41 protein-coding genes and 5 tRNA genes (1 of these 46 only partly in view) are annotated in these 57,671 nt (G+C 67.5%); 33 read left to right on the forward strand and 13 right to left on the reverse strand.

Annotated elements, in window-relative coordinates:
* The 19 genes from AC1AYX_RS04380 to AC1AYX_RS04470 form a co-directional block, all read left to right on the forward strand.
* Positions 1-547: the 3' portion of an MptD family putative ECF transporter S component gene (locus AC1AYX_RS04380; RefSeq protein ID WP_476502355.1), read on the forward strand. The gene continues 86 nt to the left of window position 1, outside the view; only the last 547 of its 633 coding nucleotides appear in the window; the start codon falls outside the window, past its left edge; the stop codon is at positions 545-547.
* On the forward strand, positions 547-1,251 hold the full coding sequence (locus AC1AYX_RS04385) for an energy-coupling factor transporter transmembrane component T (RefSeq protein ID WP_476502356.1): 705 nt from the start codon (positions 547-549) through the stop codon (positions 1,249-1,251). The genes AC1AYX_RS04380 and AC1AYX_RS04385 overlap by 1 nt, the downstream gene beginning before the upstream one ends.
* Positions 1,248-2,759, forward strand: coding sequence for an ABC transporter ATP-binding protein (locus AC1AYX_RS04390; protein ID WP_476502357.1), 1,512 nt, complete (start codon positions 1,248-1,250; stop codon positions 2,757-2,759). Before AC1AYX_RS04385 ends, AC1AYX_RS04390 begins: the two co-directional genes overlap by 4 nt.
* A 157-nt stretch (positions 2,760-2,916) precedes the next feature.
* A complete protein-coding gene (locus AC1AYX_RS04395; protein ID WP_476502358.1) occupies positions 2,917-4,428 on the forward strand; it encodes a DUF3375 family protein in 1,512 nt (503 codons plus the stop codon).
* A 2-nt stretch (positions 4,429-4,430) separates the two neighbouring features.
* Complete coding sequence (locus AC1AYX_RS04400; RefSeq protein WP_476502359.1) at positions 4,431-5,111, forward strand: DUF4194 domain-containing protein; 681 nt, start codon at positions 4,431-4,433, stop codon at positions 5,109-5,111.
* Positions 5,112-5,113: 2 nt separating this feature from the next.
* On the forward strand, positions 5,114-8,614 hold the full coding sequence (locus AC1AYX_RS04405; RefSeq protein WP_476502360.1) for an ATP-binding protein: 3,501 nt from the start codon (positions 5,114-5,116) through the stop codon (positions 8,612-8,614).
* Between the two features lie 190 nt (positions 8,615-8,804).
* Positions 8,805-11,738 carry an excinuclease ABC subunit UvrA gene (gene uvrA / locus AC1AYX_RS04410; RefSeq protein ID WP_476502417.1) on the forward strand — a complete coding sequence of 978 codons (2,934 nt, stop codon included), beginning with the start codon at positions 8,805-8,807 and terminating at the stop codon, positions 11,736-11,738.
* A gap of 68 nt (positions 11,739-11,806) precedes the next feature.
* Positions 11,807-14,119, forward strand: coding sequence for an excinuclease ABC subunit UvrC (gene uvrC / locus AC1AYX_RS04415; protein ID WP_476502418.1), 2,313 nt, complete (start codon positions 11,807-11,809; stop codon positions 14,117-14,119).
* Positions 14,120-14,200: 81 nt separating this feature from the next.
* Positions 14,201-15,172, forward strand: a complete 972-nt coding sequence (locus AC1AYX_RS04420; protein WP_476502419.1) for a shikimate dehydrogenase family protein — start codon at positions 14,201-14,203, stop codon at positions 15,170-15,172.
* Positions 15,173-15,189: 17 nt separating this feature from the next.
* Entirely contained in the window at positions 15,190-16,110 is a 921-nt protein-coding gene (rapZ, locus tag AC1AYX_RS04425; protein ID WP_476502420.1) for an RNase adapter RapZ, read from the forward strand.
* A 179-nt stretch (positions 16,111-16,289) separates the two neighbouring features.
* A complete protein-coding gene (whiA, locus tag AC1AYX_RS04430) occupies positions 16,290-17,237 on the forward strand; it encodes a DNA-binding protein WhiA (protein WP_476502361.1) in 948 nt (315 codons plus the stop codon).
* 134 nt (positions 17,238-17,371) lie between these two features.
* Positions 17,372-18,577 carry a phosphoglycerate kinase gene (locus AC1AYX_RS04435; RefSeq protein WP_476502362.1) on the forward strand — a complete coding sequence of 402 codons (1,206 nt, stop codon included), beginning with the start codon at positions 17,372-17,374 and terminating at the stop codon, positions 18,575-18,577.
* Between the two features lie 158 nt (positions 18,578-18,735).
* Positions 18,736-19,530: a triose-phosphate isomerase gene (gene tpiA, locus AC1AYX_RS04440; protein WP_476502363.1), complete on the forward strand. Its 795-nt coding sequence runs from the start codon at positions 18,736-18,738 to the stop codon at positions 19,528-19,530.
* Between the two features lie 81 nt (positions 19,531-19,611).
* The gene (gene secG, locus AC1AYX_RS04445; RefSeq protein WP_476502364.1) at positions 19,612-19,860 is read left to right on the forward strand and encodes a preprotein translocase subunit SecG; all 249 of its coding nucleotides are present in this window, start codon (positions 19,612-19,614) and stop codon (positions 19,858-19,860) included.
* A 117-nt stretch (positions 19,861-19,977) separates the two neighbouring features.
* Positions 19,978-20,928, forward strand: coding sequence for an L-lactate dehydrogenase (locus AC1AYX_RS04450; RefSeq protein WP_476502365.1), 951 nt, complete (start codon positions 19,978-19,980; stop codon positions 20,926-20,928).
* A complete protein-coding gene (locus AC1AYX_RS04455; protein WP_476502366.1) occupies positions 20,925-21,779 on the forward strand; it encodes an HAD family hydrolase in 855 nt (284 codons plus the stop codon). Before AC1AYX_RS04450 ends, AC1AYX_RS04455 begins: the two co-directional genes overlap by 4 nt.
* Before the next feature lie 165 nt (positions 21,780-21,944).
* Complete coding sequence (locus tag AC1AYX_RS04460; protein WP_476502367.1) at positions 21,945-23,501, forward strand: aminotransferase class I/II-fold pyridoxal phosphate-dependent enzyme; 1,557 nt, start codon at positions 21,945-21,947, stop codon at positions 23,499-23,501.
* Positions 23,502-23,864: 363 nt separating this feature from the next.
* Complete coding sequence (locus AC1AYX_RS04465; RefSeq protein ID WP_476502368.1) at positions 23,865-25,325, forward strand: glycoside-pentoside-hexuronide (GPH):cation symporter; 1,461 nt, start codon at positions 23,865-23,867, stop codon at positions 25,323-25,325.
* A 172-nt stretch (positions 25,326-25,497) separates the two neighbouring features.
* The gene (locus AC1AYX_RS04470) at positions 25,498-28,638 is read left to right on the forward strand and encodes an alpha-mannosidase (RefSeq protein ID WP_476502369.1); all 3,141 of its coding nucleotides are present in this window, start codon (positions 25,498-25,500) and stop codon (positions 28,636-28,638) included.
* Between the two features lie 142 nt (positions 28,639-28,780).
* Here the strand turns inward: AC1AYX_RS04470 and AC1AYX_RS04475 are convergent, their stop codons facing one another.
* The 9 genes from AC1AYX_RS04475 to tkt form a co-directional block, all read right to left on the reverse strand.
* On the reverse strand, positions 28,781-30,013 hold the full coding sequence (locus AC1AYX_RS04475; protein WP_476502370.1) for an MFS transporter: 1,233 nt from the start codon (positions 30,011-30,013) through the stop codon (positions 28,781-28,783).
* Between the two features lie 237 nt (positions 30,014-30,250).
* On the reverse strand, positions 30,251-31,147 hold the full coding sequence (locus AC1AYX_RS04480) for a carbohydrate kinase family protein (protein ID WP_476502371.1): 897 nt from the start codon (positions 31,145-31,147) through the stop codon (positions 30,251-30,253).
* 53 nt (positions 31,148-31,200) lie between these two features.
* Positions 31,201-32,421 carry an ROK family transcriptional regulator gene (locus tag AC1AYX_RS04485; protein WP_476502372.1) on the reverse strand — a complete coding sequence of 407 codons (1,221 nt, stop codon included), beginning with the start codon at positions 32,419-32,421 and terminating at the stop codon, positions 31,201-31,203.
* Positions 32,422-32,585: 164 nt separating this feature from the next.
* Positions 32,586-33,686, reverse strand: coding sequence for an ROK family transcriptional regulator (locus tag AC1AYX_RS04490; protein WP_476502373.1), 1,101 nt, complete (start codon positions 33,684-33,686; stop codon positions 32,586-32,588).
* On the reverse strand, positions 33,683-34,204 hold the full coding sequence (locus AC1AYX_RS04495) for an NUDIX hydrolase (protein ID WP_476502374.1): 522 nt from the start codon (positions 34,202-34,204) through the stop codon (positions 33,683-33,685). Before AC1AYX_RS04495 ends, AC1AYX_RS04490 begins: the two co-directional genes overlap by 4 nt.
* Complete coding sequence (locus tag AC1AYX_RS04500) at positions 34,201-35,808, reverse strand: aminopeptidase P family protein (protein ID WP_476502375.1); 1,608 nt, start codon at positions 35,806-35,808, stop codon at positions 34,201-34,203. Before AC1AYX_RS04500 ends, AC1AYX_RS04495 begins: the two co-directional genes overlap by 4 nt.
* A 68-nt stretch (positions 35,809-35,876) precedes the next feature.
* Positions 35,877-37,229, reverse strand: a complete 1,353-nt coding sequence (gene brnQ / locus AC1AYX_RS04505; RefSeq protein WP_476502376.1) for a branched-chain amino acid transport system II carrier protein — start codon at positions 37,227-37,229, stop codon at positions 35,877-35,879.
* A gap of 218 nt (positions 37,230-37,447) precedes the next feature.
* Positions 37,448-38,551, reverse strand: coding sequence for a transaldolase (tal, locus tag AC1AYX_RS04510; RefSeq protein ID WP_476502377.1), 1,104 nt, complete (start codon positions 38,549-38,551; stop codon positions 37,448-37,450).
* A gap of 110 nt (positions 38,552-38,661) precedes the next feature.
* Positions 38,662-40,770, reverse strand: a complete 2,109-nt coding sequence (gene tkt / locus AC1AYX_RS04515) for a transketolase (RefSeq protein WP_476502378.1) — start codon at positions 40,768-40,770, stop codon at positions 38,662-38,664.
* Between the two features lie 398 nt (positions 40,771-41,168).
* Between tkt and hrcA the strand changes: the two genes are divergently transcribed.
* Together hrcA and dnaJ are read left to right on the forward strand one after the other, a co-directional pair.
* Positions 41,169-42,386: a heat-inducible transcriptional repressor HrcA gene (gene hrcA, locus AC1AYX_RS04520; RefSeq protein ID WP_476502379.1), complete on the forward strand. Its 1,218-nt coding sequence runs from the start codon at positions 41,169-41,171 to the stop codon at positions 42,384-42,386.
* Positions 42,387-42,451: 65 nt separating this feature from the next.
* On the forward strand, positions 42,452-43,612 hold the full coding sequence (gene dnaJ, locus AC1AYX_RS04525; protein ID WP_476502380.1) for a molecular chaperone DnaJ: 1,161 nt from the start codon (positions 42,452-42,454) through the stop codon (positions 43,610-43,612).
* Between the two features lie 159 nt (positions 43,613-43,771).
* On the opposite strand, the gene AC1AYX_RS04530 is transcribed toward dnaJ, so the two are convergent.
* Complete coding sequence (locus AC1AYX_RS04530; protein WP_476502381.1) at positions 43,772-44,692, reverse strand: undecaprenyl-diphosphate phosphatase; 921 nt, start codon at positions 44,690-44,692, stop codon at positions 43,772-43,774.
* Positions 44,693-44,883: 191 nt separating this feature from the next.
* Here AC1AYX_RS04530 and AC1AYX_RS04535 point away from each other — a divergent pair, with 191 nt between their 5' ends.
* Complete coding sequence (locus AC1AYX_RS04535) at positions 44,884-45,675, forward strand: fructosamine kinase family protein (protein ID WP_476502382.1); 792 nt, start codon at positions 44,884-44,886, stop codon at positions 45,673-45,675.
* A gap of 54 nt (positions 45,676-45,729) precedes the next feature.
* Here the strand turns inward: AC1AYX_RS04535 and AC1AYX_RS04540 are convergent, their stop codons facing one another.
* A complete protein-coding gene (locus tag AC1AYX_RS04540; protein WP_476502383.1) occupies positions 45,730-46,584 on the reverse strand; it encodes a PAC2 family protein in 855 nt (284 codons plus the stop codon).
* Positions 46,585-46,799: 215 nt separating this feature from the next.
* On the opposite strand from AC1AYX_RS04540, the gene AC1AYX_RS04545 reads away from it, so the two are divergent.
* The 7 genes from AC1AYX_RS04545 (at position 46,800) to AC1AYX_RS04575 (ending at position 50,199) form a co-directional block, all read left to right on the forward strand.
* Positions 46,800-46,872 (forward strand) — tRNA-Gly (locus AC1AYX_RS04545).
* A gap of 28 nt (positions 46,873-46,900) precedes the next feature.
* A tRNA-Cys gene (locus AC1AYX_RS04550) sits at positions 46,901-46,971 on the forward strand.
* A gap of 44 nt (positions 46,972-47,015) precedes the next feature.
* Positions 47,016-47,090: transfer RNA gene (locus AC1AYX_RS04555), tRNA-Val, on the forward strand.
* A 43-nt stretch (positions 47,091-47,133) separates the two neighbouring features.
* Positions 47,134-47,206: transfer RNA gene (locus AC1AYX_RS04560), tRNA-Val, on the forward strand.
* 31 nt (positions 47,207-47,237) lie between these two features.
* Positions 47,238-47,313: transfer RNA gene (locus AC1AYX_RS04565), tRNA-Gly, on the forward strand.
* 641 nt (positions 47,314-47,954) lie between these two features.
* Positions 47,955-48,320 (forward strand): M23 family metallopeptidase, encoded by a 366-nt coding sequence (locus AC1AYX_RS04570; RefSeq protein WP_476502421.1) that lies wholly within the window; start codon positions 47,955-47,957, stop codon positions 48,318-48,320.
* A gap of 64 nt (positions 48,321-48,384) precedes the next feature.
* Entirely contained in the window at positions 48,385-50,199 is a 1,815-nt protein-coding gene (locus tag AC1AYX_RS04575; RefSeq protein ID WP_476502384.1) for an AMP-dependent synthetase/ligase, read from the forward strand.
* Positions 50,200-50,322: 123 nt separating this feature from the next.
* On the opposite strand, the gene AC1AYX_RS04580 is transcribed toward AC1AYX_RS04575, so the two are convergent.
* Positions 50,323-52,365 (reverse strand): AMP-dependent synthetase/ligase, encoded by a 2,043-nt coding sequence (locus AC1AYX_RS04580; RefSeq protein ID WP_476502385.1) that lies wholly within the window; start codon positions 52,363-52,365, stop codon positions 50,323-50,325.
* Between the two features lie 195 nt (positions 52,366-52,560).
* Between AC1AYX_RS04580 and AC1AYX_RS04585 the strand changes: the two genes are divergently transcribed.
* From AC1AYX_RS04585 to AC1AYX_RS04595, 3 genes are read left to right on the forward strand one after another with little or no spacing between them, the layout of a single operon-like run.
* Complete coding sequence (locus AC1AYX_RS04585) at positions 52,561-53,712, forward strand: NAD(P) transhydrogenase subunit alpha (protein ID WP_476502386.1); 1,152 nt, start codon at positions 52,561-52,563, stop codon at positions 53,710-53,712.
* A gap of 18 nt (positions 53,713-53,730) precedes the next feature.
* Complete coding sequence (locus tag AC1AYX_RS04590) at positions 53,731-54,030, forward strand: NAD(P) transhydrogenase subunit alpha part 2 (protein ID WP_034526141.1); 300 nt, start codon at positions 53,731-53,733, stop codon at positions 54,028-54,030.
* Positions 54,031-55,452, forward strand: a complete 1,422-nt coding sequence (locus AC1AYX_RS04595) for an NAD(P)(+) transhydrogenase (Re/Si-specific) subunit beta (RefSeq protein WP_476502387.1) — start codon at positions 54,031-54,033, stop codon at positions 55,450-55,452.
* Between the two features lie 196 nt (positions 55,453-55,648).
* Here AC1AYX_RS04595 and AC1AYX_RS04600 read toward each other — a convergent pair whose 3' ends face one another.
* Entirely contained in the window at positions 55,649-56,647 is a 999-nt protein-coding gene (locus tag AC1AYX_RS04600) for an alpha/beta hydrolase (RefSeq protein WP_476502388.1), read from the reverse strand.
* A gap of 244 nt (positions 56,648-56,891) precedes the next feature.
* Between AC1AYX_RS04600 and AC1AYX_RS04605 the strand changes: the two genes are divergently transcribed.
* The gene (locus tag AC1AYX_RS04605) at positions 56,892-57,521 is read left to right on the forward strand and encodes a 50S ribosomal protein L25/general stress protein Ctc (RefSeq protein WP_476502389.1); all 630 of its coding nucleotides are present in this window, start codon (positions 56,892-56,894) and stop codon (positions 57,519-57,521) included.
* Positions 57,522-57,671: the final 150 nt, after the last annotated feature.

The raw sequence follows: 57,671 nt of genomic DNA on the forward strand, positions 1-57,671 counted from the left end.
CGCCGCGTTGTACTTCGTGATGGTGTGCGTCGCCACCCTCGTCAGTACCCTGTTCACCGGAGGCTTCGGCTCGATCTTCCTGCCGGCGATCGCCGCGCTGATCTCCGGCCCCGTGTTCATGCTCGCCGCCGCACGCACGCCGAGGTTCGGCGGCATCACGGTGATGGGCCTCGTGATCGGCCTGTTCCTGTTCGTCTCCGGACACTTCATCCTCTCGTTCGCGGCGAGCGTCGTGTTCCCAGTCGCCGCCGACCTGATCGCGCGCGTCGGAGCATACCGGAGCAAGGCGCTGCTGCTCGTCTCCTACGTGGTGTTCTCCTACGGACTGACCGGCCCCATCCTGCCGTTGTGGTTCATGAAGGACGCCTACGTGGCGAGCCTTGAGGCGCGCGGCAAGGACGCGGCGTACATCGACGGCGTGTTCGCCAACATCAACATGGGCACATTCGCCGCGTCGATGGCGGCGATCCTCGTGTGCGCGGTTCTCGGCGGATGGTTCGGCCAGCGCCTGTGCGCCAAGCACTTCGCCAAGGCCGGCGTCGTCTGATGGCGACGGCCGCGCGCGATCTCGACCCGCGCACGAAACTGGCGCTGCTGCTGCTCGCCAATCTCATGCTGTTCTTCCACGCCGCGGCGGCCACGCAGGCGGTCATGGTCGTCCTGTTCCTCATCCCGCCCCTCGCCGCGGGCCGATGGCGCATGGCCGTGCGTTTCGCGATCCTGTACGTCGCGGCATTCGCGCTCGGGGCGGTCGACCCGGAGGCGCTGGGCATGCCGTGGCTGCATGTCGTCGCCGCGCTCGCCGTCGGATGCGCGATGATGCTGCCGTGCCTCATCACCGGCGCCTACGCGTTCACGACCACCTCGGCCAGCGCGTTCGTGTGCGCGATGCGGCGCATGCGCGTCCCCGAAGCCGTGGTCGTGCCGTGCGTCGTGATCATCCGCTTCTTCCCGACCATCGGCGAGGACTATCGCGCCATCCGCGACGCGATGGCGCTGCGCGGGCTCGTGTCCGGCCGTCTCGCCATGCTGCGGCATCCGGCGCGGACGCTCGAATACGTGCTGGTGCCGTTGCTGATGAACGCGACCATCGTCGCGCAGGACCTGTCCGTCGCCGCGTTGACGAAGGGCCTGGGACGCGACGGGGCGCACACCTCGCGCACGACGATCCGCATGGCCGCCGCCGACTGGCTGGTCATGGCCGTGTGCGCCGCGCCGCTCGCGCTCGACATCGCGGGGGTGATCGGATGACCGCCGATCCCGTGCGCGTGCGCGACGTCGTCTTCCGCTACGACGCCGCCGTCGAACCCTCGTTGGACGACGTGTCGCTGACCGTCCGGCCGGGGGAGTGCGTCGTCCTCGCCGGCGCGAGCGGATGCGGCAAGACCACGCTGACCCGTGTCGTCAACGGTCTCGCGCCATCGTTCTTCCACGGCGATTTCGCCGGCGAGGCCACCGTGTGCGGCGTCGATGCCGCACACGGGCCGATCGACCGGCTCACGCCGTTGGCGGGCAGCGTGTTCCAGAATCCGAAGACCCAGTATTTCAACGCGGACACCACCGACGAGCTCGCCTTCCCCTGCGAGAACATGGGGATGCCGGCCGGGGAAATCAACCGCCGCGTGGAGGACGTGGCCCGGCGCTTCGGCGTGACCGGGCTGCTCGGACGCAGCGTCTTCCGACTGTCCGGCGGGCAGCGGCAGCGCGTCGCCGTCGCCGCGGCGACGGTGCTCGGACCCCGTCTCGTCGTCATGGACGAACCGACCGGCAACCTCGATGCCGCGGCGATCGACGACATGCGCGAGGCGGTGCGGCGGCTGAAGGACAAGGGCGTCGCCGTCCTCGTGGCGGAGCATCGCCTCGCCTGGCTGAACGGCGTCGCCGACCGGTACCTCATATGCGAGCGCGGCCGCATCGCACGCGAATACGCGGCCGGCGAATTCCTCGCCCTGCCGCCGGAACGCGTCGCCGCCATGGGGTTGCGCGCGCTCGACCTGGAACCCTACCGGCGCGAGACCGCCCGGCTGGCGTCCCGGCCGACGGCGCGAACCGGCGTGACGGCCGACGATCCGACGGACGATGGCGCCGCGACCGGCGGCGTGCTGCTGCGCACGGACGGGCTCGTCGTCGGCTACGGACGGCCGCGTCGCCTGCCCTGGCAGCGGCGGCGCGTCGAGACCCGGGAGGGGTTCTCGCGCGCCGTGCCGGACCTGACGTTGCGGCGCGGCGAGATCGTCGGATTGATGGGACGCAACGGATGCGGCAAGACCACGCTGGTGCGCACGCTCACCGGACTGGCGCGCCCGCTTGCGGGCCGCGTCCTCCTGGACGGCGGCGCGGCGAGACCCTGCGATCTCATGCGCGCCGGATATCTCGTCATGCAGGACGTCAACCACCAGTTGTTCTCCGACAGCGTGCGCGAGGAGCTCACGCTCGGCATGGACCCGTCCGATCCGGGGCTCGCGGAGCGCCGGGACGGGCTGCTCGCCGACCTTGATCTCGCCGCGTTCGCGGACCGGCATCCGATGAGCCTGTCCGGCGGACAGAAGCAACGCGTGGCGATCGGCGCGGCGCTCATGTGCGGCAAGAGGCTCGTCGTGCTGGACGAGCCGACCAGCGGTCTCGACCGGTTCCATATGGAACAGGTGGGCGGGCTGCTGCGCGACGTCGCGCGGCGTGGAACGGCGGTGCTGGTCGTCACCCACGACGAGGAGCTCGCCGCCGGATGGTGCGACCGCGTGATCGACCTGTCCGCGTGATCGGATTGGCCGGATCGTGCGCGACACGCCGCGTCGGTGGGAACCGCACCCGATATGCCGGCCCGCGCGGGCGTGTGTTAGCTTCTAGATGAGACGCGGGACCGTCGCCTTTCCCGTCTCGCACGGCACGGCAGGCGACGGCATCAGGAGGTGCGCCATGGGCGATGCGCGACGGGAGATGGAACGGCTGCGGCCGGTCTACGAGACCGGCGTACTCAGACTGCTGCTGCGCCGCAACTCGCGCATGTACGTGGCGCTGCTCAGATCGGCGTTCGACCCGCTGACCGGCGAACTGCCGCGCGAGACATTGGAGGAGCGGTTCGCGCAGGGGCTCGCCGCGCTCGCCGACATCGGCGAATACGCGCCGGACCCCGACCTCACGTTCGGCCAGGCCGCGCACCGCGTGCTCGTCGACCTGACCCGCGAAGGCGAGGGCGAGTACGCCTGGCTCGCCAACTCGCACGACGCCGCGTCGCACCGGTTCCTCTACCGGCTGACCGCACGCGCCCACCGCGCCATCGAGGCGCTGGGGCGGCTGGAGGACGAATCCCGCACCCTGTCCGGCGCCCAGGCCAACAGCATCATCATGGAGATCGAGCACGCCCGCATGCGGCTGACCGCCGACCCCGGCGAACGCGTGCGCCTGCTCAACCGCGAGATCAAGGAGCGCAGGCACGAGATCAAACGCATCCAACAAGGGCTGCGGCATGAGACGCTCGACGACGCGCAGGTGGAGGACATCATCGCCGTCATCCACAATACGTTGCGCGGCGTGCCCATCGACCTGCGCGAGCTCGTGCTCGCCGAACGGGACAACGGCGACGCGCTCCGCCGGCGCATGCAGGCCGGCGATATGGACGTCGACGAGATCCTGGGGGCGTATAACGCCGAATACCGTGCGAACTTCGGCGAATCCGACATGGGGCGACGCTTCGAGGACGCCTTCCAGGTGATCATCACCGACGAGGGACGCCAGCAGATCGACGAGGCGATGCGCGACATCGCGAAAACGCCCTATCTCGCCGGGGAGGCCTCCGCGCTGCTCGGACAGGTGCGTGACGAGCTCGCCCACATCTACGACGGCATCGAGGCGGTGCGCGCGCAGATGCGCGTCTCCAACGAGGAGATCGGCAGACTCGTGCGCCAGCAGACCGACACGCGGTACCGGTCGATGCTCGCGCGGCTCAACCGCCTGTACGCCGCCGTCAACGCCGATGCGAAAGCCCATCCGGGCGCCGACGGCAGACCCTACGCCACCGACGTCGGCGGCGTCAGGCTCTCCCCGCTGCCTACGCGGCCGGCACGGTCGATGGTCCGCGCGGCGGCACCCGGACTGGACCATGACGCCGGGGACGCCGACATGCCCCGCATCGACCTGAAGACGCTGATCGACAACGGCGGCCCACGGCTGCGCCGCATGGTCGCGCTCATCCGGCGGGAACCGGTGATGGCCGACGGCGGGATCGACATCGCCGCCAGCTTCAACCGGTTGCCGGAAGCGGATCGGCGCGAAAGCGAACTCGTCGGATTCCTCGGGGCGATCGGCGGGCAGGAGGACGGCGACGCCGTCTGGCATTGCGTGACGATCGACGGGAGGCCGCGGGACTGGCGCACGCGTGCGTTGGTCGCCGGCGAGGACGAACTGGACGCCATCATGGAGGAAGGATGATCATGGACGAGGAAACCAACCCCGACGCCCTGTTCGAAGGGGACCGCGGCGATATGGGCGTGGACGCCCGCAGGGCCGCCATCGCGCTCAAACGCGAACGGTACGTCGAAGGCGAGCTGTACGACCTCGTCAACGACAACCGTGACGCCGTCGTCCGCTCGCTCAACAACGACATGCTCGAGCTCGTCGAGGACGAACGTTACCGCATCATGTACGCGACGCCCGTCGCCGGGCCCGACGTCGCGCTGCGCTCGCTCAAGACGCGCACCAGCCTCAAACGCGAGGAGGCCGCCCTGCTCGCGTTCCTGCGCATCCGCGTGCTCGAATACGAGAACATGCGGGTGGCGGAGGACCAGTGGATCGTCGGCTTCGACGAGATGCGCGCCGCGCTCGCCACCGGCGCCGGATACCTCGCCTCGCGCAACGACGAGGAAGGCGTGCTCAGACAGGTGGGCACGCTCGTCAACACGATGGTCACCTACGGCTACCTGTCCGACACCGACGACGACGCCATGTACCGGATCACGCCGCTCGTCCCCGTCGTGCTCGACCGGGAGCTGGCGGACGCATGGCTCGGCATCGCCGGCGGTGACGGCGACGGGGCCGTCGATGACGGCGCGGACGATGGCGCCGACGTGGATGGCGCCGACGAAGACGGCGCCGAAGCGGAAGAGGAGGAGTGAGCATGGCCGCCAGGGAACTGCAGATGATCGCCGACCGGTGGATGATGGAAAGCCGCCGTCTCGTCAATTGGGGCTCGTACCAGGGCTACCACGAATTCAGACCGTCCACCGACCCGAAACTCCCCGTCACGCTGCTCGCCGGAGCCAGCGAATCCGGCAAGTCCACGCTCGTGGACGCGCAGATCTCGCTGCTGTACCCGACCGGCACGCCGTTCAACAAGGCGTCGAACTCGGGGCGCTCCGAACGCAGCGACTACACGTACCTGCGCGGCATGGTCGGCGTCGGCAGCACCGCGGGCGGCGACGAGCCGGTCTACCTGCGCGGCCGCGACGACGACGGGGCGCCGCAGGCCGTATGGGGCGCCATCGTCGACACCTACGTGAACGCCACCAGCGGCCAGACGCTGTCATGTGCCAAATTCCTCTACCTGATGGCGGGCGACGGCCGCGGCGACGTACGCCGGCAGTACGCGGCATGGGGCAAGCCGATCGACCCACGGCTCATGGACGCCTACCGCGACCATCCGTTCACCCCCACGCAGCTGAGGGACACGTACCCCGGATGCGAGACCTTCACCAGCGCCGACGCGTTCCACGAACACATCTGGGACACGATGGGGCTGAGCGAGGAGGCCTGCCGGCTGCTGCACAAGATTCAATCGGCCGACGCGCCGTCGAGACTCGACGACATCTTCAAGCAGGGCGTACTCGGCGTGCCCGAAGCCCTGGCCCTGGCACGCGACACCGTCGACGACTACGAACGCTACGAGGCGAACTTCACCGAAATGGAACGCAAGGCGAAACGCGTGACGGCGCTCGCCGGCATCCGGGACGCATGCGAAGCCTACGACGACGCATGCCGGCACGTCCGGACATTCGACCCGGTCGATCCGTCCAAGGAGGCCGGATCGGCGGCGATACGGCGTTGGGCGATCGCGCGGATGGCCGACGAGGTCGCCGCACGGCTGCCCATCGACGAACGCGAGCACCGCGAGCACCAGGCCGCCGCCGAAACCGCATACCGCGACGGCGAGAAGATCCGCGCGGGCATCGACGCCATCCGCGACCGCATCAGAGGGCTGGACGGCGGCAACCTCGCGCGGATGGAGATGGAACTCGAACAGGCCCGACGCTCGCTCGACGACGTGAAGACGACCCACGGGCGCATCGAGGCGGGATTCGAGGCGATCGGCGAGGCGATGCCCGGAGACGAGCACGCCTGGACGGAGAGGCGCATCGCCGCCGTGGACTTCACCCGCCTGTACGACCGGCGGGCGCAGGAACTGGACGAGACGCGCGACTGTGCGGTCGCCGCCCGCTCCGCGGCGAACGACGAGCTGCGCCGCCTCGAACGCGACTATGAGCGCCAGAAGACGCAGCGCACCCGCATCACCCAGCAGATGGACGAGACCCGCGCCATGCTCTGCAGGGCCACCGGACTGTCCGCCGGCGAACTGCCGTACGTCGCCGAACTCATGGACGTGCGCGAGGACGAGGAACAGTGGCGTCTAGCCATGAACGTCACCTACGGCGCCATCGCGCAGACCATCCTCGTCGACAAGCGCCACGAACGTGGCTTCGCCGCCAAGATCAGCGCCATCGACCCGCATGCGATGGCGCGACGCACCTGGCAGTTCGTCGACACCTCGGAGCGCTTCGGGGCGGACGACGGGAAGGCCGCGGGCGACGGCCCGTGGATGTCCTCCAAGCTGCGGTACCGCGAGGATTCGCCGTTCGCCGATTGGCTGCGCGCGCAGACCGCATCCGAACGGTTCGACGCCGTATGCGTCGACGCCATCGACGACGCCGACCGCGAGCGCCGTCAGGTGCAGGCCGACGGGCAGATCAAAAGCGGCAAACGCGGACAGCACGGCGTCAAGGACCGTCGCGAGGTCATCGGCTACGTCACCGAGGCCTATCTGGACGCGCTGAAGCACGGCATCGCCGAAGCGCGCGGCCGCTCGGAACGGGCGGAACATGACTACACGGAGGCGAAACGGCGTGCGGAGGCCCTGCGCAGCGGACTCGAACTCGCCAAGCAGCTCGCCTACACGTCATGGGAGAGCGTCGACGTGGAATCCGCCTCGGCCACGGTGGACGGGCTCGAGACGTCGATCGCCGCGATCAGGAACAACCCCGAGCTCGCCGAGCTTGTCCGACGTGAGGAGGCGATGCGAGAGGAGCTCGACCGCAACGAGCAACGCCGGTTCGCCGAGAAACGTGACGCCGACGCCGCGGCGTCCGCCTGCGAAGCCGCCCGACGGTGGCTGGACGCCAACCGGAGCCATGCGTCGTGGGAGACCGACGGCGATGCGGACGCCGCCGGGCGCGTGGGCGCCGCGCCGTTGGACGAAAGCGCGGAAACGACGCTCGAACACTCTTATGAGGACGGGTTCTCGGGAATCACGGACGCCGCGCTGCGGGCCCACATGATTATCGGGGCGGGCGCAGATGCGCCGGCCGCGGGCACGTCGTTCCCCGAACGCGTCATCGCGAGGATGCGCGACGACATGACCGCCCGCATCGACGCGCTCGCCTCCCAGGTCTCGGCCGCGAAGACGGTCGTCGAAGCCCGGATGGAATCGTACAAGGGCATGTACGCCGCGGACGACGACGCGCTGTCGGCCACAGTGGAGGACCGCCGGTACTATCTCGACGAGCTGGAGGGACTGTCGCGACTCACCGCCGGGGAGGCGACCGGCTCCGAATACCGGCGTTGCCTGGAACAGCTGCTGATGGGCCTGCTGACCATCAAACGCGCCGTCGACACCGACGAGGCCGGCATCCGCGACCAGCTCGACCGCATCAACGCCATGCTCGACGGGCAGCGGTTCGGCCCCAAGCACGGCAGCCTGTCCCTGCACGCGGACGTGCGCAAGCCGGACCGGGGCTTCTCCTCGCAGCTGACGCGGACCATCGGCGCGCTCAACGACTGGAAGGCGTCGGGAAACGACGATCCGGCGGCGATGCGCAAGGTGTTCGCCTCGTGCGGCGGCGTCATCGGCCTGCTGCGCGCCCAGCTCGCGCAGGTGAGGGACGCGAACGGTGTGAAGAGCTACGGCGCGCGCGACCTCGACCCGCGGTGCCGTTCGTCCTTCTACGCGATCGTGCACCACGAGGACGGGCTCGACGAGCGCATCACCTCCACCGGCGGACGGTCCGGCGGAGCCCTGCAGGAGCTCACCTCGTTCGTCTACGGCGCCGCGCTCATCTACCTGCTCGGCGGAGGCATGGAGAACCGTCTCAAACCCAGCTACACGACGCTGTTCCTCGACGAGGCGCTCATCAAGGCGGACGGCCGCTACACGCAGCGCGCCCTCACCGTGCTGCCGCGCCTCGGCTTCCAGGTGATCGTCTCCGCGCCGGAAAGCAAGACCGGCGAGATCCTCGAGGTCTCCACCAAGGCCTACGTCACCTACAAGAACCCCGACACCGGCCTCACCTCCCTGCGCGAGGCCGACCTCGCCGGGGAAGGGGAGGATGAATCCGCGGACGTCGCCTGACGGCATGACGGTCCGGCCGGGAGACACGCCGTCGAACAGGTGTTCGATATGCGTCGGGGTTTCGGGTATTCTGGGTGCGGAAAATCCGCGGCCGGACGCGTGCCGCGGCGACTGACGGAAGGCGGGGATCGTGGCGACGAAACGGAAGACGACGGGCGGCAGGAACGGCGAGGTCGTCGTCGAGAAGGTGATGACCAGCGATTCGTTCCTCACGCGCGAGATCCGCAAGGCGCCGCTCGTCGAGCACGACGGTTCGCTCGTGGCGGACATCTCGCACATCCCCAACGACCTCAAGATCACCATCCAGGGCGCGCGCGAGCACAACCTCAAGAACGTGGACCTCGCGATCCCGCGCAATCGCATGGTCGTGTTCACCGGCCTGTCCGGTTCTGGCAAATCCTCGCTCGCGTTCGACACCCTGTTCGCCGAGGGCCAGCGCCGCTACGTCGAATCGCTGTCCGCGTACGCGCGCCAGTTCCTCGGCCAGATGGACAAGCCGGACGTCGACTTCATCGAAGGCCTGAGCCCCGCCGTGTCCATCGACCAGAAGACCACGAACCGCAATCCGCGCTCCACAGTCGGCACCATCACCGAGATCTACGACTACCTGCGCCTCCTGTTCGCGCGCACCGGCATGCCGCACTGCCCCGAATGCGGCGAACCCGTCGCCTCGCAGACCCCGCAGCAGATCGTCGACACGCTCATGGGCTATCCGGAACGCACCCGGTTCCAGATCCTCGCGCCCGTCGTCAAAGGGCGCAAGGGCGAATTCGTCGACATGCTCGAACTGCTGCGCTCCGACGGCTACGCCCGTGCGCTCATCGACGGCCAGATGCGGCAGCTGTCCGACGACATCACGCTCGCCAAGCAGAAGAAGCACACCATCGAGGTCGTCGTCGACCGCCTCGTCGTCAAGGACGGCATGCGACAGCGTCTCACCGACTCGGTCGAGACCGCGCTGAAGCTCGCCAACGGCTCCATCGTCATCGACTTCGTCGACGAGGAGGAGGGGAGCCCGGCCCGCCGTCGGCCGTTCTCCGAACACCGCAGCTGCCCGAACGGGCATGTGCTCGAACTCGACGAGATCGAGCCGCGCACCTTCTCCTTCAACGCGCCCTACGGCGCGTGCCCCGCCTGCACCGGTCTCGGATTCAAACTCGAGATCGACCCGGAGCTCGTCATCGCCGACCCGGACAAGTCGCTCGCCGAAGGCGTCATCGAACCGTGGAGCAACACGAAGATGACCTCCCAGTACTACGGCCATCTGCTCGAAGGCCTCGCCCGCGAGATGGGCTTCTCGATGCGCACCCCGTGGAAGGACCTTCCCGCCGACGTGCGCCACGACATCCTCTACGGCCACGAGTTCAAGGTCGACGTCTCCTACCGCAACCGTTGGGGGCGTCTCAGGGAATACTCCACCGGGTTCGAAGGCGTGGTGCGCTCGCTCATGCGCAAGCACGAGGAGACCGACTCGCAGTCCATGAGGGAATACTACGAGTCGTACATGCGCGAAGTGCCCTGCCAGGTGTGCCACGGCAGGCGTCTCAAGCCCGAGGTGCTGGCCGTCACCGTCGGAGGTCTCTCCATCTTCGACGTGTGCGACATGCCCGTCGTGCGCGGGCTCGCCTGGGTCAACGACCTGAAGCTCGAAGGCGCGGACGCGAAGATCGCCGGCGAGGTGTTGAAGGAGATCCGCGCCCGCCTCGGCTTCCTCAACGACGTCGGCCTCGACTACCTCACCCTGTCGCGCGCCGCCGCCACCCTGTCCGGCGGCGAGGCGCAGCGCATCCGCCTCGCCACGCAGATCGGCTCCGGCCTCGTCGGCGTCATGTACGTGCTCGACGAGCCGTCCATCGGCCTGCACCAGCGCGACAACGCCCGCCTCATCGAGACGCTCCACCATCTGCGCGACCTCGGCAACACGCTCATCGTCGTCGAACACGACGAGGACACGATCCGCGAGGCCGACTGGCTCGTCGACATCGGCCCCGGCGCCGGCGAACACGGCGGCGAGGTCGTCTACTCCGGTCCGGCGAAGCATCTCGTCGAGGCGAAACGCTCGATCACCGGCGACTACATCGCCCACCGCCGCGAGATCGCCGTGCCCGAGCACCGCCGCAAGGTGAGGAGGACCGCCCAGCTCAAGGTCGTCGGCGCACGTGAGAACAACCTCAAGAACATCGACGTGAGCTTCCCGCTCGGCGTGTTCACCGTCGTCACCGGCGTCTCCGGATCCGGCAAGTCCTCGCTGGTCAACACGATCCTCTACCCAGTCCTCGCCGACAAGCTCAACGGCGCGCGCATCGTGCCGGGCAAGCACCGCCGCGTCGAAGGGCTCGACCAGGTCAGGAAGGTCATCCACGTCGACCAGAACCCGATCGGGCGCACGCCGCGCTCCAACCCCGCCACGTACACGGGCGTGTGGGACAAGATCCGCGCCCTGTTCGCCAAGACGCCCGAGGCTCAGGTGCGCGGCTACGGGCCCGGCCGCTTCTCCTTCAACGTGAAGGGCGGGCGCTGCGAGGCATGCCACGGCGACGGCACGCTCAAGATCGAGATGAACTTCCTGCCCGACGTGTACGTGGAATGCGAGACCTGCCACGGCAGGCGCTACAACCGCGAGACCCTCGAGGTGAAGTACAACGGCAAGACCGTCTCCGACATCCTCGACATGCCCATCGAGGAGGCCGCCGACTTCTTCAAGGCGTACACCGGCATCTCCCGGTACCTCAAGACCCTCGTGGACGTCGGCCTCGGCTACATCCGCCTCGGCCAGCCCGCGCCCACGCTCTCCGGCGGCGAATCCCAGCGCGTCAAGCTCGCCACCGAACTGCAGCGCCGTTCCGACGGCAAGACGGTGTACATCCTCGACGAGCCGACCACCGGCCTGCACTTCGAGGACGTGAACAAGCTGCTCAAGGTGCTGCAGGGGCTCGTCGACAAAGGCAACACGGTCATCGTCATCGAACACAACCTCGACGTGGTCAAGTCGGCCGACTGGATCATCGACCTGGGGCCCGAAGGCGGCGACGGAGGCGGCACCGTCGTCACGCAGGGCACGCCCGAACAGGTGGCGCGGTGCGAGGCGTCCTGGACGGGACGGTTCCTCAAGGACATGCTCTGAAAGGCGACGCCGTGACCAACGACATCGAACGGCATTCGCCCGAGGTATGGCGACGGACGGCCGACGCGTTGCGCGGGGAGGCGACGGACGGCACGTCCGACGCCGACGGCGCGACGGCGAAGACGAACCGCAACGGGGCGCCGCTGCTCGGCGACTCGCGCGACCTGTTCCGTCCGAAATCCTCGGACATCCCCGCCGAACCCGGCGTGTACAAATGGCGCGACGGCGAAGGCCGCGTCATCTACGTCGGCAAGGCGAAGAACCTGCGCAACAGGCTCGCCAACTACTTCCAGCCGCTGTACCTGCTGCACCCGCGCACGCAGACCATGGTGCTCACCGCCCGCAGCCTCGAATGGACCGTCGTCGGCACCGAACTCGAATCGCTCACCCTCGAATACACGTGGATCAAGGAGTTCGACCCCCGGTTCAACGTGCAGTTCCGCGACGACAAGACCTACCCGTACCTCGCGGTCTCCGTCGGCGAGACGGTGCCGCGCGTGTGGGTGACGCGCAGCCGCAAACGCCGCGACACCCGCTACTTCGGCCCCTACGCGAAGGTATGGGACCTGCGCCACGGACTCGACCGGCTCCTGCGCGCCTTCCCCGTGCGCACCTGCGCCGACGGTGTCTACCGCAAGGCCGAACTCACGGGACGCCCCTGCCTGCTCGCCTCCATCGGCAAATGCTCCGCGCCGTGCGTCGGCCGCATCGACGCGAAGGAGCACCGGCGCATGTGCGAACGGCTCGTCGGCGTGATGACCGGCAGACTCGGCAAGTCGTACATCGCGCAGCTCACCCGCGACATGAAGGCCGCCAGCGCCGACCTCGAATTCGAGAAAGCGGCGCGCCTGCGCGACGAGATCGCCATGCTCTCCACCGTCGTCCAACAGAACGCGGTCGTGCTCGACGACCAGGTCGACGCCGACGTGTTCGGCTTCGCCACCGACGAGATCGAAGCCTCCGTGCACGCGTTCCACGTGCGCGCCGGCACGATCCGCGGCGAACGCAACTGGAGCGTCGAACGCGTCGACGACGTCGACGACGCCGATCTCATGGCCGACCTGCTCGTGCGCGTCTACTCGGACGCGCGGAACGACGCCGCGGCCGGGAACGCGACGGCGAAGGTCGAGGAACGGCGCGACGCCATCGGGTCCACGCAGCGCGTGACCGCGACCGACGCGGCGTCCCGCGCGCGGGCGACGCGCGAACGCAACGCGCGACAGGAGGTCACCGGACGCGCCGACCTGCTCGCCCCCATCGCCCCGGTGCCCCGCGAGGTCATCACGCCCATCGAACTCGAACCGTCCCGGCGCGAGGAGCTCGAAACCTGGCTGACCGGACTGCGCGGCGGCGCGGTCACGATTCGCGTCGCCGGCAGAGGCGACAAGCGGCAGCTCATGGACCGGGCGAACGACAACGCCGCGCAGGCGCTGGCCCGCGCCAAGATGAGCCGCATCGCCGACATCGGCGCACGTACCCGCGCCATGAACGAGGTCGCCGACGCGCTGGGCCTCGCCGAAGCCCCGCTGCGCATCGAATGCTACGACATCTCCAACACGGTCGGCGGGGCCTTCCAGGTGGCCTCCATGGTCGTGTTCGAGGACGCCGTCGCCAAGAAAAGCGAATACCGGCGCTTCGCCATCCGCGGCAAGGACGGCCAAGGCGCGCTCGACGACCTGAGCGCCCTCTACGAGACGCTGACGCGGCGCTTCCGTCACGGCAACATCGCCGGCGACTCCGGCGAGAGCATCGAGGCGGAACGACGCGCGAAGACGGCGACGGACGCGCGCGCCGACGCCCGAAGCGGCACGGTCGCGGAAGACGACGGAACGAGGAAGGACACGGTCCAGCAGAACACGGACCGGCGCCGGTTCGCCTACAAGCCGAACCTCGTCGTCGTCGACGGCGGCAGGCCGCAGGCCATGGCCGCCGCGAAGGCGCTCGCCGACTGCGGCGTCGACGACGTGGCCGTATGCGGGCTCGCCAAACGGCTCGAAGAGGTGTGGGTGCCGGAAGACGACTACCCGATCATCCTCAAACGCCAATCCGAGGGCATGTACCTGCTGCAGCGCGTGCGCGACGAATCGCACCGCTTCGCCATCACCTACCACCGGCAGACGAGACGCAAGGGGGCGTTGCGCAGCGCCCTCGACGGCATCCCCGGCGTGGGACCCGCCTACCAGAAACGGCTGCTCGCGCGGTTCGGTTCGGTCAAGGCGATGCGCGGCGTCGGCGTCGAGGAGCTGGAGCAGGTCAAGGGGATAGGCCATGCCAAGGCGCAGGCCATCTACGACGCCCTGCACGCGGACGGTGCGGACGGCGCCGGCGGCACCGGCGATACGGTCGGCACCGTCGGCGGCCCCGGCACGCGCCGGCCATGAGCAGACGGCTTCCGACCGCGGTCCGGACGGCCCGAGTAGGATGGTCGGGAGAACCGGGAAGGCAAGGAGGGAAGCATGACGATCGCCAATCGGTGCGCGGTGCTCGGCAAGCCCATCGTGCATTCGCTGTCGCCCGTGCTGCACAACGCGGCGTACCGTTCGCTCGGACTCGACGACTGGACGTACGACAGGCACGAGGTGGGGGAGGAGGACCTCGACGGGTTCCTCAAGGGGCTCGACCCCACGTGGCGGGGACTCAGCCTGACGATGCCGCTCAAGAAGACCATCCAGCCGTACGGCACGCCCCGCAACGTGTGGGCGCGGGAGCTCAACGTCGCCAACACGGCGGTGTTCGACTGGGACGAGGCCACCCACGACGATCCCGCATGGCCTCACGGGAAGCCGGCGATCAGGCTCTACAACACCGACGTGGTCGGCATCCAGCTGGCCTTCGACCACGCCGACCGGGAACTCGGCGTGCATCGCGACGGACAGACGAGACGCCGCGCGCTCATCGTCGGCAACGGCAACACCGCCACGTCGGCCGCGGCGGCCTGCCTGATGCTGCCGGGCGTCGAACGCATCACCATCGCCGCGCGCCATCCCGGCCGCGACCTCGGACTGGACTCCGCCGCGAAGGCGTTCCGCGGCGTCGAAGGCCGTCCCTACGACGAGATCGACCTGTCCGACGCGGACGGGGTGATCGCCGCCGCCCGTGAATCCGACTACGTGATCAACACGATTCCCGGGCACGCCGCGGACGGCCTCGCCGAAACGCTCGACCGCACCGGCGACGCGTTCGGCGGCATGCTGCTCGACGTGGTCTACGACCCGCGTCCCACGAAGCTCATGCAGGCGTGGCGCGCCCACGGAGGCCATGCGATCGGCGGCGAGGAGATGCTCCTGTACCAGGCGCTCATCCAGGTGCTGCTCATGACGGGCATCTGGGACGACGATCCGCCGTCCGACGCCGATCGCCGTCTGCAGGACGTCACCGTCGACGACGACCATCTGGAGATCGCCATGAGAAAGGCGTTGGAGGAGGCGCTGTGATGGAGGACCATGACGCGATGAACGACGCGGCTGCCGCCGTGTCCCATGACGACGAGCCCGCGCCCGCCAACGGCTTCGAGGTGCTGCTCATCACCGGCATGTCCGGTGCGGGGCGCTCGCACGCCGCCGACTGCGTGGAGGACATGGGCTGGTACGTGGTCGACAACATGCCGCCCAAGCTGCTCGTCCCGCTCGTCGACATGATGACCAACGCCGGCGACGGCAAGGGCGTGCACAAGCTCGCCGCCGTCATCGACGTGAGGTCGCGCGAATACTTCGACGACCTCAACGAGGTGCTCAGCCATCTCGACGACCTCGGCGTGCACACCCGCATCCTGTTCCTCGACGCCAGCGACGACGTGCTCGTCACCCGCTACGAGAAGGTGCGCAGACCCCATCCGCTCCAGCACGGCAACCGCCTCATCGACGGCATCAACGAGGAGCGGGCGCTGCTCGCGAACCTCAAGGAGCGCGCGGACATGGTCATCGACACCTCCGCGCTGAGCATCCACCAGCTGTCCACCAAACTGTACGAGGCGATGGTCGGATCCGGCCCCAGGACGGTCTCCGTGCACATCTTCAGCTTCGGGTTCAAATACGGCACCCCCACCGACGCGGACTTCGTGGCCGACGTGAGGTTCCTGCCCAACCCGTTCTGGGTGCCCAGCCTGCGCGAGCTGACCGGATGGGACAAGCCCGTCGCCGACTACGTGCTGAACAGCAAGGGGGCGTCCGAATTCCTCGACGCCTACGAGAAGGCGCTGCTCGTCGCCATCGACGGATACGCGCGCGAGGACAAGCATTTCGTGACGATCGCGGTGGGCTGCACGGGCGGCCAGCATCGGTCGGTCGCCATGAGCGAGGCCCTGGCGAAACGTTTGCGCTCACACGGGCTGGATGTCACCGTTTCCGCCCGCGAACAGCGCAGACGCCGGTGAACGCGCCCGTCGCGGCGCTGACCACATGTCGAGACGTCGGCCGCGAAAAAGTGAAAACGGCGCGACTGTTGTCCAAGATGGTCGGTATCACAGATTCGGCGGACGGCGGGGAAGAGTCCCCGCTTGCAGACCCGAACCCCTGAAACCATTGAGAGGGACGAGACTTAGGAGGTTGGCTCTTGGCTCTTCTGGATGATGTGAAAAGCGAGCTCGCGGCGCTTGAGGACGAGAAGGCGGACGCCAGGAAGGCGCAGGTCACCGCCATGATCCGCTTCGCCGGCGGCTTCATGAACAACGCCCAGAAGCAGATCGTCATGCTCGCCACCTTCGATTCCCTGGTCGCGGCCCAGTGGCTGCGCGACAACATCGAGGACCTGTACAACCTCGAGGCCAAGCTCATCAGCTCCACGAGGACGACGCCGAAGGGCTCCCACCAATACCATGTGGTCAAGGTGGAGCGCGGCGCGGTGAACCTGGCCGTGGCCACCGGCCTCATCGACCGCAACAAGGCCGTGCGCGGCCTGCCCGTCAAGATCGTGCAGGGCAAGATCGCCCAGGTGCGCGCCGCATGGCGCGGCGCCTTCATGGCCAAGGGCATCCTGTCCGACCTGGGCAAGAACCCGTACATGGAGATCATCTGCCCGTGCAACGAGGCCGCGATGGCCTTGGCCGGCCTCGCCCGGCGACTCGGCATCACCGCCAAGCCGCGCCAGCTCAGCAAGTCCTATCGCGTGACGCTCACCGATCCGGACTCCATCGAACGCATGCTCAACTCGATGGGCGCCATGCGTTCCGCCCGCGACTGGACGGGCAAGCGCTCGGACGGCGAGACCCGCTCCAAGGCGAACCGCCTCGCCAACTTCGACGACGCGAACATGCGCCGCTCCGCCAAGGCCGCGGCCGAGGCGTGCGACAAGGTGCGCAAGGCGTTCGAACTGTTCGACGCCGCCGGCGTGGACGTGCCGGACAACCTGCGCGCCGCCGGCCAGCTGCGCCTCGAGCACGGCGACGCCAGCCTGGAGGAGCTCGGCCGTCTCGCCGAGCCGCCGATTTCCAAGGACGCCATCGCCGGACGCATCCGCCGTCTGCTCCAGCTCGCGGAGAAGACCGCCAAGTCGCGTTCCTGAACGTTTTCATAACGATTCGGCGATACGTTCCAAAAATTCCTGTGTCAGGCCCGCCCGGACGGCGGGCCTGTTGTATTATGCGAAGTGGCAAGAAACCGCCACTTTCCCGCGCAAGCGGTTAGGAAAGGATATTCATGAAGACACTCAAGGATCTCGGAGACCTCAAGGGCAAGCGCGTCCTGGTCCGCGCCGATTTCAACGTCCCGCTGGACGGCACCACGATCACCGACGACGGCCGCATCAAGGCCGCCCTGCCGACGATCAAGGCCCTGCGCGAGGAAGGCGCGAAGGTCATCCTGATGGCCCACCTCGGCCGTCCGAAGGGCAAGGTCGTTCCGGAGCTGTCCCTGGCCCCGGTCGCCGCCCGTCTCGGCGAGCTGCTCGGCGTCGACGTGCCGCTGGCCGCCGACACCTACGGCGAGGACGCCCAGGCCAAGGTCGCTGCGATGAACGACGGCGACGTCGTCCTGCTGCAGAACGTCCGCTTCAACCCGGAGGAGACCAGCAAGGATCCGGCCGTGCGCGCCCCGTACGCCAAGAAGATCGCCGCCCTCGGCGACGTCTTCGTCTCCGACGGCTTCGGCGTCGTCCACCGCGCCCAGGGCTCCAACTACGACGTGGCCGCCGATCTGCCGGCCGCCGCCGGCCTGCTGGTCGAGAAGGAGGTCAAGGCTCTGTCCAAGGCCACCGAGAACCCGGAGCGCCCGTTCACCGTCGTGCTCGGCGGCTCCAAGGTCTCCGACAAGCTCGGCGTCATCGAGAACCTGCTCGACAAGGCCAACCGCCTCGTCATCGGCGGCGGCATGGTGTTCACCTTCCTCAAGGCCAAGGGCTACGAGGTCGGCACCTCCCTGCTCGAAGAGGACCAGCTCGACAAGGTCAAGGGCTACATCGAGACCGCCGAGAAGAACGGCGTCGAGCTCGTGCTGCCGACCGACATCGTCGTGAACGCCGGCTTCCCGGCCGGTGACACCCCGGTCGCCCCGGAGGTCGTCGCCGCCGACGCCATCCCGGCCGACAAGATGGGCCTCGACATCGGCCCGGAGTCCCAGAAGCTGTTCCACGACAAGATCGTCGACTCCAAGACCGTCGTGTGGAACGGCCCGATGGGCGTCTTCGAGATCCCGGAGTTCGCGGCCGGCACCAAGGCCGTCGCGCAGGGCCTGGTCGACGCGACCGCGGCCGGCGCGTTCACCATCGTCGGCGGCGGCGACTCCGCCTCCGCGGTGCGCAACCTCGGCTTCCCGGAGGACGGCTTCTCGCACATCTCCACCGGCGGCGGCGCCTCCCTCGAGTTCCTCGAGGGCAAGGAGCTGCCGGGCCTGAAGGTGCTCGCCTGACATCGGTTCCGCATCGGCTCCCCGCGTCCACGTCCCGTCGTGGCGTGGGGAGCCATGCCGTTTCGCCCCGCATACGCTTCTCATCGCACCCCATACGCACCCGTTTCGCGTGTCTCTCACGTATCGCGTATTTCTCACGTATTTCTAGGAAGGGATCCATGGCGTCCGAACGCGTCCCGCTGGTCGCGGGCAACTGGAAAATGAACTTCGACCATCTCGAGGCAACGTATTTCGTGCAGAAGTTCGCATGGCAGCTGCGTGACGCCCACTTCGACTTCCGCAGGGTGGAGGTCGCCCTGTTCCCCTCGTTCACCTCGCTGCGCAGCGTGGAGGTGCTTGTCGAGGCCGACAAGCTCAAGATCCGCTACGGCGCGCAGTCCGTGTCCGTCACCGACCAAGGGGCGTTCACCGGCGACATCTCCGCCGACATGATCGCGCACCTCGGATGCTCGTACGTGATCATCGGCCATTCGGAGCGCCGCAAATACCATCCCGAGGACGACGCCAACATCGTCGACCAGGTGAGGGCCGTCCTCGCCGCCGGCATGCAGCCGATCCTGTGCGTCGGCGAGAGCTTCGAGGAGCGCCGCCAGGGCATCGAGCTCGACTTCGCCGTCGGCCAGGTGCACGACGTCACCCGCGACCTCAACGAGGCCGAGGCGGCGAAGCTCATCATCGCCTACGAGCCCGTGTGGGCCATCGGCACCGGCATGGTCGCCACGCCGGAGTCCGCGCAGTACGCGGCCCAGGCCATCCGCGACGATCTCAGGGCCACGTTCGGGGACACCGTGGCGGACACCGTCCGCATCCTCTACGGTGGCTCAGTCTCCTCGAAGAACGCGGTCGAACTCATCGGCGAACCCGACGTGGACGGCTTCCTCATCGGCGGCGCGGCGCTCGACGTCGACGAGCTGACCCGCATCTGCCGGCTCACCGCCAAAGCCACCCGGTGAAACCGCCCGGGTCTCCACCTTTTTCAAGACATTGCGCTATGCTGGAGCGCAGACTTATACCGAACCGGAGGTAATCCACTCGTGACCGCTCTGAAAATCGCCCTCGAAATCGTCGTCGTCGTGCTCAGCTGCCTGCTGACCCTGCTCATCCTCATGCACAAGGGCAAGGGCGGCGGCCTGTCCGACATGTTCGGCGGCGGCCTCACCCAGAACGCGGGCACGTCCGGCGTCGCCGAGAAGAACCTGAACCGCTGGACCGTCATCATCGCCCTGATTTGGGTGGCCATCATCATCGCCCTCGGCCTGATGACCAAGTTCAACCTCATCTGACACGTAATCCGTCCGTGATTGTATGACCCATGACCGCCAGTCGGCCATGGGTCGTGTTCGTTATGGCGGGTTCCGCGCCGGAACCGGGAGCCGCCGAACCATCGAAGGGACATCATCATGGTCACCATGAACCGCAACAAGGTCGTCATCGTCGGCACCGGACAGGTGGGAGCCACCGCCGCGTTCGCCATCGTCACGCACGGACTGTGCAACGAGCTTGTGCTCATCGACCATTTCGCCGCCAAGGCGGCGGGGGAGAGCCACGATCTCGACGACGGCAGCGAATTCCAGGACCGTCACGTCAAGGTGCGCACCGGCGACTACGCCGACTGCCGCGACGCGGACATCGTCGTCGTCACCGTGGGGCGCAAGCCGCCGGCCAACTCGACCCGTCTCGCCGAACTCGGCTTCACCGTCGGCCTCGTCGGCGACGTCGTCGACCATGTCATGGCCTCCGGCTTCGACGGCGTGATCGTCATGGTCTCCAACCCGGTCGACGTGATGGCCTGGTACGCGTGGAAGCGTTCCGGTCTGCCGCGCACGCAGGTGCTCGGCACCGGCACCGCGCTCGACACCTCCCGTCTCAAGACCATCATCGGCGAGGAGACCGGACTCGACCCGCGCAACGTGGGCGGGTTCGTCATGGGCGAGCACGGCGACTCCCAGTTCGCCGCATGGTCCACCGTCTCGCTCGGCGGCAAGCCGTTCGCCAAGTTCCTGGCCGACAACCAGAGCCGTTTCGCCTCCGTCTCCACCGCCGAGATCGAGCGCAAGACGCGCATGCGCGGCAACGAGATCGTCGCCGCGAAGGGCGGCACCAACTTCGGCATCGCCTCCACCGTCGCCGGCATCGTGCAGACGATCCTGTGGGACGAGCGGCGCATCGTGCCCGTCTCCACGCTGCTTGACGGCGAATACGGCGAGCACGACGTGTTCCTCGGCGTGCCCACCGAACTGCGCGCCAACGGCGCCAACGAGATCGTCGAACTCGAACTCACCGAGGAGGAGCACGCGAAGCTCCACCACTCCGCCGAGCTCGTCCGCTCCTACTGCGAGGGACTGCTGTGATTCCGGCCGCGCACGTCCCGCCGGAATCCCGGCTCGTCGTCGCCGACCTCGACGGCACGCTGCTGCACGGCGCCCCCACCTTCGAGGGGCGACACCTCACCGAACGGTCCATCGAGGCCGTCGAACGCCTGCATGACGCCGGGTACCGGTTCGCCATCGCCACGGCCAGACCCGTGAGCACCGGATACGCCCTCGCGGAGCGGCTGCCGGTCGACGCCTGCATCTACCTGAACGGCGCGCTCATCGACTTCGAGCCCGCGAAATCCGACTACGACATGCTCACCTCGGGCCGCATGCCCGCCGACGGGCATCTCATGAAGATCGGATTCCCGTCGTCCCGCGCCTGCGAGGTGTGCCGGTCCCTCCTCGACGCGATGCCCGATCTCGAGGTCGGCATCGTCATGGACGACGTGAGGTACACGAACTTCGACGTCAGCGTCTACTGGAAGACCCAGACCTGGCGTCTGACCGACTTCACCGAAACGGACGTGCCCGAGGGGACCGCCGACAAGATCATCGCGTTCCCGAAAGGGGAGCAGCGCGAGGCGATCCGCCGCCTGATCCCCGACGATTTCGCGCTGTCCGTCTCCGAAGGCACGTTGTACATGTTCATGAACCCGAAGGCGAACAAGCGCGACGCGCTGGGCATCCTGTGCGAGCGCATGGGCGTCGCCCCGGAGCACGCCGTCGCCTTCGGCGACGATCTCGTGGACATCGACATGATGCGGTCCGCCGGCCGCTCCGTCGCCGTCGCGAACTCCAATCCCAAGGTCCTCGCCATCGCGGACGAGATCTGCCCGTCCAACGACGAGGACGGCGTCGCCCAGTGGATCGAGACGCATCTGCTATGACCCCGCGCGCGGATCGGGCGGGAAACGGAAAGTTCAATCCGCCGGCAGCGGGCTCGTCCGGCATATGGTACGCGACGCAATCGGAATTGAACTTGTCTTGAACTCCCTCTAGGTTATGAACCAATGTTCAATATGGATATTGAACTTCATGATTTGGAGGAAGACATGTCCACAGCGGTGTTCGCGGAACGACTTCACGAGGCGATGAACGACAGGGGGCTGAAGCAGGTCGATCTGGTGCGCGCCGCCGAGGCCCGCGGCGTGAGGATGGGCAAGAGCCACATCAGCCAGTACGTCGCCGGCAAGACCATGCCGCGCGAGGACATCCTCGAATTCCTCGCCGCCGAACTCAACGTGGATGCGGACTGGCTCAGGGGCGTGCGCGGCACGACGACGGGCGAGGCCACGCCGTCCGCCGGCGCCGCGGCCTCGGACGGGGGAGCGTCCGCCGCGGATCCCGCGACGGCGGACGGGGACGGGGCCCCCGAGCCGGCGACTCCGCGCCGACGCACCTTCGGCAAGTCGCACAAGCTCGACAACGTGCTCTACGACGTGCGCGGCCCCGTCGTCGACGAGGCGGCCCGCATGGAGGCCGACGGCACCCATATCCTCAAGCTCAACATCGGCAACCCGGCGCCGTTCGGCTTCCGCACGCCGGACGAGGTCGTCTACGACATGGCCCACCAGCTCACCGAGACCGAAGGCTATTCGCCGTCCAAGGGCCTGTTCTCCGCACGCAAGGCGATCATGCAGTACGCGCAGCTCAAGAACCTGCCGAACGTCACCATCGACGACATCTACACCGGCAACGGCGTGAGCGAGCTCATCAACCTGTGCATGTCCGCGCTGCTCGACGACGGCGACGAGGTGCTCATCCCAAGCCCCGACTACCCGTTGTGGACCGCCTGCGTGAACCTCGCCGGCGGCACCGCCGTCCACTACGTCTGCGACGAACAGTCCGAATGGTATCCGGACATCGACGACATGCGCGCCAAGATCACCGACCGCACCGTCGCCATCGTGCTCATCAACCCGAACAACCCGACCGGCGCGCTCTATCCGAAGGAGGTGCTGCAGCAGATCGTGGACCTCGCGCGCGAGCACCACCTCATGATCTTCTCCGACGAGATCTACGACCGCCTCGTCATGGACGGCCTGACGCACACCTCGATCGCCTCGCTCGCCCCCGACCTGTTCTGCGTCACCTTCTCCGGCCTGTCGAAGTCGCACATGATCGCCGGCTACCGCGTCGGCTGGATGGTGCTGTCCGGCAACAAGCGCATCGCCCGGGACTACATCGAGGGCATCAACATGCTCGCGAACATGCGCATCTGCTCGAACGTGCCCGCCCAGTCCATCGTGCAGACCGCGCTCGGCGGCCACCAGAGCGTCAACGACTACGTCGTGCCCGGAGGCCGTCTCTACGAGCAGCGCGAATACATCTACAACGCGATCAACGCGATCCCCGGACTCTCCGCCGTCAAGCCGAAGGCCGCGTTCTACATCTTCCCGAAGATCGACGTGAAACGGTTCAACATCCATGACGACGAGCAGTTCGCGCTCGACCTGCTGCACGAGAAGCGCATCCTCATCACGCGCGGCGGCGGCTTCAACTGGGCCGAGCCCGACCACTTCCGCATCGTCTACCTGCCGCGCATCGAGGTGCTCAAGGATGCGACCGACAAGATCGCCGATTTCTTCGGATACTACTGGCAGAACTGACCGACGCCACCGGACGGTCCGAACCCCGCCAAACGCCCTATATTCCATTATGTGAGAGGAATTTACTCATATAATGGAATATAGGGCGTTTTCCATAGGGGCATTTCGTTATGGCATCGTTACCATACCGTTGTGAAAGCGTTATAATCGGCCGTTTTCCGGTATATATTCCATAACAATGATGATGGAAATGTGAAGAAGCCGTTTTTTCATGGGTTTTCGTGGGCTCGTCGCGTGAATATTCTTCACGCCAACAACCAACAGCCGACAATCACGGCATAGAAGCGAACGCGAGCATCACAGATGCGAACACAGATGCGAACACGATGCGAACATTCGCGCAGCATTCAGAGAGGATGAGCCATGGCATTCAGCGCAACGGTGTCCGAGCCCCGTGCGGCGGGCGCGACCGTGGGAAGCGACGAGGCGGAGACCGGCTTCAACGGCGTCCTGCCCCTCAAGGAGAAGGTCTCGTACATGAGCACCGATATGGCGGGCAACCTGCTGTATTCGTCGCTCGGCACGTACATCATGTTCTTCTACACCGACGTGTTCGGCATCACCGCCGCGGCCGCCGGCTGGATCCTGCTGGTCGCCCGCATCGGCGACTGCATCAGCGCCCCCGTCTGGGGTTCCATCGTCGACCACACCAAGACCAAGTGGGGCCAGTCCCGCCCGTTCTTCCTGTGGATGTGCGTGCCGTTCGCCATCACCGTGTTCCTCGCGTTCACCGCCCCCGACCTGCCGCCGATGGGCAAGGTCATCTACGCGACCGTCACCTACATCCTCGCCGCCGGCCTCGTCTACACCGGCATCCAGACGCCGATCACCGCCATCCTGTCCAACCTCACGCCGGATCCGGCCGAACGCGTCAAGGCCAACACCTTCCGCCTGTCCGGCGGCCTGCTCGGCACGTTCATCACCGCCGTGTGCACCATCCCGCTGGTCAACTGGGCCGGCAAGGCCATCACCGGCCAGACGAACCAGAAGGTCGGCTTCATGTTCACCTTCGCCGTCTACGGCGTCATCGCCATCGCCCTCCTGCTCTTCGCGTTCCGCAACATCAAGGAGCACAACTACGATCCGAAGACCCAGAACCCGCTGCCGTTCAAGGAGAGCCTGCACGCCATCAAGGGCAACTGGCCGTGGATTATCCTCATCGTCGCCTTCGTGATCTTCTGGATCGCCCAGGAGGACCGCATGTCCGTCGCCGTGTACTACGCCAAGTACAACCTGAACAATGAGAACCTCGCCACCGTCCTCAACGGCATGCAGATCCTCGGCCTCATCACCACGTTCCTCATCCCGAACATCTCCAAGAAGCTCGGCAAGGCCGGCAAGACCGACACCATGATTCTCGGCATGGTCATGGCCATCGTCGGCCAGCTCCTGCTGCTCACCGCCTCCCACAGCTTCGCCCTGTTCGTCGTGTTCTGGGCCATCTCCATCCTCGGTGCCGCCATGGCGCTCGCCATGCCGTTCGCCATGCTCGCCGACACCGTCGACTACGGCGAATACAAGAAGGGCATCCGCGCGGCCGGCCTGCTGTCCGCCGTCGGCGCCTCCTTCTGCATCCAGTTCGGCTCCGGCCTCGGCAACCTGATCCCCTCCAAGATCATGGCCGCCGCCGGCTACGTCGCCAACGCCAAGCAGACCGCCGAGGCCCTCGGCGCCATCCAGTTCTGCTTCATCTGGCTGCCGGTCATCGTCTACGCGGTCGTCATCGCGATCATGCTGCTCTACCGCCGCTTCGAGAAGAACGAGCCGGCCATCCGCGCCGCCCTCGCCGAGCGTCGCGCCGAGGCCGACGCCGCCATCGCCTGATTCCGCCGGGAACGGACGCGGTCTTCCGCCGCGGCGCAAGGGCCCCGGTTCCATCCCCATGGGTGGAGCCGGGGCCCTTCCCGTCTTTCCCCTCACGCCCCGGCGGGCCTTCGAGCCGTGCCGCCGGAACGTCCCCGATAAGGCGCGTGCGGCGCTGGTATCGTGGAGGACGATGCCGCTCGATATCGAACACCAGCTTGCGCGTTGCGACCGCGTCGTCGCGCAACGCATCGCGCCATACGTCCACGCCACGCTCGCCCCATGCGACGTGCGCGCCGCCGCCAACCCCGGGGAACCGGAACCCGCCGACGCGTTCCTCGCGCGCGCCCGCGCGGGAACGGCTGGATTCCGCCCGTTCGCCGTGCCCGGGCCGTGGGGGACGACTTGGGGGACCACATGGTTCGAGATATCCGGCCACGTCGACCGCGAAGCCGCACGCGGCCATGACGTCGAACTCGTCGCCGACCTCGGCTGGAACCGTCCCGACTGGCCGGGGTTCCAGGCGGAGGGACTCGTCTACCGCGCCGACGGCACGGCGGTCAAAGCCGTCAACCCGCGCAACCGATGGGTGCCGCTCGTCCGCGCCGACGGCACGGACATCGCCGGACTCGACGCCGACGGCCGGTTCACGCTCTACCTGGAAGCCGCGTGCAACCCCGACCTGAGCGAGGCGGGCGGATACGCGCCCACCTCGCTCGGCGGCGACCCGACCGGCGTGCGCGACCTGCCGTATGCGCTGAACCGCGTGGACGTCACCCTGTTCGACCGGGACCTGCACGCCCTGATGATGGATCTCGAGACCGTATCCGGCCTCATCCGCGAACTCGCCGCCGACGATCCGCGCCGATGGCGGCTCGCCGGGGCGCTCCGCCGCGCGCTGGACGCCTACGACGAACGCGACCGCGCGGCAAGCGTCCCGCAGGCGCGCGGGGAACTCGCCGGCGTGCTCGCGTCGCCCGCCGCGCCGAGCGCCGTGCGGCACGTCGCCGTCGGCCACGCGCACATCGACACCGCATGGCTGTGGCCGATGCGCGAAACCCGGCGCAAGGTGGCGCGCACCGTCGCCAACGTGCTCGCCCTCATGGACGAGGATCCCGACATGACGTTCGTCATGAGCTCCGCCCGGCATTACGCGTGGCTCGAACACGACCACCCCGACCTGTTCGCCCGGATGCGCCGGCGCATCGACGAGGGCCGCTTCGTCCCCGTGGGCGGCATGTGGGTCGAATCCGACGCGATGATGCCCGCCGGCGAATCGCTGGTACGCCAGTTCACCACCGGACTCGCCTACTTCCGCGAACATCTCGGCGTACGTCCGCACGGCGTCTGGCTGCCCGACTCGTTCGGCTTCGCCGCCGGCCTGCCGCAGATCGCCCGCCGCGCAGGCTTCGACTGGTTCCTCACCGGCAAGCTCTCCTGGAACGACACGGACCGGCCGCGCCACCACGCCTTCCTATGGGAGGGCATCGACGGCACGCGCATCCTCGCGCACATGCCGCCATCCGCCACCTACGGTTCCACGATGGAGATGAACGAGCTCATGCGCTCGCAACGCGACCTCGCCGACAAGGACCTCGTCGGCGACGCGATCATCCTCTACGGGCACGGCGACGGGGGAGGAGGGCCCACCCGCGAGATGACCGCGCGGATCCGCCGCGCGCACGACCTCGAAGGCGCGCCTCGGGTCGGCTTCGGCACGCCCGACCGGCTGTTCGCCGCATTGCGGCGCGACATCGTCGGCGATGCACACGATGCACACGACGCGCCCGTGCACCGCGGCGAACTGTACCTCGAACTCCATCGCGGCACGACCACGGCCCAGCAGGAGATGAAACGACGCTGCCGCGAGGAGGAATCCCTGCTGCGCGTCGTCGACCGTCTCGCCGCGACCGCGCTCGTACGCGTCCCCGGCCACACGCCGCCGCGCGACGAGCTAGACCGCATCTGGAAGCGGCTCCTCTCCGACCAGTTCCACGACATCCTGCCCGGCACCGGCATCGCCCGCGTCCACCGCGAGGCGCGGGAGACCTATGCGCGCGACATCGCACGACTGCGGGCGATCGCGACGGAGACCACGCACCTGCTCGCCGCGCACGGCGACGGCGGCGACAGCCCATCGGCCGCGGACGGGGATGGAGATGGGAATGGGGATGGTCGGAAGGATTCGCACGACGGCGACGGGCGCAGCGTCCGCGCCGTCCACATCATCCGCGACGCCGACGGCACGACGCTCGACAACGGACTCCTCCGCGCGCACATCGCCGTGGACGGCACCGTGGACTCCCTGATCGACCTCGCCGCGGATCGCGAGATCGTGCCCGAGGGAACGGCCCTCGGCCGCTACGAGCTGCTGCGCGACGAGCCGTCGCAATGGGACGCATGGGAGCTGGAACGGGACGCGTTCGACACCGTGACGCCGCTCGCGGACGGCGCGCTCATCGGCGTCGCCGCAACCGGAGACGGCGCGGCGGAGGCCGTCGCCGAGACCGCGGCGGACGGCGTGCGGATACGCACGCGCGTCACGCTACGCCCCGGTGCGCGTGCACTCGACTTCCATGCCGACGTGGACTGGCATGCGCCGGAACGCATGCTCAAGGTCGACGTCCCCGTGGCCGTGCACGCCGACCGTGCGCGGTTCGAATGTCCGTACGGATTCGTGGAACGGCCGGTCACGGCCGGTCCGATCGGGGAGAACCCCGCATACGAGAGCTGCACGCACCGGTTCGTGCGCGTCGCCGAATCCGATGGAGGCTATGCGGTCGCCGTTGTGAACGGCTCCACCTACGGTGCCGACGTGTCGTCGATCCGCCGTGACCCGGTGCGGGGGAGTGCGGGCGGCGTGATGATCCGGCCATCGCTGCTGTCCGCGCCGCGCTACCCTGACCCGGACACCGACATGGGACGGCACACGTTCGACTGGTCGGTGCTCGCCGCCGCCGACATGCCGGCGACGCTCACCGAGGCCGCGCGGCTCAACACGCCGGACATCGACGGCGTGGAAGTCGTCCCGCCGCTCGCCGTGCTCGACGACGTGTGGGGAGTCGTCGTGCTCGACTGGGTGAAACCCGCCGACGACGGTTCCGGCGACATCGTCCTGCGCCTGTACGAGGCGGCGGGAGGCCGGGCTCGGGCGACGTTGCGCCTCGACCCGGAGCTTGACGGATGCGTGGTCGCGGAGACCGATCTGACGGAAGGGGAGCCGCCCGCGCCCGACCTGCCACGTGCGCTCGACGGCGAGGTGACGGCGGGCCGCGGCGGTGCGCCGCTCGCGTTCGGGCCGTTCCAGCTGGCGACGCTGCGCGTGCAGAGATGAGATCCGCGACCGCGACGGTTTCCGCGCCGTGGAGGAGCACACGAACAAGGGGGTGGGTCTTTCCCGGAAATCATTTCCGGGAAAGACCCACCCCCTTGCGGTTCAGACGCGCGGTCTCGGACCGTTCACGTCAGGGAAGGAATCAGGCCTCGGCCTTCTTGCCTTCGAGCACCTTGTAGGCGAAGCCCATGACCAGCACGTACAGGCAGCCGACGGCCATCACGAGGATGCCACCGAACTGGCCGGCCGCGTCGGCCGCGACGCCCATGATCGGCGGGAAGATCGCGCCGCCGATCAGACCCATGAGCATGAGGCCGGAGATCTCGTTCTGACGGTCCGGACGGTACATGAGCGCGTGGGAGAGGAACAGGGAGAACACGTTCGAGTTGCCGAAGCCGACGAGGGCGACGGCGACCCAGAACAGCCACACCGGCGGGTTGTCCTGCACGAGGGCGAAGACCGCGAAGCACACGGCGGAGGCGGTCATGATGACGCCGCAGATGCGCAGGCCGACCTTGTTGCTGATCTTCTGGAGCACGATGCCGCCGGTGAAGCAGCCGATCATACGGGCGATGAAGTAGACCATGGTGGCGGTGGCGGCGATGGCGGTGTAGGTGTCGCCGGTGTGCTCGGTCAGGATACGCGGGGCCTGGGCGTTGATGCCGACGTCCACACCCACGTGGGCGACGATGCCGAGGAAGCACAGGAACACGATGCCGTCGGAGAACAGGAGCTTGAAGCAGCGGCCGATGGTGGTGGTGCCGGCGTCCGGGGCGGGCTCGTCGATCTTGTCGAAGGCGAGGAGGATGTAGCCGACGATGCCGACGACGAAGTAGATCACGAAGAGGATCCACCACATGTTCAGCTTGGTGGCGCCCCAGATGGCGATGTACGGGGCGAACAGGGAGGCGAAGGCCTTGACGAACTGGCCGGTGGTCAGCGTGGAGGCGAGCTTGTCACCCTTGACGAACACGGTCAGCAGTGGGTTGAGGGACACCTGCATGAGGGTGTTGCCGATGCCGAGGAAGGCGAAGGAGATGACGATCAGGACGAGGCGCGGCGTGCCGGACAGGGCGACGTAGGCGATGATCGGCAGGGCCATGGCCACGAGGGTGACGAGGATGGACCACAGCACGGTCTTGCGGCGGCCGATCTTGTTCATCAGCATGCCGGTCGGCACGGAGAAGATGAGGAACCAGAAGAACACCATCGTGGTGAACAGGTTCGCGGTGCCGTCGGCGAGGTTGAACTCGCCCTTGACGTAGTTCGTCGCGGTGCCGACGAGGTCGACGAAGCCCATGACGAAGAAGGCGAACATCACCGGAAGGATCTTCGCGAATCCGGCGTTGCCGGTCTTGGCGGTTTCGTTGCTCATTGTAATAATTCCCTTTTTCCTGTAATGAGACTGACGAAATTGTCGATATTCGATATTCAGTTATGGCTGCCTGGCGTCAGCGGTGGGCCCGATACCCGACGACGGGCGGGCGGCGGTCATTGTCGCACGGACGTCGCCGGATATCGGGCTCTATGCCAGGAAAGGTGGTGTCGGAACGATCCGCCGATCGGGTGGAACCCGTCGTGCGCGGACCGTTCCCGCGGGTCGTGGCGCGGCTTACTTGCCGGCCTCGGCCAGGTAGTCGGTCATCTGGGCCGGGTACTCCGGCCAGGCGCCGTTCTGGGTGCACACGAAGGCGGCGGTGTTGACGGCCTTGCGGTGCGCCTCGGAGAGCGTGTCGCCGAGCAGGATGCGCGCGGTGAAGGTGCCGGAGAAGGAGTCGCCCGCACCGACCGTGTCGACGACCTCGACGCGCGGGGTGTCGACGGTGGAGATCTCGCCGTTCTTGGAGATGATCGTGGAGTAGGCGGAGCCGGCGGTCAGGATCACGTAGTCGAGATCGTACTGCTCGAGGAACCAGCGGCAGGCGTCCTCGCCGGAGGTGCCGCGGATGTCGAACATGTCGCGCAGGAGCAGCAGCTCCTCGTCGTTGATCTTGAAGACGGTGGCGACGCCGAGCAGCTCCTCGATGAGCTCCTTGGAGTAGTGGTCGCCGCGCAGGTTGATGTCGAAGAACTTCATCGCGCCCGGCTTGGTGTGCTTGAGCAGCTCGGTGATGGTCGCGTGGGACTCGGGGGAGCGCAGTGCCAAGGTGCCGTAGCACACGGCGTCGGCCTGCTTGACGACGTCGATGAGCTGGCGGGTGTACAGGATGTGGTCCCAGGCGACGCCCTTGACAATCGTGTACTCCGGGATGCCGTTCTTGAGCTCGACCTCGACGGTGGAGGTCGGCCAGGCGTTGCGCTGGATGACGGCGTGGATGCCGGCCTTGGCGGTCTCCGCGAGCAGCTCGTCGCCGAGCTCGTCCTCGCCGACGGCGGAGACGGAGTAGCCGTCCGCGCCGTTCATCATCGAATGGTAGGCGAAGTTCACCGGGGCGCCGCCGGCGCGCTTGCCGGAGGGCAGCATATCCCACAGGAGCTCGCCGAGGGAGAGAACGATGGGCTTGGACATGATGGTTCCTTTCCTTCTATTGGTTTTCCGTATGGAAATCTTGGGTTTCGCGGTCAGCTCAGGTCGAAGAACATCGAAGGATGGTCGAGGAACTGGGTGGCCGCCACCGCCGCGGCACCGCAGACGGTCGCGTCGGTGGGCATGGTGGACAGTCTGATTTCGGTGGAGTCGCAGATCTCCGGGATCGAGCGGCTGCGCACCGTGGCGATCACCTCGTCGAGCAGCAGGCGTCCCGCTTCCGAGACGATGTCGCCGATGATGATGAGCCGGGGATTGAACGTGTTGAAGATGTTGACGCATCCATAGCCGATATAGCGGCCGATGCGGCGTACCATCTCGACGGCCTTGTCGACGCCTTCCCTGGCGAGCGAGAACAGGGCGCGGGTCGCCTCCGTGTTGCTCATCAGCTCGGCGTGCGGCACGGGACCGCCCTCCTCGATGAGCATCTCGCGGATGGCGGGGGTGGAGCAATAGCGTTCGAGGCATCCGCGGTTGCCGCAGTCGCACGGCCTGCCGTCGATGTCGATGGAGACGTGGCCGATCTCGGTGGCGGCGCCGAGGGCGCCGTTGATGATGCGCTCGTTCTCGATGACGCCGAGTCCCACACCCTCGCCGACGAGGAAGTAGGAGATGTCGTCCTCCCCGTGCGATTCGGGATCGAACAGGTAGTGGGCGAGCGCGCCGGCGCGGGCGTCCTGCTCGATGAACACCGGCACGCGGAAGGCGTGGCCGAATTCCTCGATGAAGTTGACGTCGCGCCATCCGAGCATGGAGGAGACGACGGCCGTGCGGCCTTCGTCGCGCATGTACGGGCCGGGGACGGCCATGGCGATGGCGATGATGGACGGATCCGCGTCGAGCAGGGACTCGATGCGGACGTGCATGAGCCTGACGGCCTCGCCGATGGTCTCGTTAGTGACCGGCGGCAGATCCTCCAGGCCGAGTGCGTTGCCGCACAGGTCGAACACGCCGACCTGCACGAGCGAGCGTGCGAACTTGACGCCGATGATGTGGAACCGTTCGGTGTCAAGCGTCAGTCCGATGGAACGACGGTTCTTCGCGCCCTCCATGTCGCCGGTCTCCTCGATCGCGCCGGCTTCGATGAGCTGCGCGGTGATCTTGGTGATGGCGGCGGGGGTGAGGCCCAACGCCTTGGCGATCTGCGCCCTGGAGCTGACGCCGTTGTGATACAGGTGCTGGAGTACGCGGGAACGGTTGGATTCCGCCACCGTCGCCTGGGATGCCGTGGTGTTCGCTTGGGTACTGCTATTCATCTCGACACCTCCTTGCGCGATTGAGTGGCTGTCCGCTCGCCGTTGAATCTGAACTTCGTGGACATATTAACGCGGTTAATACATGAACGCAATTAAGATTTGTTCGGCGTGTTGCGAAAACGTTTGCGTGTCGCGCGGCGAAAAGTGCTATTACATCGGGAAACTCACCGCGATGACGGTGCGAGACGTCGCAGCACCGCGGCGATGGCCGCACCGCGCAGGACCCCGTCGGCCCCGTACCGGCATCGCCGGATACGCGTACGCACGCATGGCAGGGAGGAGGTCATCGCGTCCAGACGTTGCTGCGCCGCATCGAGGAATCCGTCGCCGACGACATCGTCGGGGCCGAGCACGCGCACGTCGTCGAGGGCGAGCAGCCCCGCCGTCAGGGCGATGGCGGAGCCGAGGCGCGAACCGGCGTCGCGCAGGATCGCGTCCCGGCCGGAATCATCCGCTCCGTCCAGACGCTCCCTGAGCGCCGGCGCGCCGAGAATCGTCTCCAGGCATCCGCGCCCGCCGCAGGGGCAGGGAAGCCCGTGATCGGGATCGAGGGAGATGCGGCCGATGCGGACGCCCGACCCGTATCCGCCGCCGACGGGAACGCCGTCGACGGGAACGCCGTCGATGAACGTCGCCGCGTCGACGCCGTCGTCCAATCTCACGAGCATGAGATTCGGGCCGACGTCGTCGAGGAAGCGTTCGGCTGTGCCGGAAGCGACCGTGCCGGCGACCACGGTCACGGGGATGCCGGATTCCGCCTCGATCCGGCTCCTGAGCCGTGCCTCGAGTCCGGAGACCGTCCCGTCGTCCTCGTCGTCTGTTCCGGGCACGGCGACGCCGACGCCGATGACCGGGATGCCGTCCGCGTCGTTGCGGAGACGGTCCACGAGCCGTGCGACGGCGTCGACGATCCCCCTGTCGCCGGGGCCCGTGGGACGGGCGACGCCCATATGGTTCCGGGGAACGCCTCTCAGATCGGTGAGCGCGCCGTCGATGGAGGGCTTCCGCGACCTCCGTGACGGTACGGTGACGCCGATCGCGTATAGCCGCGTCGTGTCGATGCCGAGCAGCGCGGCGCGCCTGCCGCTCCCGTCGGATCCTGCTTCCCGTCCGGTACGCCGGATGAGGCCTTCGTCGATCATGCCGTTGACCACGTCGGACACGGTGGCGCGCGACAGTCCGGCGAGCCGGCCCAGCGCGGCGCGGGAGAGCGTCGCCGTCGGATACAACAGCCTGAAGACGCGCTCCCGCGCCGCGCGGTTCATCGGCGTTCGCCGTCGAACAGGAACAGGGCGTGCGCGTCGCCCTTCGCCTTGTTCTCCAGATACGTGCGGAACAGCTTCAGCCGTTCCACCGTGCTCCTCGCCAGCGGCTCGGGCAGCTCGTCGAGGGCGAACCAGCCGACGGAGAGGCTTTCGTCGTCGCCGACGAACGGTTCGGCGTTGCCTCCCGGCTTCAGCGAGCACAGGAACGAATGGTCCATGTACTGCGCGTTGTCGCCGTTCGCATAGGTGATGACGCGTGTGTCCGAGGTGACCGCCACCAGATCGGTGACGACCGCGTCCACGCCCGTCTCCTCCTTGATCTCGCGCACCACCGTGTCTGCCGGTTGCTCGCCCGGCTCGTTGATGCCGTACACCATCGCCCACTCGCCCATGTCCGAACGGCGGCCGAGCAGCACGCGGCCCCGGTCGTCGAGCACGCAACCGGTCACGCCGATCAGCCACAGCGGATCGTGGCCGATCTTCTTTCTCAGGTCGAGGATGAACTGCGGCGTGGTCATGCGAGGTCCTTCCCGGCGGCCTCGGCGCGCTCGCGCATCCATGCCTCGACGTCGTCGATTCGCTTCGGGATGCCGGCGGAGATCCATTCGGGACCGTCCTCGGTCATGAGCACGTCGTCCTCGATGCGGATGCCGATGCCGCGGTACTCCGGCGGGATGAGCAGATCGTCCTCGCGGAAGTACAGGCCCGGCTCGATGGTGAAGATCATGCCCGGACGGATCGGCGCGCCCTGATAGGACTCGAAACGCGCCTGCGCGCAGTCGTGCACGTCGAGGCCCAGATGGTGCGCCACGCCGCAGGCGAGCCAACGGCGATGCTGCTGGCCCTCGGGGGAGAGGGATTCCTCCACGTCCACCGGCAGCAGGCCCCACTCGTGCAGACGCTCGGCGATCACGCGCATGCAGGCGTGGTGGATGTCCGAATACGTGGCACCCGGCTTCGCCGCCTCGAAACCGGCCTGCTGGGAATCCAGCACGGCCTGGTAGAGGCGCTTCTGCAGATCGGTGAACCTGCCGTTCGTCGGGAAGGTGCGGGTGATGTCCGCCGTGTACAGCGAATCGACCTCGACACCGGCGTCGACGAGCAACATGTCGCCGCTCTTCACGACGCCCGTGTTGCGCATCCAATGCAGGATCGGGGCGTGCGGGCCGGAGGCGACGATCGAATCGTAGCCGACCGTGTTGCCCAATTCGCGCGACACCGCGTTGAACGCGCCCTCGAGGATGCGTTCCGAACGCGGCTTGTCGAGCGCCTTCGGCAGGGAGGAGAGCAGGCGGTCGAAGCCGGCCTTCGTGGCCGCCACCGCCTTGCGCATCTCGCCGATCTCGTACGCGTCCTTGACCATGCGCGCCTCGGACGTGAACTCGTGCAGCTTGTCGTCCGCCGCGGCGTTGCGGTCCGGGTCGGCCGCGCCGTTCGCCTCGCGCACGGATTCGACGAGGGCGGTGATCCGCGGGTCGGTCTCGCGCATGACGCGCACGCGCACCGCGCCCGCCTCGCCGCCGACGTCCTTGGACAGGGCGTCGGCCAGCTGGGCGATGTCATGGGTCTCGATGCCGGTCATCGCCGTCATCTCCTTGAGGCCGGCGCGCGGACCCACCCAGTATTCGCCGTAATGCGCGTTCATGAAGAAGTCGGTGGTGGAGTTGTCGGCGCGCGGGGCGACGAACAGCTCCGGCACATGCGTCTCGCCGGCCTTCGCCTCGGGCGAATCCGGGTCGACGGGGTTGAGCATGAGCACCGCGCCCGCCTCGTAGTCCACGCCGAGACCCGTGTAGTAGGCGAACGCCGTGTCCGGACGGAACATGTAGTCGCAGTCGTTGTTGCGCACCTTGGGCTGTCCGGCCGGGATCACCAGACGCTCGCCGGGGAACGCCGCGCCCAGGGCCTTCAGACGCGCGGGCGTGAACTTCGAGGATTCGAGCGGCTCGATGTCGGGTTCGTCGTCCGCCCATCCGGAGCGCATGAACTCCTTGAACGCCTCGGAACGCGGACGCAGCGAACGGTTGTTCACACGGTCGGCCATCGCCTGGTCGGCGCCCGGCGCGCTCGCACGCTCCTCGGCCTCGTATTCCCTGTCCTTGTCGGTGACCACTTCACCCATGAAACGCTCCTGTTCATCATCGGGGATTCGTTGACTCACCCTCATAGTAGTCGCCATGGGGGGATGCGTCACGAACGGCCGGCGGCCCTCCTCCGGGCCAGCGAATCCACGACGCCCACCGCCATGCCCACGGCCGCGGGGACGAGCCAGCCGAGCTGCTGCTCCTGCAACGGGAGGAGCCGGAGCGTGGCGTCCAGCCACGGCAGCGACCCGCCGAAGACGACGGCGAGCGAGGCGACGCATGTGGCGACGGAGGGGATGGCGACCAGCAGGATCATCCACTGGTAGACGCGCGGGAAGCGCGCGCCGAGCACGCGATGCGTCAGCGCGAGCAGCACGAGCACGATGGCGAGCGGGTAGAGGGCGGACAGCACCGGCACGGAGACCTTGATGATCGCGCTCAGACCCGCGTTCGACACGACGAAGCTGAACACGGTGAAGACCACCTGCCATGCGCGGTAGCTCACGCCATGCCCCGCGACGGAGCGGAACCGCGTGTGGAAGTAGGTGGCGCACGTGCAGATCAGGCCGGTGCATACGTTGAGACAGGCGATGACGAACACGACGCCGAGGAACGCGGTTCCGGCCGCGCCGAACACAGAGGAGGTGAGGTTGGTGAGCACCGTCGCGCCCGTGTCCGTCGCGGAGTCGATTGCCGTGATGCCGCCCGACACGACGCCCACGTAGCTCAGCGCGCCGTAGATGAGCACGAGCAGCACGCCGGTGCCGAGGCCGGCGAACGCGGTCTCGCGGCGTACCTCGTTCTCGTCGTCGACGCTCTGGGCGCGGATGTTCGCCGAGATGACGATGCCGAAGTACAGGGCGGCGAGCAGATCCATCGTCTGGTAGCCGTCGAGGAAGCCTCGGGCCATCTGGTTCGTCGCGTAGTCGCCGCTCGGATGCGGCGCCATGCCGCCGTGGACGAGACAGGCGACGAACAGGATGACGATGAGCGCGAGCAGCAGCGGGCCCATGAAGCGTCCCAGCACCTTGGACAGGCGTTCGGGGTGCTGGGCGAAGAGGAACGCCAGCGCGAAGAACACGAACGAATAGGCGAGCTGCGCCATCCATTTGGAGGAGCCGGACGCGAACGGTGCCACCATCATCTCGAACGAGGTGGTTGCGGTGCGCGGGATCGCGAAGCACGGGCCGATGGTGAGGATGATCGCAAGTCCGAGGAAGAGGGAGAACCCGGGGGAGACGCGCGAGGCGAGCGCGTCGAAGCCGCCGGCGAAGGTAACGGCGATGACGCCGAGGATCGGCAGGCCGACCGCGGAGACGATGAATCCGACGCCGGCCGGCACGATGGCGGATCCCGCCTGCGCGCCGACGAACGGCGGGAAGATGAGGTTGCCCGCCCCGAAGAACATCGAGAAGAACGTGAACGTCATCACCAGACGTTGCCTTGCGGTCAGATGCATGAGGGTGGGCCTCCTTCGCTCCGGTCGGTCCGTCTCCGGACGTCGTGTCGTGTCGTATCGTGCGGCGTCGGGCGGGCTGTTTCCATAGGGTGCGCCCGACGCGTCTTCCGAGTGCCCACCATATACGCAAAGGCTCCCGGCCATGCGGTCGGGAGCCTTGTGGTTCCAGCTATTCAGCCGTTATGTGGACGCGTGGGCGTCCGCATGATGCGCCTGTCTCAGCCGTTGACGCGGTCGATGCCGGACTGCACGTCGGCGAGGACCGAATCCCAGGACTTGATGAAGGCGGCGACGCCATCGGCCTCGAGCTTGTCGGTGACGTCCTTGAGGTTGATGCCCAGCTCGGCCAGCTTGTTGATGATGGCGTGGGACTCCTCGTAGGTGCCCTCGATGGACGGGGCGCCGTTGCCGTGGTCGGCCAGCGCGTTCAGGGTCTTCTCCGGCATGGTGTTGACGATGTGCTTCGCGACGAGCTCATCGACGTACTTGCAGTCGGAGTAGGCCGGGTTCTTGGTGCCGGTGGAGGCCCAGAGCGGACGCTGGACCTTGGCGCCCTTGGCGGCCAGCTCGGCCCAGCGCGGATCGGAGGCGAACTTCTTCTCGAACAGCTCGTAGGCGAGGCGCGCGTTGGCGACGGCGGCCTTGCCCTCGAGGGCCTTGGCCTCATCGGAGCCGTTGGCTTCCAGCAGCTTGTCGACCGCGGTGTCCACGCGGGAGACGAAGAAGGAGGCGACGGAGCCGATGTGCTTGAGGTCGTGGCCGTTGGCGGCGGCCTGGGCGATGCCCTCGATGTAGGCGTCGATGACCTGCTCGTAGCGCTCGAGCGAGAAGATCAGGGTGACGTTGACGGAGATGCCCTTGGCCAGGGTGGCGGTGATGGCCGGCAGGCCCTCGAGGGTAGCCGGGATCTTGATCATCGCGTTCGGACGGTTGACCTTCTCCCACAGCTCGACGGCCTGCTTCTCGGTGGCTTCGGTCTCGTGGGCCAGACGCGGGTCGACCTCGATGGACACGCGGCCGTCGACGAAGTCGGTCTTCTCGGCGATCTCACGGAAGATGTCGGTGGCGTTGCGCACGTCGGTGGTGGTGAGCTCGCGCACGGCGGTCTCGACGTCGACCTTGCCGAGCTCCTTGAGCTGCGCGTCGTACGGGCCGACCTGGCTCAGGGCCTTCTGGAAGATGGACGGGTTGGTGGTCACGCCGACGACGTTCTTGTTGGCGATGAGGTCCTGCAGGGAGCCGGACTCGATGCGGGAGCGGGACAGGTCGTCCAGCCAGATGGAGACGCCGTTGTCGGACGTACGCTGAGTTGCTTCAGTCATTGTGTTCCTTCCTAACATTCCATGCCGCTTTCGCATGGAACAAATCTTGAATCTGATTGGGGGAGGGGTGCCGCCGCCCACGTCGTTCGTGGGCGGCGGCACCCGCCGGATCACTTGGCGGCTTCGACTTCCGCGATGGAGGCCTTGGCGGCCTCGACCACGTGCTCGGCGGTGATGCCGAGGTCGATGAGGTTCTGCGAGCCGGAGCCCTGCAGGCCGAACTGCTCGATGGAGACGGGCTTGCCGTAGGAGCCGAGGTACTTGTACCACGGCATCGCCACGCCGGCCTCGACGGAGACGCGGGCCTTGACGGCGGCCGGCAGCACGGCCTCCTTGTACTCGGCGTCCTGCTCCTCGAACCACTCGAGCGACGGGACGGAGACCACGCGGGCCTTGACGCCCTCGCCGGCCAGGGTCTTGGCGGCGGAGACGGCCAGCTGGACCTCGGAACCGGTGGCCAGCAGGATGACGTCCGGGGTGCCCTCGGTGTCGACCAGGACGTAGGCGCCCTTGCGCACGCCGTCCTTGGCCTTGGCGGCGGTCTCGGCGAGCACCGGCAGACCCTGGCGGGACAGCACCATGGCGGTCGGCAGCGTGTTCTTCTTCTCGAAGAAGTAGCGGTAGGCCTCGGCGGTCTCGAAGGCGTCGGCCGGGCGGACGACCTCGAGCTGCGGCATGGCGCGGAAGGAGGCCAGGTGCTCGATCGGCTGGTGGGTCGGGCCATCCTCGCCGACGGCGACGGAATCGTGCGTCCAGACGTACAGGTTCGGGATCTCCATCAGCGCGGCCAGGCGGACGGCGGAGCGCTCGTAGTCGGAGAACATGAAGAACGTGCCGCCGAACGGACGGGTGTGGGAGCCGAGCAGGATGCCGTTGGTGATGCAGCCCATGGCGAACTCGCGCACGCCGAAGTGCAGCTGGCGGCCGAACTCGTTGCAGACCGGCCACTGCTTGGTGGCGCACTCCTCGGGCGCGAAGGTGGCGGCGCCCTTGAGGTCGGTCTTGTTGGAGCCGCCGAGGTCGGCGGAGCCGCCCCACAGTTCCGGCATGACGGCCGCGATGGCGTTGAGGACGGAGCCCGAGGCGCCACGGGTGGCGACGGACTTACCGACCTCGAAGGTGGCCTCGAGGTCGTCGATGGCCTTGTCGAAGCCCTCCGGCAGCTCGCCGGCCTTCAGACGGTCGTACAGGGCGGCCTTGTCCGGGTTGGCCTTGCGCCAGGCGTCGAACTTCTCGTCCCACTCCTTGTGGGCCTCGAGACCGCGCTCGGCGACCTTGCGGGCGTGGGCGAGGGCCTCCTCGTCGACGTGGAAGCTCTCCTCCGGATCGTAGCCGAGCAGCTTCTTGAGGCCGGCGACGGCCTCGGCGCCCAGCTTGGAGCCGTGGGAGGACGGATCGTTGGTCTTGCCCGGGGTCGGCCAGGCGATCAGGGAGTGGACCTTGATGAGCTTCGGCTGGTCCGGGGCGGCGGCCTCGGCCTTGGCGATGACGTCGGCCAGGCCCTCGACGTCCTCCTTGTAGGAGCCGTCGGGCTGGATGAAGCTGAACTCGTCGGTGTACCAGCCGTAGGACTGGAAGCGCTTGAGCACGTCCTCGGCGAGCACCAGGTTGGTGTCGCCCTCGATCTGGATGCGGTTGGCGTCGAAGATCACGGTCAGGTTGCCGAGCTTCTGGTTGGCGGCCAGGGCGGCGGCCTCGCCGGAGATGCCCTCCTCGATGTCGCCTTCGCCGCAGATGGCCCAGATCTTGTGGTAGAACGGGGACTCTTCCTTCGGGGTGTTCGGGTCGAGCAGGCCGCGCTGGAAGCGCTCGCCGTACGCGAAGCCGATGGCGGAGGCGAAGCCCTGGCCCAGCGGGCCGGTGGTCATCTCGATGCCCGGGGTCAGGCCGTACTCGGGGTGGCCCGGGGTGCGGGTGTCGGCGCCGCCGCGGAAGTGCTTGAGGTCGTCCAGGGTCACGCCGTAGCCGGAGAAGTACAGCTGGACGTACTGGGTGAGGGAGGCGTGGCCGCCGGAAAGAATGAAGCGGTCGCGACCCTCCCAGTTGGGATCGTTCGGATCATGCTTGATGAAGTGCTGGTACAGGGTGTAGGCGACGGGCGCCAGGGAAACGGGGGAACCGGGGTGGCCGGAACCGGCGTTCTCAACCGCGTCGGCCGACAGGACCTTGGCCATCTTGATGGCGCGCTCGTCCAGCTCGGTCTCCTTGAATTCGGTCATGGATGTCTTTCCTTCCGCTTGGTCGGGCCGCGTATCCGGCTTGTGCCGGGCGCTGTCGCCCTCACATTGCGTTACCCATGCTACCTTCATTTCGCGACGTAGCGTTGTGATTTTGGCGTGTTTTGGTAACTTCTGTTCTGTTAGCGTTCACAATATGTGTCGCTACGCTGGCGACGAACGGATTAGCAGTCGAAACGGGGGAGTGCTAATACAATGGAATACCGCGATGATGCGTGCGGAGAGCCGTTCCCGTCGCCTCCCGAGGCGATCGGAGGGCCCGCCGAGGCCCCGCATGCGCGTGTCGCGCCGTGCCCTCGGCCACCGCATGAAGCGCCGTGGAACACGACATGAATGATGGATGAAATGTGCCCGCCGGGTACGTAACGAAGGAGGCGTGCATGCCGCAGACGAGACGCATGGTGGTCCTGCGCGCCGTCGTCGAGGACTATATCCGCTCCCAGGAGCCGGTCGGTTCGGCCTCGCTCACCAGACAGCACGATCTGGGGGTCAGCTCCGCCACCGTGCGCAACGATATGGCCGCGCTCGAGGAGGAGGGCTACCTCATCCAGCCGCATACGTCGGCCGGGCGCGTGCCCACGGAGAAGGGCTACCGCTATTTCGTGGACCGTCTCGCCACCGTCGTGCCACTGTCCGGCGCGCAGCGCCGCGGCATCGACAGCTTCCTGTCCGGTTCGGCGAGCCTGCAGGACACACTGCAGCGCGCCGCGCGGCTGCTCGCGCGCATCACCGGTCAGGTGGCCGTCGTCGCCTCGCCGTCGCTCGCGCGCTCCACGCTGCGCCACGTGGAGCTGGTGCCCGTCGCGACCGCTACGTTGCTCGCCGTCGTCATCACCGACACCGGGCGTGTCGCGCAGCACACGATAGCCGTGCCCGACATGCCGTCGTCCGAACTGCTCGGGCTGTTCACCGACACCGTCAACGCCGAATGCGGCGGGATGTCGCTCGCGCAGGCGGCGCAGCGGATCCGCGCGCTCGGCGCCGACCGACGCTTTCACACCGTCGCCGCGCTCGCCGGCCAGCTCGCGCAGGCGTTCGCGGTCATGCACGACGACGAGCGCGGCAGCGAACTGTACATGTCCGGCGCATCCAGCCTCGCCCACCAGCAGCGCACCATGGCCGATCTCGCGCCCCTGTTCGACGCTTTGGAGGAACAGGTCGTGCTGATGCGGCTGATGAGCGCGTTGAGCGAGGAGACGTCGCGCGGCGACGGCGTCGGCGTGGCCATCGGATCCGAAACACACACGCCGGGCCTGCTCCACGCCGCCGTCGTCACCAGCGGCTACGGCAGGACCGAGACGGGCGACGACGCGTCGACGGACGCGGCCGGCCCCGACGGCGACGGCGGGATGCGGACGACGGAGGACGGCGGCGTCCCGCGCCCGACGGCCGCCGTCCACGGACCCGGCGGCGAGCCGGTCGCCTTCGTCGGATCCATCGGCCCCACCCACATGGACTACGCGAACACCATCGCCGCCGTGCGGGCCGTCGCGAGGTACCTGACCGCGTTCCTCGCCAACGGCGAACCCTCGCGTCCCGATCCGCCTCCGGACGCCGGACAGGGGGCTCCGCCGGCCGCCGGCGACCGGTCGCGCTGACCCCTCCTTATGGCACAATAACCCGCTAGCAACACAAGATACAGGCATAAAGGAACGAACGAACCGTGGCAGACTACTACGAGGTGCTGGGCGTCGAGCGCGGCGCGAGCGACGACGAGATCAAGAAGGCGTACCGCCGGATGAGCCGCAAATACCATCCCGACATCGCCGGCCCCGAATTCGAGGACAAGTTCAAGGAGGTCAACAACGCCTACGAGGTGCTGAGCGACCCCGACAAGCGCCGCATGTACGACTCCGGCGTCGATCCGAACGACCCGAACTCCTCCGCGGGGTTCGGCGCCGGCGGCTTCGGCGGCATGGGGGACATGGGCGACGTGTTCAGCACGTTCTTCGGCGGCGCGTTCGGCGGCGGCTCGCAGGGGCCCACCCCGCGCACCCAGCCCGGCCGCGACGCGCTCGCCAGCATGACCATCGACCTGAAGACCGCCGTGTTCGGCGGCACCGAGCAGGTGCGCATCACCACGTTCGGCCTGTGCCCCGACTGTTCGGGCTCCGGGTCCGCCGACGGCTCGAAGCCGGTCCCCTGCCCCGATTGCCACGGCAGCGGCCACCGCCAGAAGGTCGTGCGCACGATGCTCGGCCAGATGATGACCTCCGCGCCGTGCGAGCGCTGCGAGGGCCACGGCGACGTGATCTCCAAGCCGTGCTCCTCGTGCATGGGCCACGGCCGTGTCCGTGTCACCCGCAACGTGGGCGTCAAGGTGCCCGCCGGCATCGGCGACGATTCGCGCATCCGTCTCGCCGGACAGGGCGAGGTCGGCGAGGGCGGCGGCCCGGCCGGCGACCTGTATGTGGACATCCGCATCCGTTCGAACAAGCAGTTCACCCGCGACGGCGACGACCTGCACTGCTGGGTGCGCGTGCCGATGAGCTGGGCCGTGCTCGGCCATGAGCTCACCATCGACACGTTCGACGGCGAGCAGACCGTGACCGTCCCGGCTGGCTGCCAGCCCGAGGACACCGTCACGCTGAAGGGCCTCGGCGTGACCCGCATGCGCGAGCAGGGGGAGCGCGGCGATCTCATCGCGCATATCGCCGTCGAGATTCCCACCAAGCTCAACGACGAGGAGCGCTCCCTCATCGAGCGGTTCGCCTCCTCGCACGACGGCGACGCCACCCACGTGGCGCAGAGCTCCCGGCCCTCCACCGGCGGCCAGTCCGGCAGGAAGGGCTTCTTCAGCAAATTGAAGGACGCGTTGGGCTGAAGAGCGCTTCGACGGCTACGGCGGCTGTTCCGCCGCCGGTAGTCCGTCCCGGCCGTGCCCTACGACGAAGGCCCCGTTGCGTGGTTCATTCCCATGAACCACGCAACGGGGCCTTCGTCAATGCCATGCCATCCGCCGCGTGAACCGGCGGAGGCGAGGTCAGCCGGCCACGGACGGGTCGATGGCCGGCAGGACGCCGGCGATGAGCAGGATGGCCACCACCACGGCCAAGCCGATGCGGTAGATGGCGAACGCCTTGTAGGAGAAGGTGCTCACGAACTTCAGGAAGCCGATGATCACGATGTAGCCGACGAAGAACGCGACGATCGTGGCCGCGATGGTCGGGCCCCAGCCCGGCCAGGCGGCGCCGCCGATCGCGGCGCAGGCGTCCGCGGCCTTCGTGGCCTCGCAGGCGCTGACGTCCTTCACCGCGGAGACGGCCTCCAGGATGCCCGCGCCGAACACGGCGGGGATCGCCATGAGGAAGCTCACGCGCACGGCGGCCTCGCGGGTGTAGCCCATGGCGCGGCCGAACGTGATGGTGCCGCCGGAGCGGGAGACGCCCGGGATGAGCGCCAGCATCTGGCCGACGCCGAAGATCAGCGCATCCTTGGCGGTCATCTGGTTCATCGTCTTGACCTGCTTGGCGCGGCTGTCGAAGATCCACAGCAGCACGCCGAACACGGCGAGCACGGTGACGGTGATCCACAGGTTGCGCAGCGTCGTCTCGATCATGTTCTTGAACAGCAGGCCCGCGATGAGGATCGGCATCGTGCCGATGATGATGAACCAGCCCATCTGCGTGTCCGGGTTCTTCGCGCCCAGACGGGACTTCCAGTCCTTGCCCTCACGGCCGAACAGCGAGCCGAACCACGCGCCGAGGATGCGGATGATGTCCTTGCGGTAGTACAGGATCACGGCGAGCTCGGTGCCCAGCTGGATGATGGCCGTGAACGCGGCGCCCGGATCGGAGCCGATCATCAGGTCGCCGATGATGCGGATATGCGCGCTGGAGGACACCGGCAGGTATTCGGTCAGCGCCTGGACGAGACCGAGGAAAATCGCTTGGAAGAAATTCATAAACCCCTCTAACCTCTAGAACTCGGGTATTGCGATGTTCGTCAATTGCGAAGACCACTGTACTCATAGGGGTCTAAGACCGCACTCATGCATGGCGCATCGCGGATGATGTCTTGCACAATGCACACAATGAGGCCACAATTGGGCGAGGACTAGGGCCGCGAGGGGTCCGTCAACGAAGGAGCGAATTCATGGATACGTACCGCAAGAGCAGGGGATACGCCCCGAAGGGGTTCTTCGAATGCGAGGGGAGGGGCCTCGAATGGCTCGGCGAGGCGATGCCGCAGGGAGGGCCCCGCGTCGTGCAGGTGATCGGCTGGGGCGACGACCATCTCGACATCGAGAAGGTCCATTCCGCGATGCCCACCGTCAAGGCGGCGCATGACTTCGGCGCGGCGCTCGCGCGCATGCATGACGCGGGCGCCCCGCATTTCGGCTCCGCGCCGGCCGGGTACGACGGCACCTGCTATTTCGGCCCGCTGCAGGACCCGGTGCCGATGGACACCGGCGAATGGGACGATCCGGTCTCCTACTATGCGGAAGGCCGTCTCCGCCCGATGGTGGAGCTCGGCATCCGCCGCGGCGAACTCGACGAATCGGATATGGCGCTCACCGAACAGGTCATCGACGCGATGCCCGACCTGCTCGGCCGCGCCGCCTCGGACAAGCCGGCGCGTGTGCACGGCGACCTGTGGAGCGGCAACGTGATGTGGACCGCCGACCGCGGCTACAGCGAGGCGGTGCTCATCGACCCGGCGGCGCACGGCGGCCACCGCGAGGAGGACCTCGCCATGCTCGGACTGTTCGGCATGACCTATCTGCGTGACATCCTCGACGGCTATCAGGGCGTCCATCCGCTCAAGGCCGGCTGGCAGGAGCGTATGACCCTGTGGCGTCTGTACCCGATCACCGGCCACTGCGTGTTTTTCGGCGGCGGCTACGTGGGCGAATACCGCTCCATGTGCCGTTCCCTGCTGGGGTGAACGCGGCTGAACGCGGGTCGGACGGCGGCGTTCCTGTCGGTCGGACGCCGCCGGTCACAGGTTCCTGAGGAAATCCTCCGTCTCCCTCACGAGCCGTTCCGCCTGACCGGGGTTCTCGGAGGCGGCCGCGCGCGCCGCCTCCGCACGGTCCCATTGCCGTTCGAGATGGTGCACGTAGTCGGCCAGCTGGTCGCTGCATCTGAGCAGCATCGAGGCCTTCGCCTTCCACTCGTCCGCCCGCGACGGCAGATCGCCCTCGTCGAGGTCGCAGCCGAGCTCCTCGCCGAGGCGGCGCAGCAGGGCGAGCGTGGCGGGCGCGCAATCGTCGTTGCCGGTGTACTGGGGGACGGACACCCACATCGACGTGGTGTCGAACGACTGCTCCCGGGCCATGTCGTCCAATACGGTGGGGATGCCGACGGGGCCGCTGTACCCGCCCTCGCCGTCGTTCGCACCGCAGTCGCAGCTGCTGCCGCATCCGTCGAGGTCGTGGGAGACGTCGATCGGAAGGGGGCGGGTGTGGGGGCAGTCGGCGTACATCGAGCCGAGCGTGACGATGCGGTCGACGTCGAACTCGTCGGCGATATGCAGGCTCTGCCGGCAGTACTCGCGCCAACGGTAGTTCGGTTCCGGCGCGATCTGGGCGTAGATGCGGCGGTCGGGGGAGAGCGCGATCTCGTAGAACGTGGTCTGGGGCCAGATGATGCGTGGCCGTCCGGTGACCCGGCACAGCATCGGTCTGGACACCTGGTAGTCGTAATAGCCGTCGCAGCTGATGTGGCGTATCTCGCGCGCCTCGTAGCGGCCCAGCAGATGCCGGATGACGTTGGTCGCCGCCTGGCATGCGTCGTTCCACCCTTCGAAGGCGGCGAGCATGACGCTCTGCCGCGGATCCCGTTCCTCGCTCATGCCTTCCACAATAGCGGTGGCCGATGCCGCCCGAACGCGTATTCGCCCGCTGTTCGCCATGGGCGTGCAGGGGCGGAATCCCGCCGTTCTCCGGTGCTCGACGCCGAACCGGAGGCGGGTGCGGCGCAACCGCGACACGCCGTGTTTGCAATTCGCCCGCGGATGGATATAGTAGTGACTCGTGCTTCGGCGGGGAGAAATCCCCAAGGCCAAATGCGGACATAGCTTAGTTGGTAAAGCGCAACCTTGCCAAGGTTGAGACCGCGGGTTCGAGTCCCGTTGTCCGCTCTAAGGTCCGATGAGTTGACGACCTTACGGTGGGTTAGCCAAGCGGTTAGGCAGCGGCCTGCAAAGCCGTATAGACGAGTTCGACTCTCGTACCCACCTCTCAGCGAACCGAAGCGATTCGGTCGACTGCTGGATGCAGGCCCGGGCGGTTGGCGCAGAGGTAGCGCACTTCCCTGACACGGAAGGGGTCACAAGTTCGAATCTTGTATCGCCCACCATGCCGAAGCGATTCGGCCTGATAACTGAATACCGAAGCGATTCGGGCGATTGGCGCAGCGGCTAGCGCACTTCGTTCACACCGAAGGGGTCGTAGGTTCGATTCCTACATCGCCCACTGAATCCCGCTTCTCACGGCGGGATTCTATGCGGACATAGCTTAGTTGGTAAAGCGCAACCTTGCCAAGGTTGAGACCGCGGGTTCGAGTCCCGTTGTCCGCTCCATCCCGGACCTCGCCATCGTGCGGGGTTCTTTCGTATTCCGGGCATGCGTATTCCGGACATCTCCTGCATCTCCTCCCCGGCCGCCCGTATCCGGCACCCACGGTCCGCGGGCGATTGTGAAGATTTCCGGGGGCTCTATCCACATTCCCCGTACGGCTGGACCCGGACCCGTCCGCCGCGTCATCGTTGGTGATGACGGATATCCGGCATCGGCCGGATGACGATGCCGATGATGAGGAGCCGACATGGACGGGCGATGGCGACAGGATGACGGAGCACGACGCGCCGTACGGCGCAGACGCGCGGTGATGGCCAGGAGACGACGACGCCTCGCCGAACGCCGCCGGGAGATCCGGATGCGGCTCATCGCGGTGGCCGCCATCGCCATCGTGACGCTCCTGCCCGCCGCCGACGCGGTCCGCCGGGACGCCGCCGCGGCCGGGCGTCCGACGGACCGGACCATATCCGGGACCGGCGTCATGACGGCATGGTGCGCGACCGGCATGGAGACCGTATCCACGATGGCGGAACCGTCCGGAACCGTCCGGAACCGGAACATCGCGCTGGCGCAGGGGATCGGAGCCGATGCGGACGGGAAATGCCGCCGGACGCTGTCATGGCCATTGCGCCGCGTCGAGCGTTTGAAGGCGTTCGACGCCCCCGATCGGACATGGCTGCCCGGCCATCGCGGCATCGACCTCGCGGCCGCGGAACACGACGAACTGCTTGCGCCCGCCGACGGCGTCGTCTCGTTCGCCGGAACAGTGGCGGGCAAACAGGTGGTGAGCGTCCGGCACGACGGACTGACGCTCACCTTCGAACCGGCCGTCACGGACCTGCCCGTCGGGGCGCGGACCATCCGCGACGAGCCGTTCGGCGAGGTGGGCGCGCGCTCGGACCATTGCGACGGGGCCTGCCTGCACTGGGGCGTCAGACGCGGCGAGGACTACCTCGATCCCGAGACGCTGGCTGGGCCCAGGCGCATCGCGCTCAAACCGGTGGAATGACCGTCGCACCGTACGGACGCACGGTACAATCGGTGACGACACAGCCAAGGAGGTCACGGAGACGATGATCACGGAATACTTGCGGCCGCTGGAACAGCCGATCGACACCGACAGGAACCTGTTCTCGATACTGGAGGAGCGCGCCGCGCGTACCCCGGACCGGTCCCTCATCGAATACAAGGAACCCGGCACGGGGGAGTGGAGGTCGTTCACCGCCGTCGAATTCCGCGACAAGGTCATCGCGCTCGCCAAAGGCCTCATCGCGCGCGGCGTCATGCCCGGCGACGCGGTGTCCGTGATCTCGAAGACCCGTTGGGAGTGGACGGCGCTCGACATGGCCATCATGTCGATCGGCGCGCTCACCGTACCCGTCTACGAGACGAACTCGCCGGCGCAGGTGAGCATGATCTTCAACGATTCCAACGTGCGCATGGCGTTCGCCGAGAACGACATGCAGCGCGACAAGGTCGAGTCCGTGCGCTCCCGGTGCCCGGACCTCGGCGACGTGTACGTCATCGACTTCGGTGCGCTCGACACGCTCGAGGAGTACGGCAAGGGCGTCACCGACGCGGAGTTCCGCGAACGCGAACAGGCCGTCCGCGGCGACGACCTCGCCACCATCGTCTACACGTCCGGCTCCACGGGTACGCCGAAGGGCGTCGAGCTGAGCCACGGCAACTTCATCTTCATCACCTATTCGGGCGTGAGGTCGATGCCGGCCATCGCCATGCCCGAATACGCGCGGCTATGGCTGTTCCTGCCGCTCGCGCACGTGTTCGCACGCTACATGCAGTTCTTCTGCTTCGCCGGCAACGTCACGCTCGGCCTGTCCGGGAACCTGAGGACGATTCTCGCCGACTTCGCCGCGTTCAAGCCGACGTTCATCCTCGCCGTGCCCCGCATCTTCGAGAAGATCTACAATGCGGCCTCGCAGAAGGCCGGCGCCGGTCTCAAGGGACGCGTCTTCGCGGGCGCGGCCGCCACGGCGCGCGCCTGGTCGGAGGCGCAGCAGTCCGGCGGACCGATCCCGTTCGCGCTGAACCTCAGGCATGCGTTCTACGCGAGGCTCGTCTACCGGTCGATCCTCGACGTGTTCGGCGGGCATGTCGAATACGCGGTCTCGGGAGGCGCCCCGCTCGACAGGTCCATCGCCCACTTCTTCAACGGCATCGGCCTGCCGCTGCTCGAGGGTTACGGCATGACGGAGACATGCGCGCCCGCCACCGTGAATCCGACCGCCGGATACCGGATCGGCACGATCGGCCTGCCCATGCAGGGCACGGCGGTCGGCATCGCCGACGACGGCGAACTGTGCATCAAGAGCCCCGCCGTATGCGTCGGCTACCACAACCACCCCGAGACCTCCAAGGAGCAGATCCGCGACGGCTGGCTGCACACCGGCGACCTCGGCTCGCTCGACGAGGACGGCTTCGTGACCGTGACCGGCCGCAAGAAGGACCTCATCATCACGGCGGGCGGCAAGAACGTTTCGCCGGGCGAACTGGAGGCGTCGGTGATGACCTCGCCGGTCGTCAACCAGTGCGTCGTCGTAGGCGACCGCAAGCCGTTCGTCGCCGCCATCGTCGCGCTCGACCTGGCGGAGACGAACACGTGGCTCCAGGCGCAGGGCGCGAAGCCGTGCGCCGACCTGGCCGAGGCTGCGCGCAACCCGATCGTGCGCGCCGAGGTGGAGCGCGCCGTCAACCAGGCCGACGAGCTCGTCTCCCGCGCCGAATCCATCCGCAAGTTCGAGATCGTCCCCGACGACTTCACCGAGGAGAACGGGCTCGTCACCGCGTCGATGAAGGCGCGCCGCGAGGCCATCACCAAGCGGTACCGCGACCTCATCGACAACGTGATCTACGCGGGCAAGAAGTGACGGCCGCGTCGTAAGGCCGCCGCATACGGAGGGGCCCGTGACAGAACCTGCGATTCGGTTCCGTCACGGGCCCCTCCATATATCTCCCTGCATGCTCCCTGCACGCGGACGGGGAGACGCGCCTCACTGGCGCGGCGCGGTCCTCTTCGTGTACATCTGCGTGGCGAGCAGCGTCGCGTAGCGCTTGATGACCTTCGGACGGATGACCTTCATCGACGCGGTCATCAGGCCGTTCTCCTGCGTGAACTCCTCGGGCAGGATGATGAACTTGCGCACCGACTCGGCGCGGGAGACGCCCTCGTTGGCCTGATCGACCCACTTCTGCACCTCGGCGCGCACGGCGGCGTTGCCCGCGGCCTCCTCCATGGACATGTTCTCGTCCAGACCCTTCGACGCCAGCCACGGGCGCAGCGACTCCTCGTCCAGCGTGATGAGCGCGGAGATGAACGGGCGCTTGTCGCCGAGCACCAGGGCCTGCGAGACGATCTCGCAACGCTGGATGACCTCCTCGATCGGGCCGGGCGCCACGTTCTTGCCGCCGGCCGTAATGATGAGGTCCTTCTTGCGGCCGGTGATGTAGAGGAATCCGTCGTTGTCGATGCGGCCCAGATCGCCGGTCGCATACCAGCCGTCCTCGGTGAAGGAGGTCTCGGTGGCCTCCTCGTTCTTGTGGTAGCGGGGGAACACGGCGCGGCCCTTGACCTGGATCTCGCCGTCCTCGGCGATGCGCAGCGAGAAGCCGGGGAACGCGATGCCGACCGAGCCGGCGTGGAACGGGACGCCCAGCACGTTGAACGCGCACGGCGCGGTCGTCTCGGTCAGACCGTATCCCTCGTACACGGGCACGCCGGCGCCGCGGAAGAACGCCATCAGCTCCGGGTCGAGCGGGGCGCCGCCGGCGACGATCCACTTGGCGCGGCCGCCCAGCACCTCGCGCAGCGACTTGTAGACCACCGGGTCGAACGCGGCGCGCTTGGTGCGCGTCAGCGCGCCCGCATGGCCCTTCTCGGAGACCTCCTTCATGTAGTCCTGCGCGGCGACGACCGCGGAGGCGAACACCATGCCCTTCGCGCCGTGACCGGCCTTCTGGGAGGCGGCGTTGTACACCTTCTCCAGCACGCGGGGCACGACGATCATGATGGACGGCTTGGCGACCTGCAGGTCGGAGATCAGCGTCCTGATGCCGGTCGCGATGTAGATGTGGACGTTCGAGGCGACGACGATGTAGTTGATGGCGCGCGCGAACGAATGCGCCTGCGGCAGGAACAGCAGGATCGTGTTCTTCTTGTCATGCAGCAGGTCCGGCATGTAGTCGGGCAGGTTCAGCGCCGTCTGGCAGTAGTGCTCGTGCGTCATCTCGACGCCCTTCGGCGCGGCGGTGGACCCGGACGTGTAGACGATCGAGCACAGGTCGGTCTTCTGCACCGAGTCGATGCGCTCGTCCAGCTCCTCGTCGGACACGGACTTGCCGTACGCCTTGATCTCGTCCAGACCGCCGGTCTCGATGCACACGATGTGCTCCAACGACGGGCATTCCTCGACGGCGCCGTCGGCCTTGTCGCGCATGGCGGTGTCCTGCACGATGAGCAGACGGGCGTCGGAGTTGTTGACGATGTTGCGGATCTGCTCGGCGGAATCCGTGTCGTAGATGGTGGCCAGCACGCCGCCGCAGGCCATGACGGCCGCATCGGTCAGATCCCATTCATAGGAGGTGCGGCACATGAACGCCACGCCGTCGCCCTTCTTCAGACCATAGTGCAGCAGTCCCTTGGCGATCTCGCGGACCTCGGCGAGGAACTCGTTCGCGGTCTTCGTGACCCACTCGCCGTCCTCCTTGTACGTGTACAGCGGTTCGTCGCCCATGCGCTCGGCGCGGTCGGCGTAGATGTCGTAGATCGACATGCCCATGTCCAGCGGGGGATTGCCCTGCGTGGTGGTGGTCAGCAGCCCCGAAGCCGGGTCGATCTCGGTGACCGTCGGACGGTCCGGCCCCCACACGTCGGTGTGGGGCAGCTCGATGGACTCCTCGCGGGCGATGTCCTCGCCGGCGTAGTCGGGTTCGTTGCCGGCGTCGTCGCCGACCGGATGCACGAAGTCGGTGCCGAGACGCAACGCCTTGCGCGTGATGTTCGTGGTTTGCTGCTTCAACGTGGAAAAAACGGACACGTGCTGCTCCTTGACCCAATTCCTTGTCTGGTCCTGTCTCAGAACAGCCAGTTTAGCGCCCGGAACGCGACACGTCACCTTACGGTGGCGTAGGAAACGCAGGCGTCCGTGGACGTTTCTCCCGGCGCGCCGCCGGTCTTCGGCTACACTTGGGCGACGTACGACACGATACGGCCAATGTCAGAAAGGGCTCTCATGGCTGAAATCAAGGAAGCCACGGTGGCTTTCGGTGTGCTGGACGAGACGTCGGATACGGAATCCCGCGTCGCGCTTACCCCGGACATCGTCACCAGGCTCGGGCGGAGCGGAATCTCCTGCCTGATCGAACGCGGCGCCGGCGCCGCGGCTCACTACACGGACGAGGACTATGCGAAGGCGGGCGCCACGGTCGCCCCGCGCGACGAGGTGATTGCCAAGGCCGACGCGCTCGGCTTCGTCGACCGTCCGTCCGCCGGGACCGTCGCCGAGCTCAGGGCCGGCCAATGGGTAATCGGCATGCTCGGCTCGTTCACCGACGCCGATTACGTCGCCGCGCTCGATGAGGCCGGAATCGTGGGCGTCGCCATCGAACGCCTGCCGCGCCAGCTGTCCAGCGCGCAGTCGATGGACGAGATGACCTCGCAGAACTCGGTGATGGGCTACAAGGCGGCCATCCTCGCCGCCGACGCCTACGGTTCGTTCCTGCCGATGATGACCACCGCCGCCGGCACGATCCGTCCGGCGAAGGCGCTCGTGCTCGGCGCCGGCATCGCGGGGCTCCAGGCCATCGGCACGCTGCGCCGTCTCGGCGCCGTCGTCACCGCGTACGACGTGCGCCCCGCCTCCAAGGGCGAGGTCGAATCGCTCGGCGCGAAGTTCCTCGACCTCGGCCTCGACTTCTCGAAGGGCCAGGGCGAGGGCGGCTACGCGCGCGCCCTGACACCCGAGGAACAGAAGGAGCAGCAGGCCGCCGTCGACGCGAAGGCCGCCGGCTTCGACATCGTCATCACCACCGCGAAGGTCCCGGGCCGCAGGCCTCCGGTGCTGCTTACCAAGGCCGGCGTAGACGGCCTGAAGCGCGGCGCCGTGATCGTCGACTGCGCCGCGTCCGAGCTCGGCGGCAACGTCGAGGGATCCGCCATCGGCACGCGGACCACCGAAGGCGGCGTCACCATCATCGGCGCGCCGTACCTCGCCTCCGGCGTCGCCACCACCGCGTCCGACCTGCTCGCGCGCAACGTGGCCGACGTGCTCGCCCACTTCGTGCGTGACGGCAAACTGTCCCAGGATCCGTCCGAGGAGCTGGACGCCGCGCTCGTCGTCGCCGGCCGCGTCGAGGCCGCCGGGACCGCGGCCGAAGAGAAGTAAGGAAGGGAAGGAACGCAAATGCCCACGCTCGTCGTCTCCATCACACTGTTCGTGCTGGCGCTGCTCATCGGCATCGAGGTGATCGGCAAGGTGCCCGCCACCCTGCACACCCCGCTTATGTCCGGCGCGAACTCCATCCACGGCATCGTCATCGTCGGCGTCGTCATCGTCGCCGCCGAGGCGAACTCGCCGCTCGCCTACGTGTTCATCTTCCTCGCCGCCGTGCTCGGCACGATGAACGTGGTCGGCGGCTACGTCGTCACCGACCGCATGCTCGAGATGTTCAAGTCCAACAAGAAGAAGGGGGAGGATAAGTAAATGGCCTCCGCAACCGTCGGAACCATCGACATCGTCGCCTGGTTCGTCTACCTGTTCTCCGCCGTCATGTTCGTCGTCGGCCTGCACTTCATGAACTCGCCGAAGACCGCCCGCAAGGGCAACCAGATCTCCGCGTTCGGCATGGTCGTCGCCGTGCTCATGGCGTTCATCGTGCTGTTCGCCAAGGGCTTCGTCAACACGGTCGCCGTCGTCGTGCTCGTCGTCGGCATCCTGATCGGCGCGGTCGCCGGCGTCGTCTCCGCCAAGAAGGTCAAGATGACCGACATGCCGCAGCTCGTCTCCGTGTTCAACACGGTCGGCGGCGGCGCGGCCGCGCTCGTCGCCCTCAACGACATCCTCACCAAGGAGGGCGTGCCGGACCTCGTCGTGCTCATCACCGCCGGCCTCGGCATCCTCATCGGCTCCGTCACGTTCACCGGCTCGCTCATCGCCGCCGGCAAGCTGCAGGGCGTCAAGTGGGTGAAGAAGCTCACCCTGCCCGGCAAGGGCGTGTGGAACATCGCGTTCATCGTCCTCACGGTCGCCAGCTTCGTCATGCTGTGCGTCCAGCCCGGCCAGCGCCTCCTGTGGTCGATCCTCACGACGCTGTTCGCCCTCGGCTACGGTCTCGTGTTCGTCATCCCGATCGGTGGCGCCGACATGCCCGTCGTCATCTCCGTGCTGAACGCGTGCACCGGCACCGCCGTCGCCATGTCCGGCCTCGCCATCGACAACGTCGCCCTCATCGTGGCCGGCGCGCTCGTCGGCTCCGCCGGCGTGACCCTGTCCATCCTCATGGCCCAGGCCATGAACCGTCCGCTGCTGTCCGTCCTCGCCGGCGGCTTCGGCGGCTCCGACGCCGCGGCCGCAGGCGACGGCCCGGAGGGCACGATGAAGGAGACCTCGCCGGACGATCTTGCCGTCCAGCTCGTCTACGCCGACAAGGTCATCTTCGTGCCCGGCTTCGGCCTCGCCCAGGCGCAGGCCCAGCGCGAGCTCGCCGACCTCGGCGAGCTGCTCAAGAACCACGGCGTCGAGGTCTCCTACGCGATCCACCCGGTCGCCGGCCGCATGCCCGGCCACATGAACGTGCTGCTCGCCGAGGCCAACGTGCCCTACGAGGAGCTCGTCGACCTGGAGGAGATCAACCCGCAGTTCCCGTCCGCCAACGTCGCCCTCGTCGTCGGCGCCAACGACGTCACCAACCCGGCCGCCCGCCGTCCGGGCACTCCGGTCTCCGGCATGCCGATCCTCGACGTCGACAAGGCGCAGAACGTGGTCGTCATGAAGCGCGGCCGCGGCACCGGCTACGCCGGCATCCAGAACGAGCTCTACTTCGAGGACAACACGCAGATGCTGTTCGGCGACGCGAAGAAGAGCCTGCAGGCCGTCATCGCCGCCGTCAAGGAATTGCTGGCGTAATGGAGCGTCCTCGTCGTCGCTCCTTGGTCGCGGTACCTTCGTACCGCTTCCTTCGGTGCGCCTAGAGGCCGCACGCATTATGCGAACGATTCGTTGTGCCGGCGTACCGGCTTCAACCGCACGGGAGCCCCTCCTCGGAGGGGCTCCCGTCGTTTCCAGGTCGTTCCGGAGGCGATGCCGGCCACGGGACGAACCGTCACAGGGCGAACACGCGCGTCACGAACGCGGCGACGCGGCTCCAATAGAGCTCCGGATCCGTGCTCGCGGCGAGGGCATGACCGGCGCCCGGCACCAGCAGACGTTCGCGGTCCGGCCCCGCGCATGCGGCGATGTTGCGGTCGAGGAACGCGGGGTCGACGAACGCGTCCGCCTCGCCGTGGATGAACATCATCGGAATGATCGTATGGCGCAGCGAGCGCACGCAGGACGCCTCGCGGAAGCCGTACCCGGCGACCCGGCGCGAGATTGCGGACATGAGGTCGACGATCGGCACGCCCATCCAACGATGGGGCAGATGGTACATGTGCTTCGCGTTGAACAGGAACTGGTCGCGCACCGACGTGTATCCGCAGTCCTCGATCGCGGCGACGACGTTGCGGGGCAGCTCCAGTTCGCCGGTCGTCATCATCACCGTGGCGGCGCCCATCGAGACGCCGTGCAGCAGGACGCGGGCCTCGGGGTCGCTCGCGGTGATGAGGGTGATCCAACCCAGAAGATCGCGGCGCTCCAGCCATCCCATGCCGATGTAGCGTCCCTCGCTCAGCTCGTAGCCGCGCTGCGCCGGGACGAGCACGGTGAATCCCATGCGGGCGAACCGGTGCGCGTACTTCGCCATTTCCGAGGGTCTGCCGGCGTAGCCGTGCATGCAGACCGCATACAGATGCCGGGCGGGGGAGGCGCGGTCCGGGTCGAACAGCCAGCCGTGGAGCTTCAGACCGTCCTCGGAACGCATCGAGACGGGCTGCTTCGCCGTCTCGAACCAGTGCGCGGCCTCCGTCTCCTCGTCGGCGTCCCGATGAGGCGTCTCCAGATAGTCCGACGCCGCGCCGTTGCTCATCAGACGCTCCATCCAGTGCGAGCATTCCCGGTCCAGCGACAGATGGAACATCAGCTCGGCCGTCGTGAGCAATCCGGCGGCCACGGTGCCCACACCCGCGCCCGCCCCGATCAGCATGTTCCTGGTGACTCGCCTCATCGCAACTCGATTCCCTGAAAAAACGTTTCCTCCCTTGATTGTAGCCGCGAGGTTGTCCTCGGTTCCCGTATACTTGGTTGCTGTTGCTTTGGCGAGGGAAGACGAGGATTCCATCGGAGTCCGCTTCTTCCGTTATCGACTCGGCGTGATGAACCTCCTAGGGGGCGTTCTGCGGCGCGTCGTGGCGTCAAAAGACAGAACGACAAGTGACACATACGTCCATTACAACCCAAGGAGGCCAGATATGGCTACCAAGATCGTCCTCAACGGCGAAGTCCGCAACGAGTTCGGCAAGGGCGCTGCCCGCCGCATGCGCGTCGCCAAGCTCATCCCCGCCACCATCTACGCCGGTGGCGCCGATCCGAAGTTCCTCACCCTGCCGATGAAGGAGACCACCCTCTCCCTGCGCCACACCAACGCCCTGTTCGAGCTGAACTTCGGCGACGAGAAGGCCATGGCCGTCGTCAAGGACGTGCAGCGCAACCCCGTCAAGCGCATCGTTGAGCACATCGACTTCTACGAGGTCAAGGCCGGCGAGAAGATCGACGTCGAGGTGCCGGTGTTCGTCGAGGGCACCCCGAAGGGCGCCGCCGTCGCGTTCGTCGACATCCAGGAGCTCAAGGTCCGCGCCGACGTCGCCAACCTGCCGGAGCGCATCGTCGTGAACGTCGAGGGCCTGACCGACGGCACCAAGGTGTTCGCCAAGGACGTCGTCCTGCCCGAGGGCGTCGAGCTCGACGTCGAGAACGCCGAGGAGTCCGTCGTGACCGTCGAGGTGCCGGAGGACGCCACCGAGTCCACCGCCGCTCCGGAGGCCGCCGCCCCGGCCGCCGACGCCGACGCCGCTGCCGCCCCGGCCGCCGACGCCAAGTGATCGCCGCCGGCGTGAGGCCGGCCTGACGATATGATCCCCGGGAAGACCCGCGACACGTCTCGCGGGTCTTCCCTTTTGCTTTTCATAATGTGAACCGGCGCACATCCGCGGTTGCGGGATGTGCGAAAGTAACTGACAGCACCGGGCGCC

The organism is Bifidobacterium sp. LH_419 (assembly GCF_056356955.1).

Excerpts from the sequence above, each read along its gene's own strand:
- AC1AYX_RS04385 (WP_476502356.1), top strand. The coding sequence starts at position 547 with ATGGCGACGGCCGCGCGCGATCTCGACCCGCGCACGAAACTGGCGCTG.
- AC1AYX_RS04390 (WP_476502357.1), top strand. The coding sequence starts at position 1,248 with ATGACCGCCGATCCCGTGCGCGTGCGCGACGTCGTCTTCCGCTACGAC.
- AC1AYX_RS04395 (WP_476502358.1), top strand. The coding sequence starts at position 2,917 with ATGGGCGATGCGCGACGGGAGATGGAACGGCTGCGGCCGGTCTACGAG.
- AC1AYX_RS04400 (WP_476502359.1), top strand. The coding sequence starts at position 4,431 with ATGGACGAGGAAACCAACCCCGACGCCCTGTTCGAAGGGGACCGCGGC.
- AC1AYX_RS04405 (WP_476502360.1), top strand. The coding sequence starts at position 5,114 with ATGGCCGCCAGGGAACTGCAGATGATCGCCGACCGGTGGATGATGGAA.
- uvrA (WP_476502417.1), top strand. The coding sequence starts at position 8,805 with ATGACCAGCGATTCGTTCCTCACGCGCGAGATCCGCAAGGCGCCGCTC.
- rapZ (WP_476502420.1), top strand. The coding sequence starts at position 15,190 with ATGAACGACGCGGCTGCCGCCGTGTCCCATGACGACGAGCCCGCGCCC.
- AC1AYX_RS04435 (WP_476502362.1), top strand. The coding sequence starts at position 17,372 with ATGAAGACACTCAAGGATCTCGGAGACCTCAAGGGCAAGCGCGTCCTG.
- tpiA (WP_476502363.1), top strand. The coding sequence starts at position 18,736 with ATGGCGTCCGAACGCGTCCCGCTGGTCGCGGGCAACTGGAAAATGAAC.
- AC1AYX_RS04450 (WP_476502365.1), top strand. The coding sequence starts at position 19,978 with ATGGTCACCATGAACCGCAACAAGGTCGTCATCGTCGGCACCGGACAG.
- AC1AYX_RS04460 (WP_476502367.1), top strand. The coding sequence starts at position 21,945 with ATGTCCACAGCGGTGTTCGCGGAACGACTTCACGAGGCGATGAACGAC.
- AC1AYX_RS04465 (WP_476502368.1), top strand. The coding sequence starts at position 23,865 with ATGGCATTCAGCGCAACGGTGTCCGAGCCCCGTGCGGCGGGCGCGACC.
- AC1AYX_RS04470 (WP_476502369.1), top strand. The coding sequence starts at position 25,498 with ATGCCGCTCGATATCGAACACCAGCTTGCGCGTTGCGACCGCGTCGTC.
- AC1AYX_RS04475 (WP_476502370.1), bottom strand. The coding sequence starts at position 30,013 with ATGAGCAACGAAACCGCCAAGACCGGCAACGCCGGATTCGCGAAGATC.
- AC1AYX_RS04480 (WP_476502371.1), bottom strand. The coding sequence starts at position 31,147 with ATGTCCAAGCCCATCGTTCTCTCCCTCGGCGAGCTCCTGTGGGATATG.
- AC1AYX_RS04485 (WP_476502372.1), bottom strand. The coding sequence starts at position 32,421 with ATGAATAGCAGTACCCAAGCGAACACCACGGCATCCCAGGCGACGGTG.
- AC1AYX_RS04490 (WP_476502373.1), bottom strand. The coding sequence starts at position 33,686 with ATGAACCGCGCGGCGCGGGAGCGCGTCTTCAGGCTGTTGTATCCGACG.
- AC1AYX_RS04495 (WP_476502374.1), bottom strand. The coding sequence starts at position 34,204 with ATGACCACGCCGCAGTTCATCCTCGACCTGAGAAAGAAGATCGGCCAC.
- AC1AYX_RS04500 (WP_476502375.1), bottom strand. The coding sequence starts at position 35,808 with ATGGGTGAAGTGGTCACCGACAAGGACAGGGAATACGAGGCCGAGGAG.
- brnQ (WP_476502376.1), bottom strand. The coding sequence starts at position 37,229 with ATGCATCTGACCGCAAGGCAACGTCTGGTGATGACGTTCACGTTCTTC.
- tal (WP_476502377.1), bottom strand. The coding sequence starts at position 38,551 with ATGACTGAAGCAACTCAGCGTACGTCCGACAACGGCGTCTCCATCTGG.
- tkt (WP_476502378.1), bottom strand. The coding sequence starts at position 40,770 with ATGACCGAATTCAAGGAGACCGAGCTGGACGAGCGCGCCATCAAGATG.
- hrcA (WP_476502379.1), top strand. The coding sequence starts at position 41,169 with ATGCCGCAGACGAGACGCATGGTGGTCCTGCGCGCCGTCGTCGAGGAC.
- AC1AYX_RS04530 (WP_476502381.1), bottom strand. The coding sequence starts at position 44,692 with ATGAATTTCTTCCAAGCGATTTTCCTCGGTCTCGTCCAGGCGCTGACC.
- AC1AYX_RS04535 (WP_476502382.1), top strand. The coding sequence starts at position 44,884 with ATGGATACGTACCGCAAGAGCAGGGGATACGCCCCGAAGGGGTTCTTC.
- AC1AYX_RS04540 (WP_476502383.1), bottom strand. The coding sequence starts at position 46,584 with ATGAGCGAGGAACGGGATCCGCGGCAGAGCGTCATGCTCGCCGCCTTC.
- AC1AYX_RS04575 (WP_476502384.1), top strand. The coding sequence starts at position 48,385 with ATGATCACGGAATACTTGCGGCCGCTGGAACAGCCGATCGACACCGAC.
- AC1AYX_RS04585 (WP_476502386.1), top strand. The coding sequence starts at position 52,561 with ATGGCTGAAATCAAGGAAGCCACGGTGGCTTTCGGTGTGCTGGACGAG.
- AC1AYX_RS04590 (WP_034526141.1), top strand. The coding sequence starts at position 53,731 with ATGCCCACGCTCGTCGTCTCCATCACACTGTTCGTGCTGGCGCTGCTC.
- AC1AYX_RS04595 (WP_476502387.1), top strand. The coding sequence starts at position 54,031 with ATGGCCTCCGCAACCGTCGGAACCATCGACATCGTCGCCTGGTTCGTC.
- AC1AYX_RS04600 (WP_476502388.1), bottom strand. The coding sequence starts at position 56,647 with ATGAGGCGAGTCACCAGGAACATGCTGATCGGGGCGGGCGCGGGTGTG.
- AC1AYX_RS04605 (WP_476502389.1), top strand. The coding sequence starts at position 56,892 with ATGGCTACCAAGATCGTCCTCAACGGCGAAGTCCGCAACGAGTTCGGC.